General features: G+C 66.8%; 52 protein-coding genes and 1 pseudogene (2 of these 53 only partly in view). 26 read left to right on the forward strand and 27 right to left on the reverse strand.

The features are described 5' to 3' along the window. The 3 genes and pseudogenes from ACZK4H_RS12390 to ACZK4H_RS12400 all read right to left on the reverse strand — a co-directional run. Positions 1–468: the 5' portion of a hypothetical protein gene (locus tag ACZK4H_RS12390; RefSeq protein WP_478472978.1), read on the reverse strand. The gene continues 105 nt to the left of window position 1, outside the view; 468 of the gene's 573 nt are visible here — the first part of the coding sequence; its start codon is at positions 466–468; the stop codon falls past the left edge of the window. A gap of 50 nt (positions 469–518) precedes the next feature. Beyond that, complete coding sequence (locus ACZK4H_RS12395) at positions 519–731, reverse strand: hypothetical protein (RefSeq protein WP_234411782.1); 213 nt, start codon at positions 729–731, stop codon at positions 519–521. A 75-nt stretch (positions 732–806) separates the two neighbouring features. Next, a pseudogene (locus ACZK4H_RS12400) lies at positions 807–1,508 on the reverse strand (RHS repeat-associated core domain-containing protein); the annotation flags it as partial. 356 nt (positions 1,509–1,864) lie between these two features. Between ACZK4H_RS12400 and ACZK4H_RS12405 the strand changes: the two are divergent. Beyond that, positions 1,865–2,683 (forward strand): alpha/beta fold hydrolase, encoded by an 819-nt coding sequence (locus ACZK4H_RS12405; protein WP_099553403.1) that lies wholly within the window; start codon positions 1,865–1,867, stop codon positions 2,681–2,683. A gap of 19 nt (positions 2,684–2,702) precedes the next feature. On the opposite strand, the gene ACZK4H_RS12410 is transcribed toward ACZK4H_RS12405, so the two are convergent. After that, a complete protein-coding gene (locus ACZK4H_RS12410; RefSeq protein ID WP_099553401.1) occupies positions 2,703–3,020 on the reverse strand; it encodes a hypothetical protein in 318 nt (105 codons plus the stop codon). A gap of 508 nt (positions 3,021–3,528) precedes the next feature. Here ACZK4H_RS12410 and ACZK4H_RS12415 point away from each other — a divergent pair. The 7 genes from ACZK4H_RS12415 to eptA all read left to right on the forward strand — a co-directional run bounded on the left by ACZK4H_RS12415 (position 3,529) and on the right by eptA (position 9,522). Next, positions 3,529–4,134: a hypothetical protein gene (locus tag ACZK4H_RS12415; RefSeq protein ID WP_242884726.1), complete on the forward strand. Its 606-nt coding sequence runs from the start codon at positions 3,529–3,531 to the stop codon at positions 4,132–4,134. A gap of 116 nt (positions 4,135–4,250) precedes the next feature. Further along, positions 4,251–4,619 (forward strand): YbbD-related protein, encoded by a 369-nt coding sequence (locus tag ACZK4H_RS12420; RefSeq protein WP_239503730.1) that lies wholly within the window; start codon positions 4,251–4,253, stop codon positions 4,617–4,619. Positions 4,620–4,653: 34 nt separating this feature from the next. Beyond that, complete coding sequence (locus ACZK4H_RS12425) at positions 4,654–5,184, forward strand: nuclear transport factor 2 family protein (RefSeq protein ID WP_099553395.1); 531 nt, start codon at positions 4,654–4,656, stop codon at positions 5,182–5,184. Positions 5,185–5,290: 106 nt separating this feature from the next. Then, positions 5,291–5,965, forward strand: coding sequence for a response regulator transcription factor (locus tag ACZK4H_RS12430; protein WP_099553393.1), 675 nt, complete (start codon positions 5,291–5,293; stop codon positions 5,963–5,965). Continuing rightward, on the forward strand, positions 5,962–7,194 hold the full coding sequence (locus tag ACZK4H_RS12435; protein WP_099553391.1) for a sensor histidine kinase: 1,233 nt from the start codon (positions 5,962–5,964) through the stop codon (positions 7,192–7,194). The genes ACZK4H_RS12430 and ACZK4H_RS12435 overlap by 4 nt, the downstream gene beginning before the upstream one ends. Positions 7,195–7,253: 59 nt before the next feature. Next, the gene (locus ACZK4H_RS12440; RefSeq protein ID WP_099553388.1) at positions 7,254–7,640 is read left to right on the forward strand and encodes a diacylglycerol kinase; all 387 of its coding nucleotides are present in this window, start codon (positions 7,254–7,256) and stop codon (positions 7,638–7,640) included. A gap of 73 nt (positions 7,641–7,713) precedes the next feature. Beyond that, complete coding sequence (gene eptA, locus ACZK4H_RS12445; protein ID WP_099553386.1) at positions 7,714–9,522, forward strand: phosphoethanolamine transferase EptA; 1,809 nt, start codon at positions 7,714–7,716, stop codon at positions 9,520–9,522. Here the strand turns inward: eptA and ACZK4H_RS12450 are convergent. Beyond that, positions 9,426–10,346 (reverse strand): M14 family metallopeptidase, encoded by a 921-nt coding sequence (locus ACZK4H_RS12450; RefSeq protein ID WP_099553384.1) that lies wholly within the window; start codon positions 10,344–10,346, stop codon positions 9,426–9,428. The genes eptA and ACZK4H_RS12450 overlap by 97 nt on opposite strands. Positions 10,347–10,491: 145 nt before the next feature. On the opposite strand from ACZK4H_RS12450, the gene ACZK4H_RS12455 reads away from it, so the two are divergent. The 6 genes from ACZK4H_RS12455 to ACZK4H_RS12480 all read left to right on the forward strand — a co-directional run bounded on the left by ACZK4H_RS12455 (position 10,492) and on the right by ACZK4H_RS12480 (position 18,531). Beyond that, complete coding sequence (locus ACZK4H_RS12455) at positions 10,492–11,145, forward strand: DUF3348 family protein (protein WP_099553382.1); 654 nt, start codon at positions 10,492–10,494, stop codon at positions 11,143–11,145. A gap of 10 nt (positions 11,146–11,155) precedes the next feature. After that, positions 11,156–13,420, forward strand: coding sequence for a DUF802 domain-containing protein (locus tag ACZK4H_RS12460; RefSeq protein WP_099553379.1), 2,265 nt, complete (start codon positions 11,156–11,158; stop codon positions 13,418–13,420). Then, positions 13,417–14,055, forward strand: coding sequence for an OmpA family protein (locus ACZK4H_RS12465; protein ID WP_099553377.1), 639 nt, complete (start codon positions 13,417–13,419; stop codon positions 14,053–14,055). Before ACZK4H_RS12460 ends, ACZK4H_RS12465 begins: the two co-directional genes overlap by 4 nt. After that, the gene (locus ACZK4H_RS12470) at positions 14,045–14,422 is read left to right on the forward strand and encodes a DUF2894 domain-containing protein (RefSeq protein ID WP_099553375.1); all 378 of its coding nucleotides are present in this window, start codon (positions 14,045–14,047) and stop codon (positions 14,420–14,422) included. The genes ACZK4H_RS12465 and ACZK4H_RS12470 overlap by 11 nt, the downstream gene beginning before the upstream one ends. 312 nt (positions 14,423–14,734) lie before the next feature. Next, on the forward strand, positions 14,735–17,053 hold the full coding sequence (locus tag ACZK4H_RS12475) for a TonB-dependent receptor (protein WP_099553373.1): 2,319 nt from the start codon (positions 14,735–14,737) through the stop codon (positions 17,051–17,053). Between the two features lie 20 nt (positions 17,054–17,073). After that, entirely contained in the window at positions 17,074–18,531 is a 1,458-nt protein-coding gene (locus ACZK4H_RS12480; protein WP_099553371.1) for an esterase-like activity of phytase family protein, read from the forward strand. A gap of 119 nt (positions 18,532–18,650) precedes the next feature. Here ACZK4H_RS12480 and ACZK4H_RS12485 read toward each other — a convergent pair whose 3' ends face one another. The 9 genes from ACZK4H_RS12485 to ACZK4H_RS12525 form a co-directional block, all read right to left on the reverse strand. Beyond that, positions 18,651–19,409, reverse strand: coding sequence for a 2,3-dihydro-2,3-dihydroxybenzoate dehydrogenase (locus tag ACZK4H_RS12485; protein WP_099553369.1), 759 nt, complete (start codon positions 19,407–19,409; stop codon positions 18,651–18,653). Beyond that, positions 19,400–23,290: an enterobactin synthase subunit F gene (locus ACZK4H_RS12490; RefSeq protein WP_099553367.1), complete on the reverse strand. Its 3,891-nt coding sequence runs from the start codon at positions 23,288–23,290 to the stop codon at positions 19,400–19,402. The genes ACZK4H_RS12485 and ACZK4H_RS12490 overlap by 10 nt, the downstream gene beginning before the upstream one ends. Continuing rightward, positions 23,287–23,544: a phosphopantetheine-binding protein gene (locus ACZK4H_RS12495; RefSeq protein ID WP_024958586.1), complete on the reverse strand. Its 258-nt coding sequence runs from the start codon at positions 23,542–23,544 to the stop codon at positions 23,287–23,289. The genes ACZK4H_RS12490 and ACZK4H_RS12495 overlap by 4 nt, the downstream gene beginning before the upstream one ends. After that, positions 23,544–24,176, reverse strand: a complete 633-nt coding sequence (locus ACZK4H_RS12500; RefSeq protein ID WP_024958585.1) for an isochorismatase family protein — start codon at positions 24,174–24,176, stop codon at positions 23,544–23,546. The genes ACZK4H_RS12495 and ACZK4H_RS12500 overlap by 1 nt, the downstream gene beginning before the upstream one ends. After that, positions 24,176–25,828, reverse strand: a complete 1,653-nt coding sequence (locus ACZK4H_RS12505; protein ID WP_099604051.1) for a (2,3-dihydroxybenzoyl)adenylate synthase — start codon at positions 25,826–25,828, stop codon at positions 24,176–24,178. The genes ACZK4H_RS12500 and ACZK4H_RS12505 overlap by 1 nt, the downstream gene beginning before the upstream one ends. Then, positions 25,825–27,018: an isochorismate synthase gene (locus ACZK4H_RS12510; RefSeq protein WP_099553363.1), complete on the reverse strand. Its 1,194-nt coding sequence runs from the start codon at positions 27,016–27,018 to the stop codon at positions 25,825–25,827. Before ACZK4H_RS12510 ends, ACZK4H_RS12505 begins: the two co-directional genes overlap by 4 nt. Next, positions 27,015–28,211, reverse strand: coding sequence for an MFS transporter (locus ACZK4H_RS12515; RefSeq protein WP_099553361.1), 1,197 nt, complete (start codon positions 28,209–28,211; stop codon positions 27,015–27,017). The genes ACZK4H_RS12510 and ACZK4H_RS12515 overlap by 4 nt, the downstream gene beginning before the upstream one ends. Positions 28,212–28,364: 153 nt before the next feature. Then, positions 28,365–28,676 (reverse strand): DUF3817 domain-containing protein, encoded by a 312-nt coding sequence (locus ACZK4H_RS12520; RefSeq protein WP_099553359.1) that lies wholly within the window; start codon positions 28,674–28,676, stop codon positions 28,365–28,367. Positions 28,677–28,801: 125 nt separating this feature from the next. Further along, positions 28,802–29,737 (reverse strand): TIGR03571 family LLM class oxidoreductase, encoded by a 936-nt coding sequence (locus ACZK4H_RS12525; protein WP_099553357.1) that lies wholly within the window; start codon positions 29,735–29,737, stop codon positions 28,802–28,804. 66 nt (positions 29,738–29,803) lie between these two features. On the opposite strand from ACZK4H_RS12525, the gene ACZK4H_RS12530 reads away from it, so the two are divergent. From ACZK4H_RS12530 to ACZK4H_RS12550, 5 genes are all read left to right on the forward strand, one after another. Continuing rightward, on the forward strand, positions 29,804–30,253 hold the full coding sequence (locus ACZK4H_RS12530) for a GNAT family N-acetyltransferase (RefSeq protein ID WP_099553354.1): 450 nt from the start codon (positions 29,804–29,806) through the stop codon (positions 30,251–30,253). 129 nt (positions 30,254–30,382) lie between these two features. Next, positions 30,383–31,903: a thioredoxin family protein gene (locus ACZK4H_RS12535; protein ID WP_099553352.1), complete on the forward strand. Its 1,521-nt coding sequence runs from the start codon at positions 30,383–30,385 to the stop codon at positions 31,901–31,903. 297 nt (positions 31,904–32,200) lie between these two features. Continuing rightward, positions 32,201–32,830 carry a superoxide dismutase gene (locus ACZK4H_RS12540; RefSeq protein ID WP_099553350.1) on the forward strand — a complete coding sequence of 210 codons (630 nt, stop codon included), beginning with the start codon at positions 32,201–32,203 and terminating at the stop codon, positions 32,828–32,830. Beyond that, the gene (locus ACZK4H_RS12545) at positions 32,827–33,402 is read left to right on the forward strand and encodes a flavin reductase family protein (protein WP_099553348.1); all 576 of its coding nucleotides are present in this window, start codon (positions 32,827–32,829) and stop codon (positions 33,400–33,402) included. Before ACZK4H_RS12540 ends, ACZK4H_RS12545 begins: the two co-directional genes overlap by 4 nt. Continuing rightward, entirely contained in the window at positions 33,402–33,737 is a 336-nt protein-coding gene (locus tag ACZK4H_RS12550) for a tetratricopeptide repeat protein (protein ID WP_019659932.1), read from the forward strand. The genes ACZK4H_RS12545 and ACZK4H_RS12550 overlap by 1 nt, the downstream gene beginning before the upstream one ends. Before the next feature lie 5 nt (positions 33,738–33,742). Here the strand turns inward: ACZK4H_RS12550 and ACZK4H_RS12555 are convergent, their stop codons facing one another. Both ACZK4H_RS12555 and ACZK4H_RS12560 read right to left on the reverse strand, forming a co-directional pair. Then, positions 33,743–34,891 (reverse strand): fatty acid desaturase family protein, encoded by a 1,149-nt coding sequence (locus ACZK4H_RS12555; RefSeq protein WP_099553346.1) that lies wholly within the window; start codon positions 34,889–34,891, stop codon positions 33,743–33,745. 11 nt (positions 34,892–34,902) lie between these two features. Further along, positions 34,903–35,973, reverse strand: coding sequence for a ferredoxin reductase (locus ACZK4H_RS12560; RefSeq protein WP_050563255.1), 1,071 nt, complete (start codon positions 35,971–35,973; stop codon positions 34,903–34,905). A 92-nt stretch (positions 35,974–36,065) separates the two neighbouring features. On the opposite strand from ACZK4H_RS12560, the gene fabR reads away from it, so the two are divergent. From fabR to ACZK4H_RS12575, 3 genes are all read left to right on the forward strand, one after another. Then, entirely contained in the window at positions 36,066–36,722 is a 657-nt protein-coding gene (gene fabR / locus ACZK4H_RS12565; RefSeq protein ID WP_099553343.1) for an HTH-type transcriptional repressor FabR, read from the forward strand. Positions 36,723–36,999: 277 nt separating this feature from the next. Then, entirely contained in the window at positions 37,000–39,159 is a 2,160-nt protein-coding gene (locus ACZK4H_RS12570; protein ID WP_099553341.1) for a TonB-dependent receptor plug domain-containing protein, read from the forward strand. Next, positions 39,149–39,697: a thioredoxin-like domain-containing protein gene (locus ACZK4H_RS12575; RefSeq protein WP_099553339.1), complete on the forward strand. Its 549-nt coding sequence runs from the start codon at positions 39,149–39,151 to the stop codon at positions 39,695–39,697. Before ACZK4H_RS12570 ends, ACZK4H_RS12575 begins: the two co-directional genes overlap by 11 nt. Positions 39,698–39,737: 40 nt before the next feature. Here the strand turns inward: ACZK4H_RS12575 and mntR are convergent, their stop codons facing one another. Then, positions 39,738–40,208, reverse strand: coding sequence for a manganese-binding transcriptional regulator MntR (gene mntR / locus ACZK4H_RS12580; protein WP_005413716.1), 471 nt, complete (start codon positions 40,206–40,208; stop codon positions 39,738–39,740). Positions 40,209–40,325: 117 nt separating this feature from the next. Between mntR and ACZK4H_RS12585 the strand changes: the two genes are divergently transcribed. Next, on the forward strand, positions 40,326–41,657 hold the full coding sequence (locus ACZK4H_RS12585; protein WP_099553337.1) for an Nramp family divalent metal transporter: 1,332 nt from the start codon (positions 40,326–40,328) through the stop codon (positions 41,655–41,657). 168 nt (positions 41,658–41,825) lie between these two features. Here ACZK4H_RS12585 and ACZK4H_RS12590 read toward each other — a convergent pair whose 3' ends face one another. From ACZK4H_RS12590 to ACZK4H_RS12605, 4 genes are all read right to left on the reverse strand, one after another. Then, a complete protein-coding gene (locus ACZK4H_RS12590; protein ID WP_005409967.1) occupies positions 41,826–42,152 on the reverse strand; it encodes a thioredoxin family protein in 327 nt (108 codons plus the stop codon). Continuing rightward, entirely contained in the window at positions 42,124–42,591 is a 468-nt protein-coding gene (locus ACZK4H_RS12595) for a flavodoxin (RefSeq protein WP_012480523.1), read from the reverse strand. Before ACZK4H_RS12595 ends, ACZK4H_RS12590 begins: the two co-directional genes overlap by 29 nt. A gap of 25 nt (positions 42,592–42,616) precedes the next feature. Beyond that, positions 42,617–43,657 (reverse strand): ribonucleotide-diphosphate reductase subunit beta, encoded by a 1,041-nt coding sequence (locus ACZK4H_RS12600; protein ID WP_099553336.1) that lies wholly within the window; start codon positions 43,655–43,657, stop codon positions 42,617–42,619. 146 nt (positions 43,658–43,803) lie between these two features. Continuing rightward, on the reverse strand, positions 43,804–46,167 hold the full coding sequence (locus tag ACZK4H_RS12605) for a ribonucleoside-diphosphate reductase subunit alpha (RefSeq protein WP_099553334.1): 2,364 nt from the start codon (positions 46,165–46,167) through the stop codon (positions 43,804–43,806). 430 nt (positions 46,168–46,597) lie between these two features. On the opposite strand from ACZK4H_RS12605, the gene ACZK4H_RS12610 reads away from it, so the two are divergent. Both ACZK4H_RS12610 and ACZK4H_RS12615 read left to right on the forward strand, forming a co-directional pair. Continuing rightward, a complete protein-coding gene (locus tag ACZK4H_RS12610) occupies positions 46,598–47,575 on the forward strand; it encodes a zinc-binding dehydrogenase (protein ID WP_099553330.1) in 978 nt (325 codons plus the stop codon). A gap of 241 nt (positions 47,576–47,816) precedes the next feature. After that, on the forward strand, positions 47,817–50,441 hold the full coding sequence (locus ACZK4H_RS12615) for a TonB-dependent receptor (protein WP_099553328.1): 2,625 nt from the start codon (positions 47,817–47,819) through the stop codon (positions 50,439–50,441). 72 nt (positions 50,442–50,513) lie between these two features. Here ACZK4H_RS12615 and betT read toward each other — a convergent pair whose 3' ends face one another. From betT to ACZK4H_RS12645, 6 genes are all read right to left on the reverse strand, one after another. Further along, entirely contained in the window at positions 50,514–52,493 is a 1,980-nt protein-coding gene (gene betT / locus ACZK4H_RS12620) for a choline BCCT transporter BetT (RefSeq protein WP_099553326.1), read from the reverse strand. A gap of 233 nt (positions 52,494–52,726) precedes the next feature. After that, positions 52,727–53,434, reverse strand: coding sequence for a BUD32 family EKC/KEOPS complex subunit (locus tag ACZK4H_RS12625; protein ID WP_099553324.1), 708 nt, complete (start codon positions 53,432–53,434; stop codon positions 52,727–52,729). A 122-nt stretch (positions 53,435–53,556) separates the two neighbouring features. After that, a complete protein-coding gene (locus ACZK4H_RS12630) occupies positions 53,557–54,117 on the reverse strand; it encodes an acyloxyacyl hydrolase (protein ID WP_143567672.1) in 561 nt (186 codons plus the stop codon). A gap of 208 nt (positions 54,118–54,325) precedes the next feature. Then, a complete protein-coding gene (locus ACZK4H_RS12635) occupies positions 54,326–55,630 on the reverse strand; it encodes an ATP-binding protein (protein WP_099553320.1) in 1,305 nt (434 codons plus the stop codon). A 1-nt stretch (position 55,631) separates the two neighbouring features. Further along, the gene (locus ACZK4H_RS12640) at positions 55,632–56,318 is read right to left on the reverse strand and encodes a winged helix-turn-helix domain-containing protein (RefSeq protein WP_099553319.1); all 687 of its coding nucleotides are present in this window, start codon (positions 56,316–56,318) and stop codon (positions 55,632–55,634) included. A 111-nt stretch (positions 56,319–56,429) separates the two neighbouring features. Continuing rightward, a complete protein-coding gene (locus tag ACZK4H_RS12645; protein ID WP_099553317.1) occupies positions 56,430–56,810 on the reverse strand; it encodes a VOC family protein in 381 nt (126 codons plus the stop codon). A gap of 150 nt (positions 56,811–56,960) precedes the next feature. Between ACZK4H_RS12645 and ACZK4H_RS12650 the strand changes: the two genes are divergently transcribed. After that, a protein-coding gene (locus tag ACZK4H_RS12650; protein ID WP_099553315.1) for a sigma-70 family RNA polymerase sigma factor crosses the window boundary here: on the forward strand, positions 56,961–57,005 show its beginning. It continues 474 nt past the right edge of the window; the window shows 45 of its 519 coding nt (coding positions 1–45); it begins with the start codon at positions 56,961–56,963; the stop codon falls past the right edge of the window.

Below are 57,005 nucleotides of genomic sequence, written 5' to 3' on the forward strand. Positions count from 1 at the left end.
AGAAAGAATCGCATCCAATCTACTTTTAATAGCATTGGACATTGGCAACTTCAAAGGCGTCTTCAGCGTCGCATCCGCTGCCACGAAATCGCCAAGCCGGATGGCGGATATGTATTTTACCCATTCTGAATAGTCGCTTGTGAAGTCAAGACTGTCGACATAGAGCAACAAGTCTGCCGCCGCTCTAACCCTCTCAAGATTTTCGACGTACTCAGTATGCATGCCACAGAAGAAACGTTCATCTCCTTTCGCAACTGCAACCCTCTGGCCTAGAGACATGTGCAGGAACGACAAATCATCATAGGTCGGAAGCACGAAGGTCCATAAGTAGATAGCAGACGGTGCAGGGTCTATCGCAAACCCAGAGATCACATCTCGCGTATACGAGGCAATCAAGAAATTCCCAACGACCCGCATGCCGCTTTTCCTGGCGTCTTTTTTCAATCTCCGCAGATCAAACGCTCTCATGCTATGCCACGGACCTTCCTGGAGGGCTGAGGAGCTCCCTGTTTCATGTCTCACACATTAAGAATCCGCCGGATCACCGGAGAGTCGATCAGCAGGTTCTCGCCGAGCGCTTTCGCAAGATCCTGCAACTCGGCAGACCATCCCTCAACGTGCGGAAGCGCCACCCTGGTGAACAAGGTCCTCTTCCCATCTGCCCCCACCCGAAAAACAACCAATTCCTTTGCATCTTCATCAACACAGACGAGATGGTCATACGTATTCATTGTCAATTGTTCCATGTATTCAATGGCGGAATAGGACTTCCGCTACGACACGCAGCATATCTCTGCGTCGCCGACGCAGCTGCCGTTGCCGCCGTCCTTGTCGCACTTCTGCGACTTCGAGGTGATGGTCGCAACGAATTCTTCGCTGACGCAGGCGTTATGCTTGTTAGACCACTGTGTGAGGGGGATCGGGCAGTTCAGACGCCGGGTCCGCGTCATCTGGGCATCGCTTGGATAGGGCGTGCACGGCGACTCGGCTGTGTTGTCGCCGGTCATGTATATCACTTCAAAATCACGTGTCTCGATGGTTCCTTCCATGTCCGGACTGAGCGCATACCACTCACTTGCCGGCGTGACCGTTGCACCAGGGCATATAGGATTCTCTGCCTGAACCATGGCCAGATGGTCGGCAACCATTGCCTCTTCTGTTGGGAACTGCGCGGTGCTTAGATACGACCAATCAGGGTCGGAGGGCTGAGACTTTCCCATCCAATAGGTGATCGACGTATTGCCGTTCAAGTCCACGACTTTCGACTTGATCTTGTCGACAGATTGCCAGCCGAACTGGAACTCCGGCGGGAACGGGCTGGGTGCGGGCAGGTTCTTGATGGCAGCCACCGCCGCCTGTTGGGTCTTGTACTGCGTCGAATTGCCGCCGGGCTGCGAAATGCGCCAGGAAATCTTGCTTTCCTGCGCCTGTGCCACAACAGGGGCGAAGCAGCCGAGGGCAACGATCGCCAGCACGGCACACGAAATGGTCTTCAGTCGTTCCAACATCCCTGTTCTCCTTCCTGGACGAACACAGCGCCGGCGGGAACGAGAACGCGAAGGTGTTCCCCGCGTCATGCTTCGGATCGTCCCTGGTCCGGAATGCGGCAGTGCCACATGCCGCCTTTGTCGTTGAGGACGCTTGCACATTCAAGTGTGGAGTCGCGTAACCGATCACAGATTCAAGTATCCAACGCCATTCAGCGGACTGCGCCCTGTCCCCATGACTTCCTGCACAGGCAGTCGGTGTTATACCTCACTACATTACCAGCACGGCCTGTCGCGAGGTCGGCAGGCTACGGCACTCCGCTGCAGACCTGACCCATCGGAAGGGCTGGCACGCGGCATGGCCCAGGGGAATGGCAATGAAGAGCAACCGAGTGACGTTGTGGGTGCTGGCCGCGGTGATGGCCGCAACAGGCACCGTCCACGCCGGGGAAATCCAGGTGGATCGGGGCACTTATGCACTGCAGGCCGAGGAGACGGGGGCCGGCCCGATCACCGTGGTCTTCGAATCCGGCTTCGGGCAGGGTGCGGGTGCCTGGAAGGAGGTGGTCGCGGGTCTGGGGCGCGATTACCACAGCATCACCTACGCCCGTGCAGGGCTCGGCAAGTCCGGCAGCGATGGTCACCCCAAGCGCATCGATGCGCACCTGGCCGACCTCACGGCCGTGATCGATACGCTCGCTCCCGGTCGCCGCGTTGTACTGGTGGGTCATTCCTATGGCGGCCTGCTGGCCACGGAGTTTGCACGCCGCCATCCGGAACGCCTGCAAGGCCTGGTGCTGGTGGACCCGGCCACGATGGGGCAGCGCCATGCGTTCAAGCAGGCCGACAGTGCCCGCGTGCAGGCAGATGATGCCCAGCTGCGGGCGATGCTGCCGCCAGCCATGGCCGCCGACTACGCCGTGCTGACCGAACAACTGGATGCACCCGGTGCGGTGACCCCGCGCACGATGCCGGACGTGCCGGTGGTGCTGCTGACTGCAACGCAACTGGCTGCCGAACCGCTGTTCTTCGAGGAAACCGCAGCGGGCAAGGCACTCTGGAAGGCACAGCACTCGCTGCTCTTCTCTGGGTTCACGCGCGGTACGCATCGCTACCTGGCGACCGGGCACACCCTCCAGCGCGAGGATCCTGCTGCGGTGGTGGCCGCCATCAGAGCTGTTGTGGACCAGCCCTAGCGCCCGGCGACAACGCACTTCATGACCGCGACCGCTCTGGCCGGCGGCGCCTGCGCTCCCGACGCCGCACCTGCCTCCGCGGCCGCCCGGCATGCATGCCCTCCCGCAGTGCGATATGCCCGAACATCAGCGCCGCAGCAACGAGCCCCGTCGCCACCAGTACTTCGAATCCCCGATCACCAAAGAGCAGGCGGATCGATATCTCCAGTGAGCACAGCCTGCCGCAGCGCAGGCCCTGCTCGTTGAAGCCATAGATGAGCACCAGTACGCCCATCAGCCAGCACAACGCCATCAGGGCCAGGCTTGCGATGAAGATGAAAGGTCGATGGATACGCATGCGCTCGTCGCGATCTTCTACGGTGATGTCCAGCGCGACGTTGCGAGCACGCGATCGGAAGCATCCAGCTCTACCGACCAGGCTTCGGTATCCAGGCCCAACCGGTTCTCATACCACCATCGCTGCGCACAGCGGCCACTGCATCCGCTGCTGGCATAGCGGGCAAAGGGAACACCGGCGTGCTCCACCACGTCAGGCGGCCCCAGCGCCCGGAGTACCTCGACCCTGCTCGCCCCGACCGGGACTGAAGCAAGCGCATGGGAATGCCACGCCGAGATCGCCGAGCAACCAGCAACGTACGCCACGAACAGGCCGGCAAGCCCCCCACATCAGTGTCCTCATTGACAGATCCCCTCCTGCGCCGCGCGCCCGCGCATCATCCGCGCAGACCTTCTTCAACGTCAAAGCTCGACAAGCGGGCCTGTTGCAGCGCCCGGCATCCGTGCTAGCGTGCGCCGTCAAACTCTCCATGGGGTGCAGGATGCGCAATGGAATGGGACGGAATCTGGTGATCGCCTGCATGGCCCTCGCTGTTGCCCCAGCGGCGGCAACAACGGCCGCAACAGCGACCGCAACGCCCGGTGATCGTGGGCAGGATTTCGTACAGACGCAGGCAATCGCAGCACGCTGCCAGAAGACCCTCCCTGGCTTGAAACTGCAGTTGCAGGAAGGTCGCCAGCACTGGCTGTCGACACTCGACGCCGCACAACTGCAGGCCGCCGAGGTCTATGCCAGCAGCAAGGAAGGCAAGGCTCTGGAAAAGGATGTGGAGCGGGATGCCTCCCGCGCCTTCGGTCGCAATCCCCTGTCCGCCGCAGCGACCTGCGTTGGCCTGCTCGCCGAGTACGGCCCGGCCCATCCGCTGCCTGCCGGAACGGCCATGCCGACCGACCGGGTGCAGCACTACATGCTGCACTTCGCGCCGATGGCACTGGCCCGGTTGCAATGCGCCCGCCTGGAGGGCATCGACGTGACAGCCCAACCCGATGGCTCGGAAACCTGGCAGTACCGGGCCTGCGGCCGGACCGAATCCGTCCGCATGGCCCCGCTCGGACAGAGCTGGTCGATGAACGATGCGGACCGCAATCGCCTGTTCGACGCGCTGACCCGATAGGTCGGACGGCATTCCACGGGGACGCAAGGACGATGTTTCCACTCGCCATCTGGACCAGGACGCGATCCATCCTTCCATTGACGGTCTGCACGGCGCTCAGCGCCTGCAGCCTGGTGATGGACAGTTCGTTCGACACTCTGCGCGAGGCGCTTGACGCCGACATGGTGAACAAGGGATGGATTCCCGGCTGGCTGCCCCACGAGGCGACCGACCTGCGCGAGGTGCATGACCTCGACTCAAACACCAGCGCGCTGGCCTTCACCAAGCCCCCTGCGATACCACTGCAGCTGCCTGCGGATTGCCAGGCAACCACATTCAACAACAGTGATCCTGTTGCGTTCAATCGATACTGGTGGCCCGGCAACGCGAGGCTCAACAAATCGTACCGCGTCTTTCGCTGCGCGCCTGAATCCGGAAAGTCAGTCTTCGTCGCCATCAACAGGGCAGAAGACCGCGTTCTTTTCTGGCGAACCTACGCGCGGTGATGCGCCTGCGCCGCCGCGCCTCCCTCAGGAACCCATGATGCCCAATGCACGCGCACGCTTCGCCGCCCTCGCCCTGTTGCTCCCGGCGTGGCTGCCGGCCTACGCCGCGCAGAACGCCCCCGCCGACGTCAAGGCGATCGAACAGGTGGTCGAATCGTTCCGCACCTCGCTGATCAACAAGGACAAGCCGACCTACATGAGCCTGTTCTTCTCGGACAAGGCGGAAGATATCGGCTGGCAGTTCGTCTCCGAGGACGTTCGCCTGCAGGACATCCGCAAGGCCAAGCCCGACGCGATCAAGGCACGGCAGATTCCCACCAACAACTTCATCGCGCTGATCGACGGGGCAGTGGCCTCGCCGAAGCCGAAGGAGGAGACATTCTCCAACACGAAGATCGAGACAGATGGCGATGTGGCTTCGGTGTCGTTCGACTACAGCTTCCACGACGATGGGGTGAAGACCAACTGGGGCAAGGAAATGTGGCAGCTGATCCGGACCGAACAGGGCTGGAAGATCTTCTCGGTGATCTACTCGGTCCGCGATTCACGCAGCCCATCCGATTGAGCAGGGCTTGATGCGGGCGCCCTCACCCGCGATCCATTCAGCAAGGGCATTGGCATTCGGCGAGCGATCGGGCAGAGTTCGGCCTCGCGCAAGGATGCCCTGCCCTATGACCCGCCTGCTGATCATCGAAGACAACCCCGAGCTGGTTGCCAATCTGTATGCCTTCTTTGAACCACTGGGTTACGTGCTGGACGACGCCCGCGACGGCGCCAGCGGCCTGCGCCGGGCCACGCAGCACGACTACGACGCCATCCTGCTGGACCTGATGCTGCCGCGCCTGGACGGCATGACGCTGTGCCAGAAGCTGCGCCAGGAGTTCCAGAACCCGGTACCGATCCTGATGCTGACCGCGCGCGATCCGGTCGAAGACCGCGTGCAGGGCCTGGCCCTGGGCGCGGATGACTACCTGATCAAACCGTTCTCGCTGATGGAACTGGATGCACGGATCAAGGCCCTGGTGCGCCGGGCACAGGGTCGCCAGGTCCAGAGCGTGCTGGCGTGGAAGGACCTGCAGGTGGACACGCGCTCGCCACAGGCCTGGCGGCAAGGCCGCTGCATTGCGCTGACGCCCACGTCGCACAAGCTGCTGATGTGCCTGGTGCGTGCGGCGCCCGCCGTGGTGCGCAAGCAGGAGATGGAATACCTGGTCTGGGGCGACGAGCCACCGGACAGCGGCGCGCTGCGAACACACATCCATGAACTGCGCCTGCAGGTGGATCGCAGCTTCGATACCGCGCTGATCACCACGGTGCACAGCATCGGCTGGCGCATGCAGGCGTGAGTCCTGCCTCCCTCTACCGCCGCCTGAGCCTGCGTGCCCGCATCACGATCTCGTTCGTGCTGTTGATGGCCGGTGCCATGGGTTTCATCGTTCTGGCCGAACAGGTCGACTACGACCAGGTCCGGGCTGCTGTCGTCGCGCGGACCCAGCACGGTGAAGTGCAAAGACTGCAGGCTGCGCTGGCTCGTGGCCAACGCCCCACCCTGCCACCGGGGACCCAGCTGTTCGATGCCGATGACGTGCCTGTCGTGCTGCGCCAGTACGGCCCGGGCCATCACGGCGAAGAGGCACCCAACGAGTGGCACCTGAGCGTCTTCGACAACGGCGACCAGCGCTACTACCTGCTGCAGGACGCGGCGCACTATGGCTATCTGGAACACCTGATCAATGCCTTCGCGGCACTGGTCATTTCGATCTGCGTGCTCTGCGCCTTCCTGATCGGTCGCAAGGTAGCGACGCACGTCATCGCGCCCATCACGCGATTGGCGGACGCGGTGCAGGACGGCCAGAAGCCCTTTCCCTACCAGGACGCGCGCGATGAGATCGGTGTACTCGCCCGCGCGTTCGCCCGGCACAGTGACGAGCTCGAACGGTTCCTGCATCGCGAACAGTGCTTCAGCGGCGATGCCAGCCACGAGCTCCGCACGCCGCTGGCCATCATCGGCGGCGCTGCGGAGACATTGGCCTGCCAGCTTCCGGCCGAGAGTCACCTGGTTCCCAGCGCAGAGCGCATCCTGCGCACCACCCAGGAGATGCAGCGCCAGCTGACCTGCCTGCTGCTGCTCTCACGCGCCCCCAGCACCGTGCCACGCAATGAGGTGGCCCTGCGTCCGCTGATCGAATCCTGCATGGAGCGTTGCCAGCCCTGGATTTCCGGCAAGCCGGTGATCGTTGCGTTTGATGCCCGGCATGACGCCGTGCTGGACACCAACGCGGATCTGGCGCACAGCGTGATCTGGAACCTGCTGCGCAACGCCTGCCAGTACACTGAAAGGGGCGAAGTGAGGATCACCCTCCACGACACCACACTCATCATCGCCGACACGGGACCCGGCCTGCCCTCCAGTATCGACCCACAGCAGTTCCAGCGTTTCCTGCCCGGCAGCCCGCACAGTGGCGAAGGACTGGGGCTGTCGATCGTGCAGCGCATCGTCGAGCACCTGGGCTGGAGGATGACGGTGCATTCCTCGCAGCAGGGATGCCGGTTCAGCCTGGAGTGGCCCATCTGACGGTTTCCTGACGCGCGCCTGCACATGCTGGGGATCGCTCACTTCACGGCGGAAATGGCATGCAGCACCCCAAGGACAGCGGCAAGTACCCGCACGGCAAGACCGGCCTGAGCCGCATCTTCCACACCCTCATCCATTCGCGCGATGGTTTCATCGCCACCTTCCGCGGCGAGGCTGCCTTTCGCCAACTGCTGCTTCTGCACGCGCTGTTGATCATTGCAGCGTTCGTGCTGGACATCAGCAAGCTCGAACGGGCGCTGGTGCTGGCGGTCTGCTTCATCAGCCTGCTGGTGGAACTGCTCAACTCGGCGATCGAAGCAGTGGTCGATCGCATCTCTCTGGAGCAGCATCCGCTGTCCAAGAACGCCAAGGACATGGGCAGCGCCGCGCAGACCACCGCACTGTTGATGGTGGGCGCGGTGTGGGGCGTGATCCTGCTGGGCTAGTCCGCCCAACCTGACAACTTCCTGATAAAGCGGTTTCGATACTGCGCGCACTCCCGCTCCACGGAACCTGCTCGTGCGTCAATGCCGCCGTATTCCACGGCCCCATCCGATCATTCTGGTCTGGGCCGCCGCACTGTTCTTCACCACAATTGGAAACATCGCCCTCTGGAAGACATTGTGGGGGCTGATCGACCTCAACAGCCTGCGCAGCGTGCTGTTCCTGGCCAGCCTGCCGGTGGTGCTGTTCTGCCTGCTCAACCTGATGCTGACGCCACTGCTGGCACTGCCGTTCCTGCGCAGGCCGCTGCTGGTGCTGCTCGTTGTCGTCAGCGCCGCCTGCAGCTACTTCATGCTGCACTACAACGTGCTGATCGATCGCAGCATGGTGCAGAACGTGTTCGAGACCAACCAGGCCGAACTGAACGCCTATCTCTCGCTGCCACTGCTGTTGACCCTGCTGGCGCTGGGCGTGCTGCCCGCTGCCGGGCTGGCCCTGGTGCGCACCACCAGCGGGGCCGGTTCGATACGTTCGCTGCTGGTGTGGCCGGCCAGCGTTCTGGCGTCATTGCTGGTGCTGCTGGCAATCAGCTTCGCGTTCTACAAGGACTACTCCTCGCTGCTGCGCAACAACCGCCATCTCCGTGACCAGGTGCTGCCCTTGAACATCGTGCGCCATACCCACGGTTATCTGAAAGGTCTCTACAGCACCCGCCAGCAACCCTTGCGCCCGATCGGCATGGACGCCCGGCGCGTACCGGGCCCGCGCCCGAAGCTGGTGGTCATGGTCGTCGGCGAGACCGCGCGCTCACAGAACTTCCAGCTCAACGGCTACCCACGCGCGACCAATCCACGGCTCTCGCGCAAGGAAGGCGTCATCAGCTTCAATGATGTCTCCTCATGCGGAACCGCAACGGCGATCTCGGTGCCGTGCATGTTCTCGCAGATGACCCGCAGCCAGTACGACGATGTACGCGCAGCGACCGAGGAGAACGTGCTCGACATCCTGCAGCGCACCGGCATCAGCGTGCTCTGGCGCAACAACAACAACGGCGGCTGCAAGGGCGTGTGCGAACGCGTGCCGACCGAGGACATGCCCGCGTTGAAGGTGGCCGGCCAGTGCGTCAATGCCGACGGCACCTGTTACGACGAGGTGCTGCTGCATCAGCTCGGTACACGTATTGACGCCATGAACGGTGACGCCCTGGTCGTGCTGCACCAGCTGGGCAGCCACGGCCCGACCTACTTCGAACGCTACCCGGCACACTCGCGGGCATTCAGCCCGACCTGCGACAGCAACCAGATCCAGCATTGCAGCAACGAGGCGCTGGTCAACACCTATGACAACACCCTGGTCCATACCGACCGCATGCTGGGCAAGGCCATCGACCTGCTGCAGGGCTATTCGGACCAGCGTGATGTCGCACTGATCTATGTGTCCGACCATGGCGAGTCGCTGGGCGAACGGGGCATGTACCTGCACGGCACGCCTTACTTCATCGCACCGCGCGAGCAGACCCAGGTGCCGATGGTGATGTGGTTCTCACCGGAGTTCAGCCGCAACGCGGGCGTGGACCTGGCCTGCCTGCGCGAGAATGCCCTGCACCGGGCGCACAGCCACGACAACGTCTTCCACTCGCTGCTGGGCCTGTTCAGGGTCAACAGCACGGTGTACCAGCGCGATCTGGATGTGTTCGCCGGATGCCGCGCGTCGGCGTCGCCGGCTGTGGCCACTTCACCGGCGAGGCAGCGCCGGCTGATGCCGGTCGCTGCCCGGAACGTGGCGCGTTACTGCGCCGCCAGGGCGAAATCCAGGCCCGCACACACCGCCGCCACCTGGGCGTCGTTGCATTCCTGCGGATTGGTGCGCGGGCTGTCCGGATAGACCTCGGTGGTGGTCGCAAAGCGCGCATCGGTGAAGCCGGCGCAGGCGCCGATCGAACGCGATTCACCCCAGACCACGCCCGGCGACTGCAGCGGCAGGCCGACCAGGTTGCCCTCGGCGTCGGCCGGGGCGATGTGGGTGACCGGGGCCACAGCGGTGATCAATGCCTTCTGGAACTCGGCCTGCGGATCTTCGCTGTTGCCGATCACGTAGAAGCCATCCGGAATGGTGTCGCGCTCGAACGGCTTGCCGTCGCGGGCGCAGCGGGCCGGATCGAACTCCTGCAGGTCGCTGTCGGTGGTCTCGTGCAGGTCCAGGTGCACCAGCAGGTTCGGCTTGCGCTCGGCCACCCAGGCCATCAGGGCGGCCGCTTCCTCGATCTGGCCGCCGTCACGGAAGCTGCGGTTCGGGTCGATGGCATCCGGGTTCCAGCGCTGGATGCGCTCGTAGCCCCACGGGCTTACGCACGGCGCCACGATCAGGTTCAGCCGGCCCAGGTAACGCTCGGCCTGCTGTTCCAGGAACTGCAGGGCGCCGTGCACGCCGCTGGTCTCGTAGCCATGCACGCCGCCGGTGATCAGCGCGGTCGGCAGTGCCGGGTTCCAGTCGTGGTTGACCACGGCAAACAGCGGGTAATGGTCCGGCGCATAGTCCAGCTGGCCGTACTGGATCACGTCGAAGCTGTCGTCCAGGCGCTCAAGGGCGGCCACCACGTCGTCGTGGTAGCTGCGCTGGCGCTGCTGGCGGGCCCGCCACTGTGCGCGTTCCGCGTCGCCCCAGGGCTGTCCAGGGGTGCCGATCGGGTAGAACTGCGCAACAGTCATTGGGTACTCCAAGGGTCGAACGGGATGGGTGCAGCCGGTCATTCTAAGCCTTGTCGCGCCTGCGGGTCCCCTCCCCCGGCCCCGCCTTCATCCAGGCCGGGTCATCTGGTTGTAAAATCAACGGTTTTTGGCCCCTCACCCCTTGATGGCGAACGCAGCGCAGCCGGTCCTGGGTGGACCGGAGTTCCTCCGCCTGCTCGCCCGTCTCAGCGACGGCGCGATGCCGGCCACCAGTCCCGCCCTGACCGATCGCCTCGGCCAGTGGGTGGACTGGAGCCGCGCCGTGGCCCTGTCCGGGGCGCTCGGCGGACGCCTGCCCGAGCCGGGTGAGGCCACCGAAGCGGTCGAGGATGTGCTGGCCGACTGCGCCCAGGCGCACGCCAGCCTGCTGGCCTCGATCCGTGAGGATGCCGAGGCCGAGCGCCTGCTGGACCTGGCCGAAGCCGCCGCTGCACCCAACTTCGCCTCGCTGCGCCAGCGCTACCGGGTGTTGCAGCAGGCCATCCAGACCGCCACCGGGCGCCTGCGCGGCCGCCTGCGCGACCAGCTGGTGCAGGTTTCGCCCGAGCTGGCGCGGCTGGCCGAGGTCGATGCGGTGATGGAGCAGACCCTCACCCCGCGCGAGCACAGCCTGCTGGCCACCGCGCCGGCAGTGCTCGGCGCCCGTTTTGAACGCGTGCACGGCCAGCCCGGCTGGCGCGCGGCCTTCCGCCATGACATGCGCACGCTGCTGCTCGCCGAACTGCAGCTGCGCTTCCACCCGATCGAAGGGCTGCAAGACGCCCTGCGCTCCCACTGACCGGAACACCATGTCCAGAACTGCTTTCCATGTCGTTGTTTTCCTTGTCGGCCTGCTGGCCGTGTGCTGGATCGGCATTGGCTACGTTTCGGTGCATCCGCTGGGTGCAGCGGTGGCGGCGATCATCGCAGCCTGCTACATCGCCGGTGGCGTGGAGCTGTACCGCTACCGCCAGGCCAGCAACGGCCTGCGCACCGCACTGAGTGACCTGTCCGGTGCAAAGGAAAGCCTTGCCCCCTGGCTGGAACGCGTGCCGGTGGGCCTGCGCAACGCCGTGCGCCTGCGCGTGGAGGGCGAGCGCACTGCCCTGCCCGCACCGGTACTGACCCCGTACCTGGTCGGCCTGCTGGTGCTGCTGGGCATGCTCGGCACCCTGCTGGGCATGATGGACACGCTGCGTGGCACCGGGCTGGCCCTGCAGAGCGCGACCGACATGGCCGCGATCCGCGGCTCGCTGGCCTCGCCGGTGCAGGGCCTGGCGGTGGCATTCGGTACCTCGATTGCCGGTGTGGCCAGCTCGGCCATGCTCGGCCTGCTGGCGGCGCTGCTGCGCCGCGACCGCCTGCAGGCCGTGCAGCAGCTGGACCGCGCCATTGCCGGCGACCTGCATCCGTACTCGCAGGCCTGGCAGCGCGCCGAGTCGCTGCGCCTGCTGCAGGCACAGTCCGCGGCGCTGCCGGCGCTGGTCGACCGCCTGCAGGCGATGACCAGCACCTTCGAACAACACAGTGCGGCCGCCAATGAGCGCCTGCTGGCCGGCCAGGCCGACTTCCTGACCCAGAGCCAGGCGCTGCAGGAGCGGCTGGCGGTCTCGCTGCAGCAATCGCTGCGCGAAGGTGCCGAAGCCAGCGCCGCCGCCATCGGTGGCGCGCTGCAGCCCATGGCCGAGACCACCCTGGCGGGCCTGGCCCGCCACGGCGAGGCACTGCATGCCCGCGTCGAGCAGGCCGTGCAGCAACAGTTGGCCGGCCTGAGCGACGGTTTCGAGCGCAGCCGCGTCGCCACCGAGGCCGGCTGGGCCAAGGTGATCAGTGAACAGACCCAGGCACAGCAGGCGCTGGTGGGTGATCTGCGCCAGCACCTGCAGGCCTTCAGCGATGGCCAGGCCACGCATGCCGAAGCGCTGGTCGCACGCATCGGCGAGCGCCTGCAGGCCGACGCACAGGGCAATGCAGAGGCCTTGCGCGCCGCCGCCGAACAGCAGCAGGCCCTGAACAGCGCGCTGGTCGAGCGCCAGCAGCAGGCGCTGCTCGCAGCCGGTCAGCAGCTGGACGAGCACGCGCAGGCGTTGCTGCAGGCACTGGAACAGCGCCACAGCGCCAGCCAGTCGCTGCTGCAGAACCACGAACAGCAGCGCTCGCAGGATTGGCAGGCCGCGCAGGCCGCCGCAGCGACCGCGCACGCCGAACTGCAGGCCAGCCTGGACAGCCGCGAGCGGCAGCGCCAGGCGCGCTGGGACGCGGTCAGTGCCGAGCTGCAGCAGGCCCACGCCTCGCTGCAGGCGCAGCTGCAGGCCGGCGACGAACAGCGCCTGCAGCGCTGGAGCGATGCCTTGCAGCATGTTTCCACCGATCTGGCCGAGCGCCTGCACGCCAACGGCGAACGCCTGGCCGCGCAGCAGCAGCAGGTCTGCGACACGCTGGCGGCTACCGCGCAGCAGATCGGCGAGAACGGTCGCGCGCAGGCCAGCGCCACGCTGGCCGAAGTGTCTACTCTGCTGCAGACCGCCGCTGCCGCACCCAAGGCCGCTGCCGATGTCATCAACGAGCTGCGCAGCACGCTGTCCGAGAGCCTGGTGCGTGACAACGCGATGCTGGAAGAACGCGGTCGCCTGCTGGCCACCGTGCAGACCCTGCTCGATGCAATCAACCACGCCTCGCACGAACAGCGCATGGCGGTGGACGCGCTGGTCGGCGGTTCGGCCGAGCTGCTGGAACGCGTCGGCAACCGCTTCACCGACCATATCGCCGCCGAGACCGGCAAGCTGGATGGCATTGCCGCAGCGCTCCACGGCAGCGCCGGTGAAGTGGGCCAGTTGGCCGGCACCTTCGGCGCCGCGGTGGAGCAGTTCGGTTCTGCCTCGACCGAATTGTCCGGCCGCCTGGAACAGATCGGTGGCGCGCTCGATGCCTCGCTGGCACGCAGTGACGAACAGCTGGCCTACTACGTGGCGCAGGCGCGCGAAGTGGTCGACCTCAGCCTGCTGTCGCAGAAGCAGGTGATGGAAGAACTGCAGCAGCTGGCCACGCGCCGCGGCAAGGCCGGCAGCGCATGAGCGACGAGCTGGAGGTCGACGGCGGCTCACACGCCCCGATCTGGGCCGCCTTTGGCGACCTGATGTCGGTGCTGCTGGGCGCGTTCGTGCTGATACTGGTCGGCGTGGTTGCCGTGCAGCTGGAGCTGTCGCAGCGGCTGGACCAGGAAGTGAAGCAGCGCCAGGCCGAAGCCAAGCGCCTGCAGACACTGGAACAGGCGCTGGCTGGCCCGCTCGCCGCCGGCCGGGTGACGCTGGTCGACGGCCGCATCGGTATCAGCGGCAGCGTGCTGTTCGCGCTGAACTCCGACCAGCTGCAGCCGGAAGGCCAGGAGCTGCTGCGCAGCCTGGCCGCGCCGCTGGCCGCCTACCTGGGCAGCCGCGAAGAGATCCTGATGGTCAGCGGCTTCACCGATGACGCACCGGTACGAGAAGGCAACCGCCGTTTCGCCGACAACTGGGAGCTCTCCGCGCAGCGTTCGTTGACCGTGACCCGCACCCTGATCGCCGATGGCGTACCGGCCGACGCCGTGTTCGCCGCCGCGTTCGGCAGCGAGCAGCCGGTCAGTTCCAATGCCAATGAAGAAGGCCGCGCACGCAACCGCCGCGTGGAGATCGCGCCGATTCCAAAGCCCAAGGCGCCGGATGGCAAGTAAGCCGCCCGCGCTGGAAGGCCTGCGCGCACTGGTGCGCGACCTCGATGCGGGGTCGCGCTCGCTGCCGCATTACCCGCAGGTGCCGATGCTGCAGCAGGTGCAGCGCGAGTGGTCGGAGCTGCGCAGCGAACTGCAGGTGCGCCGCTCACTGCGCACCGAGGCCCCGGCAGATGGCGGCCCGCTGAACTCGGCGGTGCTGGTGCAACGCATGCTGGACACGATGCAGGCGAGCAGCCCCGGCTACCTGCGCCACTTCATCGACTACGTGGACACCCTCTCCTGGCTGCAGGCGCTGCAGGATGGCGCCGCCAGCGCTGCGGATGCCGCGAAGCCGAAGCGCACGCGCAAGCCGCGCAACGCGGGTTGATCGCGCTTTGACGCCGACCTCGTTCGGCGCCCCTGGATACGACACTCCTGTTCCGCGCGCCTGGTAGACGCCAACCTTGGTTGGCGCTCCACCAACGACGCCGCGCATGCCAACCAAGGTTGGCATCTACCAGTGCATGCGTCGGCATGCCACGCATGTAGCGGTGTCACCAGACAGTCATCTGTCTAGCGCACCATTTTCACGTTGACCCACGGCGCCTGCAGCGTCCGCAGTCACCTCGGTTGTCTCCCCTTTCGACTCCATGAGCTCCGCGCCCGCGCGGTGGCTCGTGCCTGCCTGAGTGTCCGTAACATGACCAAGACTTTGTTGGCCGCCGCGCTCTCGATCGCGCTCGCTCCCGCGGCCTGGGCGCAGGATGCTGCCCCGACCTCCAGCACGCCCTCCGCCACCACCCTCGATGCGGTCTCGGTGATCGGCAGCGGTGAAGCCCGCCAGGTGCAGCGCATCACCCGAGAGAACCTCGACATCCTGCCGCCGGGTACCAGCCTGCAGAAGACCCTCAACCTGCTGCCGGGCGTCAACGCGCAGTCGGCCGATGCGCTGGGCACCAACGAGCAGTCGATGACGCTGAGCCTGCGCGGCTTCAACTCGACCCGCCTTGGCTACACACTCGACGGTGTGCCGCTGGGCGATGGCGCGTACAACAACTACAACGGCCTGACCATCAACCGTGCGCTGATCAGCGAGAACATGGCCGGCGCGGAACTGGCGGTGGGCATCGGCAGCCTCGGCACGCCGTCCACCAGCAACCTCGGCGGCACCATCTCCTATACCTCCGACCGCCCGGCCCAGGAGCTGGGTGGCCGCGTGGTGCAGACCTTCGGCAGCGATGCCAACCGCCGCACCTTCGTGCGCGTGGACAGCGGCGAGTACGACGGCTTCTCCGGCTACGTTTCCGGCATGAACGCCGTCTCCGATCTGTGGAACGACCAGACCGCCTACAACAAGTCCACCACCAGGCAGTTCAATGCCAAGGGCGTGTGGAACTTCGGCCGCGGCCAGATCACCGGTTTCGTCGATACCTCGCGCACCACCCAGGCGGACTACTTCTACCTGTCCAAGGACGAGATGTCGCGTGGCCTCGGCTGGGACTGGGGCGGCTACGCGCCGGACTGGAACAAGGCCGTGGCCAAGGCCTACTGCAATACCGCCAGCTTCAACGCGAAGAAGTGCGACAGCAGCGGTCCGGACAAGGATGCCGATGGTGCCTTCACCGCCGGCCAGATCCTGCGCGACGACACCCTGTACTACCTGGCCGGTGACTTCTTCCTGGCCGATGACTTCAGCCTGCGTGCACTGGCCTACCACCATGACGATCGTGGCGAGGGCCACAACTGGAACAGCGGCGCGTGGTCGAACAAGGGTACGGCACAGGAGATCCCGATCATCTTCCGCAACACCATCTACACCATCGACCGCGATGGCGGCACGCTGTCGTTCGACTGGGAGCTGGGCGCACATCGCATCGAAGGCGGCGTCTGGTACGAGCGCAACACCAGCAGCGCCGAGCGCTACCAGACCGCCGTGGATGGGCCGCGCGACCTGAGCGGCATGAACACCCTGCCCTCCGATGTCGGCGTGTTCGCCCAGCGCACGCGCTGGAAGACCCATCAGTTCTTCCTGAAGGACACCTGGCGCCTGCTGGATGATCGCCTGACCCTGGAATTCGGCGCCAAGAGCCCGCATGCCACCTCCGATGCACAAGCACTGCCAGGCGACGCGAAGACACCGATCTCACCGGCCTCGAACAACCAGTTCGCCACCGGCTCACTGAAGGCCAGCAAGAACTTCCTGCCCAGCATCGGCGCCAATTTCCGCCTGGCCGAGCACCACGAAATCTTCGCCAGCTACGCCGAGAACATCGCCATGTTCCAGGGCGGCTTCAAGCTGGGCCCGCAGGCCGTCAGCCAGACCACCTGGAATGCGCAGGGCAACCTGAAGCCGGAGGAATCACGCTCGCTCGAAGCCGGCTACCGCTTCGTCACCGATACCCTGCAGGCCTCGATCGCGGCCTACAGCGTGCGCTTCGACAACCGCCTGCTGCAGTACAACCCCTGCGACTCACGCCAGCCGGTCGGCCCGACCTGCGGCAACCGCTTCTACAACGTCGGCGGCGTCGACAGCCGCGGTGCCGAGCTGACCGTGCTGTGGACCCCGAACGAGCACTTCAGCTGGTACACCTCGGCCTCGTTGAACCGCTCGACCTACGCCTCCAACTACGTGCAGGCCGGTGTGGAGCAGCAGATCAAGGGCAAGATCCAGACCGATACGCCCAAGCAGCTGCTGGCCACCGAGATCACCTGGCGCGACAACGGCTGGTTCGCCAGCCTGCGTGGCAAGTACACCGGCGAACGTTTCTACACCTACACCAACGACCAGGGCTTCGGCGGCTTTACCGTGTTCGATCTGGCCGGTGGCTATGACTTCGGCCAGGTCGGCTTCGCCAAGGGCATGCGCCTGTCGTTCAACGTGACCAACCTGACCAACAAACGCTACGCCAGCAACCTGGATTCGAGCGTGTTCGCACCCAGCGACCCGGCCGGCAAGCTGTACGTGTTCCATGCCTCGGCACCGCGCCAGGTGTTCGGTACGATCGACCTTCGCTTCTGATCGCCCCCCGGAGTCCACCGATGCTCGCGACCGCCCTGCTGCTGGCCACCCTCTCCGCCAGCGGATACTCCGCTCCGCATGAGGCCGCTGGCGCACCGCCACGCACCCTGCAGCTGGGCGGTCGCACCTATGTGGACCAGAGCCTGGTCGCCGCCGGGCGGCTGCCCGCAGGCACGGTGGACTTCCTGGGCGATACGCTGGGCTCGTTCTCGTCGCTGGCGGTGCAGCCCGGCACCTGGAAGCGCACCGCCAACGGCTACGAAGGCCTGCTATGGACGCTGCCAGACCGCGGCCGCAACGACCCCGAGGCCGGCCTGTTCTACGACTACACCGGCCGCGTGGAGCGCATGCAGCTGCGCATCGACATCTCCTCGGGCACGCCTGCGCTTGGCACGCTGACCATGGTGCCCGACAAGGGCGTGGTGCTGAAGGGCTTCAACGGCCAGCCGTTCACCGGTGCCGACCCGGGTGACCACACGGTCACCCAGCGCGAGGTGGTGCTGCCCTCGCCGGCCAGCGGCGCAGGCGCGGGAAAGGTCTCGCTGGATGCCGAGTCGCTGCAGTTCACCGCCGATGGCCACTTCTACATCGGCGATGAGTACACCGCCAACGTCTACTACTTCGATGCGCAGGGTCAGCTGCAGGGTGTGATCGTGGCACCACCTGCGATCCGTCCGCAGCGCGAGGGCAAGCCGGCGTTCGGTTCACTGGCGCCACCGCAGACCGGCCGCCGCAACAACCAGGGCGTGGAAGGCATGGGCCTGTCTCCCGACGGCACCCGACTGTTCGTCGCCCTGCAGAGCGCCACGCTGCAGGACAGCGCGCAGGGCAACGCGGCGGGCCGCATCAACACCCGCGTACTGGTCTACGACGTGACGACCTCACCGACGCCACAGCAGCCGATCGGCCATTACGTGATGGCCCTGCCCGCCTACGCACACGATGGCAAGGGCAAGCTGGACCGTACCGCCGCGCAGAGCGAGCTGCGCGCACTGGACGACCATCGCTTCCTGCTGCTGGCCCGCGACGGCAACGGGCTGGGCAAGGACGGCGATGACCCGATCGTCTACAAGTCGGTGCTGCTGGTGGATGTGGCCGATGCCAGCAACCTGGCGGGAAGTTCCTACGAAACCGGCATAGCCTCGGTACTGGCCAGCCCGGCGGACACCGTGTTGAAGGACGGCATCGTGCCCGCACACAGCGACGAACTGCTGAACCTGCTGGACCGCCCGCAGTTGGCCCGTGCCGGGCTGGATCTGGACACGAAGCGCGGCCCGCATGCTGGACTGCTGTCAGAGAAGTGGGAAGCCATGGACGTGCTGCCGGCGCTGGACCCGCAGCACCCGAACGACATACTGCTGCTGATCGGCAACGACAACGACTTCATCGCCCGCCACTGCCGCATGCAGGGCCAGGCCTGCAACAGCCCGTACGACAACGACAACCGCGTGCTGGTGTACCGCCTGACCCTGCCCTGACGAAGAACAGACGTCACGCTCTCTGTAGAGCCGAGCCCATGCTCGGCTGAGGCAGAAAGCAGCCGAGCATGGGCTCGGCTCTACAACCCGCGATCCATTTCATCGCAGATGGGGTGCTATCACCCGCGCAGGGTGGCGCCGCCGTCGACGTACAGGTCACTCATCGCCACATGCCCGGCCTGCTCGGACAGCAGGAACATCACCGAGTGCGCGATGTCCTCCGGGGTGGCGAGTTTGCGCAGTGGAATGCCGGCCTTGTAGGTCTCCAGGTTGCCGGCGATCACCCGCTCGGCACCGTGGTCGTCCTGCCACATGCCGGTCTGCATCGGGGTCAGCGTTGAGCCCGGCGCGACGATGTTGCAGCGGATGCCCAGCGGCGCCAGTTCCAACCCAAGGCAGCGGGTGAACATGGTGGCCGCGGCCTTGGACGCGGCGTAGGCGGCCATGCCGTGCCGCGGCACGCCGGCCGCATTCGAGCTGACGGTAACTATTGCGCCCAGCCGGCGCGGCGACATCACCCGCGCCAGTGCACGACCGACGTGGAACACGCCATCGGCATTGACCGCGAACACCCGGCGCCAGTCATCGTCGCCGGTTTCGGTAACACTGCCCACATGCAGTACGCCGGCCACGCTGGCGGCCAGCATGATCGGCCCGATGCTGGACTCGACCTGGTCCACCAGGGCGTCGACGGCGGCGCTGTCGGTCACATCGAGTGCGAACGACCTGACCCGCGTATCGGCCACGTGTGGCGCCTCACGATCGGTCGCTACCACTGTGCAGCCGGCCTCGGCCAACAGCCGTACCAGTGCCTCTCCGATGCCACCGGATGCACCGGTCACCAAGGCTACACGGCCTTCAAAACCGGTCAACTGCATGTTGCGATCTCCTGTTGCTCGTCCCATTGGCGCAGGCGCGCCGACAACCACGGTGCCAGCTGCGCCACCGCATCGCGGCCGGTCAGTTCGGCGTGCAGGAACGGCAGCTCCAGCGCCTGCACCTTGCGCGCGTGGGTCCGCCACAACGCCGACTGCAGCTGTGGCCGCGCCTGGTGATCACGACCCGCACGGACGTGCACCAGCGTGCCGTCGAACGGTTGGTGGATGTGTTCGCGGATCAGTCGATTGGTGCCGGTCACCGCGCGCACCACGCCATCGAGCACCACCTCCGGCAGGCTGCCGAGTGCACTGCCGCCACGTCGCAGGAACGCCAGAATGCGTTCACGGCTGTCCAGTTCTGGATGCGCATCCGGATCGTGGCCGGCAATCGCCAGCAGTGCCCGCAATGCAGCGATGGCGTCGGGTTCCGGCTCGGCCCGCCAGCACTCGCTGGGATAGGCGTCCAGCAGTACCAGCTCGCCGACGTCGCGGCCGATCTCATGCAGGCGCACCGCCATCGCCTGGGCGAGGATGCCCCCCACCGACCAGCCCAGCAGGTGCACCGGCCCCTTCGGCTGCAATGCGGCCACGCGCTGTACGTAGTCGTTGGCCATCGCATCGATGCTGCTCGGCAGTGGCTGCCGCGCATCCAGTGCCGGCGACTGCAGGCCATACACCGGGCGTGCCGGCTGCAGTGCCCGGGCCAGGCTGCGGTAGTTCCAGGCGATGCCACCGGCCGGGTGCAGCACGAACAGCGGCGTGGCCCCGGCAGCTTCGGTCGCGGCCAGCGCGATCACCGGCCCCAGTGCGTGATCGGCCAGCGCGGGCGGCTCGGCAATGCGAACCGCCAGCGCGGCCACGGTGGGCTGCGCGAACAAGGCACCCAGACCCAGGTCGCAGCGCCAGCGCTGCTCGATGGCCAGCAGCAGGTGCACCGCCGACAGTGAGTCACCGCCGAGACTGAAGAAGTCCGCATCCACCGCCACCGGCGCCTCACGCCCGAGTGCCTGGGCAAACAGCAACGCCAGTTCCTGTTCCAACGGCGTGCGCGGCGCCAAGCCGGCAACTTCATGTTGCGGTGGCTTCGGCAACGCGTTGCGGTCGAGCTTGCCGTTGGCGGTCACCGGCCAGTGGTCCACACCGACAAACGCCGAGGGCACCATGTAGTCCGGTACGCGCGTGGCCAAGTGGCTGCGCAGCATCACGGCATCGGCAAGCGCGGTCGGCACATACGCCACCAGACGCGCTTCGCCGGGAGCATCCCGGCGCAGCAGCACTTCCACCCGCTCCATGCCGGGCAGTTCGCGCAGTGCCGCCTCGATCTCGCCCAGCTCGATTCGCAGGCCGCGCAGTTTCACCTGGTGGTCGCTGCGGCCCAGGTACTCCACCGCACCATCGTGGCGCCAACGGGCTACGTCGCCGGTACGGTAGATACGCTCGCCCGCCAGGAACGGATCCGCAAGGAAGCGCTCGGCAGTGAGATCATCGCGACCGAGATAGCCACGTGCCAGCTGCACGCCACCCAGGTACAGGTCACCGGCCACGCCCACCGGCACCGGCTGCATCCGGGCATCCAGCACGTACAGGCGGGTATTCCAGACCGGGAACCCGATCGGCACCGGCCGCGAGCGGTCCTGCGCCGACGCCGGCCAGTAGCTGACATCCACCGCAGCTTCGGTCGGGCCGTACAGGTTGTGCAGCTCTGCGTGCACGCGCGTGTGGAATCGGTCGCGCAATGAAGCGTCCAGCGCCTCACCGCTGGTGAACACCCGGCGCAGCTGCAGCCCTGCCGAGGCCGGCACGGCGAGGAAGGCATCGAGCATCGACGGCACGAAATGCGCCGTGGTGATGCCATGCCCACGGATCAAGCGCGCCAGTTCGGTGGGATCACGATGCGCGTCCGGCCCGGCGACCACCAGGGTGGCTCCACACAGCAGCGGCAGGAAGAACTCCCAGACCGAGACATCGAAGGTCGCCGGGGTCTTCAGCAGCACGCGGTCATCGGCGCGGATGCCGTAGTGCTCGCGCATCCACAGCAGACGGTTGACGATGGCACGGTGTTCGACGACCACGCCCTTGGGTTCGCCGGTCGAACCGGAGGTATAGATCACATAGGCCGCATCGCTGGGCGCTGGATCGGCCCATGGCGCGGCGAAACTCAGCGCGGTCCATTGCTCCGGCGCGAGCACCGGTACGCCAGCCATGCGCGCCGAAACCTCCGCGGCGGCCAGTACGCACACCGGCTGCGCCGAGGCGAGAACACGCGCCAGGCGCTCATCGGGATGGGCAAGGTCCAGCGGCAGGTAGGCGGCTCCGGCACGCAGCACCGCCAGCAGCGCGATCACCAGCTCCAGCGAGCGCGGCAATGCCACCGCCACCACGCTGCCCGGGCCGACATCCATCGCCCGCAGCTGTGCCGCCAGCGCGAAACTGCGCGCTTCCAGCGTTGCGTAATCCAACGCAGTGTCGCCGAACACCAGCGCCGGTGCGTGCGGGTCCCGATCCATGCCCTGTTGCAGCAGCTCGACCAGGGTCGTCTCCGGCAATGCGTGCGCGGTGGCATTGAAACCGTGCAGCACCTGCTGCGCCTCCTCGGGCGTCGCCAGAGGAACGGCTGCGATATCGTCAGCCTGCAGTGCCGCCGACACGAAGTGCAGCAGCCGCGCCGCGTGCGCCTCGACATCGTCGCGACTGTACAGCGCGGGATTGGCCTCGATCTCCAGATCCAGAAGGTGCTGGCCATCGCCACGGAAGCCCAGTGTCAGATCATCCACCGGCCCGGTGCACAGCACCTCCAGCGTCGCCTGCACGCCGGTCAGCGCCAGCGGCTTGTAGAACGGCTGCACATTCACCAGCGGGCCGTGCAGACGCTGCTGCGCGCCGACCAGGCCCAGGTCCCGGCGTAGTTGCTCACCGCGGTAGCGGCCGTGCTTGCGGCCCTGGCTGAGCTGGCGACCCAGGCCGCGGGTAAAGGCCTCGACGCTGCCCTCGCCGGCCGCCACGCGCAGCGGCAACACGTTCATCACCATCGCCGGCACCCGCGCCGACGCGTTGCCGAGCCGCCCCATGTAGGGCACGCCCAGCACCACTTCATCGGCGGCGCTCATCCGCCGCAGGTACTCGGCCGACAACGCCGCCAGCACATCCGGCCAGGGCTGCAACCAGCGTACCGATGCCTGCAGCAACTGCTCACGGAACGCCGCATCGAGCGGCTGCACCCAACGCAGCGCGTCGTCACTGGCAGCGAGCGTACCCGCCAGTCCTACGCCCGCCGGTGCACCTTGCATATGCTCACGCCACCACTGCCCGGCCTGCGCGCGGTGCGGGTCGGCACGATAGGCTGCATCATCGGCCAGCACGCCCGTCAGCCCCGGCAGTGGCTCACCCATGCGGCCGGCATACAACGCGCACACGCGATCAGTGAACAGCGCCATGCCGTAGCCATCGGCGGCCAGATGATGCACCCGCAGGTACCAGACCCAGCGCTGCCCGCCCAGTTCAAGCAGCACCTGCTGGCTGATCCGGTCGCGGGTGGGGTCGACCGGGCTCATCCGGTCAGCCTGCATCAGGCTGCGTGCCGCAGCGGCGGCATCCGCCTCGGCGGAAACATCACGCACCGAAAGCAGCGGCACGTGTGCCGGGTCATGCCACTGCTGCGGCTGGCCATCGGCTCCTTCGGCAAACCGCAGCGCAAAGGCCTGGGCCTCGCCCGCGGCCTGGTCTGCCGCTGCAACGAACGCGGCCACGTCCAGCGGGCCATCGATCCACACCGCATGCGCGGTATTGAATGACGGGTTGTCCGGTGCCAGCCGCTGTGCGAACCACAGTCCGGCCTGGGCCTCGGTCAATGCCACCGGCGTGGCCAGCGCGACGGCGTTCATGCGTTCTGCGCGGCCTGCAGCGTCTGCACCACGTTCCACCACTGGCGCAACGTGGTGTGCTCGGCCAGCTGCGAGAACTCCAGCGGCAGGCCGGTGTTGCCCCAGGCCAGCACCAGGCCGAGCATGCGCATCGAGTCCAGGTCCAGGTCGATCAGGTTGTCGTCGTCACCGATCTCTGCCGGCGCGCACTCCAGAACGCGCGCCACGTCAGCACGCATCCGCTCCAGATCCAGCACCTCACCCGTGGCAGCCATCACAGCACCTCCAGCAGCTGGTCGGTGGTCATCGGCACCCCGCTGGTGCGCGCGATCCAGTGCAGCGCCTGATCGTGATCGGCACGCGAGAAGTCCGCCACCGCATCGGCGGCGATGAAGGCCTCGATATCGCGCTGGAAGGCTTCCACCACGGTCGCGGTGCAGCCGATATGGGCGTACACGCCGGTGACCAGCAGCTGGTCGCGGCCACGTACCCGCATCAGTGTTTCAAGGTTGCTGCGCTGGAAGGCGCTGTAGCGGTGCTTCACCAGCACGTGCTCGCCCGGCTGCGGTGCCAGCGCCTCGATGATCGGTTCATGGTCGGCGCTGCGACGCATGCCCGGTCCCCACAGGTCGGCCTGCAGGCCACGGTCACGGCGGTCCTGGTCGCCATGCTGGGCCGTGTAGAACACCGGAATGCCGTGCGCGCGGCAATGCGCCAGCAGGCGTGCGATGTTGTCCACGGCCGGCCGCAGCGGGGCGTTGCCGGCGTCGAACGCAGCCAGGAAATAGCGCTGCATGTCGTGTACCAGCAGCGCGACGCGATCGCGCTGCGGGCGCCACGGGCCGCGTGCCTGTGGCAGCTCGGCGGCAGTCGGCAAGGGGTAATCGGTGATACGGGGCAGCGCCATCAGCGCGTTCCTCCTGTCTGTTGCAGATGACGCGCACGCAACTGCGCGCGCAGTTCGCGGCGGCTGATCTTGCCGACCGCGGTGGTATCGAAGCTGTCGACGAACACGACCTGGTCGGGCACCTTGAACGCCGCCAGGCCACGACCGCGCATCCAGGACTTCAGCGCCGGCGCCTTGAACGGCTCGCCCTGCGGAATCACGAAGGCGCAGCTGCGCTCGCCCAGATACTCATCGGGAATGGAGACCACGGCGGCATCGAACACGCCCGGATGTGCCAGCAAGTGGTCTTCGATCTCCTCGGCGGAGATCTTTTCGCCGGCACGGTTGATGTGGTCACCGGCGCGGCCCTGCACCACCAGGTAGCCCCCGGGCAGCTGCTGCACGCGGTCGCCGGTGCGATAGAAGCCATCGTCGGTGAACGAGCGCGCATTGGCCACCGCATCGTTGTGGTAGCCGCGGATGGTGTAGGGGCCACGGGTGAGCAGATGCCCCACCTCGCCTTCGGCCACCGGCTGGTCATGGTCATCGACCACGCGCACTTCGTCATCCGGGCTGATCGGCCGGCCCTGGCAGGCGACGATCAGCTCCTCCGGGTCATCCAGCCGTGTGTAGTTGACCAGGCCTTCGGCCATGCCGAACACCTGCTGCAGCGTGCAGCCAAGGCCGTCGATCACCCGCCGTGCGGCTTCCGGCACCAGCTTGGCGCCGCCTACCTGCAGTACCTGCAGGCTGGACAGGTCATGCTTGCTCGTAGCCGCGGCCTGCGCCCACAGCAGCGCCAGCGGCGGCACCAGGCCGCAGCAGGTTACCTGCTCGCGGGCGATCAGCGGGAAGGCCGCATCCGGCCCGGGGCCGGGACTGAGCACCACGCGGGCACCGGCATACAGCGCGCCGAAGAAGCCGGGCGAGCTCATCGGGAAATTGTGCGCGGCCGGCAGCGCGACCAGATAGACGCTGTCGCGGTCGATGCCGCAGAGGTCATTGCTGGCGCGGAACGAATAGATGTAGTCGTCGTGGGTACGCGGAATCAGCTTGGACAGCCCGGTGCTGCCGCCGGAAATCTGCAGGAATGCCACCGACTGCGGGTCCGGATCGGCCGGCAGCTGGCTGCGATCGCCCTGCAGTGCCTCCAGCGCGATGAACTCCGCCGCATCGCCGTCGATCACCACATGGCGCACGGCTGGCACTTCGGCCTGCAGCGCCCGCGCCAACCCGCGATGATCGAAGCCATCGTGCAGCTCGGTGGTGATGTAGGCACTGGCTTCGGCCTTGCTGGCGAAGTGCACCAGCTCGGTGATCCGGTGCGCCGGCAGCGCGTACACCGGCACCAGGCCGGCACGGAACAGACCGCAGACCGTAGTGATGAAGCCTGCCGTGTTGCCCAGCTGCACCAGCACCCGCTCGCCCGGCTGCAGGCCGAGTGCCAGCAGGCCGGCACCGATGCGTCCGGCCTCATGCCACAGCTGCGCGTAGCTCAGGCGGACATCACCGGCGACCACCGCGATGTCGTCGGCATAGCGTTCTGCACGTTCGCGCAGGAACGCCGGGAAGGTCTCGCCACGCCAATAGCCGGCCTCGCGATAGCGCGCCACCAGCGCGTCGGGCCACACCTGCTGCAGTGGCAGGCGGGAGGAATCAGCGGAGGTGTTCATGCTGCGGGCTCGACGGCAGGCGCGGATTCATGGACACCCAGCGCGTTCAACAGGGCAGCGAACTTCGCTGCGGTTTCGGCCACCTCGGCCTCGGGGTGCGACTCGGCGACGATGCCGGCACCGGCATACAGGCGCAGCTGCCTGCCCTGCAGGCGCGCGCAGCGGATCGCCACGTACCAGTCACCGTCACCCTGCGCGTCCAACCAACCCACGGCACCGGCGTAGAAGCCGCGCGGCACCGGTTCCAGCTCGCGGATGCGCTGCAGCGCCGTCAACCGCGGCGTACCGCAGACCGCCGGCGTGGGGTGCAGCTGCGCCAGCAGTTCGGCGGCCGGCGTCTGCGGATCCTTCAGGGTGGCGTGGATGCGGGTGCCCAGGTGCCACATGCTGGCGGTGGCATGCAGCACCGGGCGCGGCTGCGCATCGATGTGGCTGCAGTACGGTGCCAGGCCCTCGACGATGGCTTCGACCACGTGGCGGTGCTCGTCGTGGTCCTTGGTCGAGGCCAGCAGCGCCTGCGCCGCACGCTCGTCCTCGGCGGCATCGGCACTGCGCCGCGCGGAGCCCGCCAGCGGATGTGACAACAGTTCGGCGCCGCGCTTGCGCAGCAGCAGTTCCGGGGTCGCCCCCACCAGCCACGCCGGGGCCTGGCCCAGCTCCACCGGCAACGGCACCGCGTAGGTCGCCACCGACGGATCCGCGCCCAGGCGTGCCAGCAGCACATCCGGAGACAGCGCCTGGCGGGTATGTGCCAGCAGGCTGCGCGCCAGCACCACCTTCTGCAGGCTCAGTTCGGGCGCACGCAGTACCTGCACCGCAGCAGCCACCGACGCCGCGTACGCATCCGGCGCGGGCTCGGCGCGCAGGGCGCCGTCCAGCGGCGGTGCGGCCTGCGGCTGCAGTGCCAGCGCCGGCAGCAGGCGCTCGGGCTGGAACAGCGCATCGTCCGCACGCGGCTCGAACGGCACGGCGCCAACCAGCAGGCCCGGGCCGCCACGCTGCTGGGCAAAGAAATCCGAAACACGTTCTGCCAGTGTCGCCAGTGCACCGGCCGGCAGCGTGGCGCGGCAGCCGCGTGCATGCACGTGCTGGCCCGCATGCTGCAGCAGGAACAGCGACGCGTCGTCGGTGCTCTCCTGCGGCGCTGGCGCGGCCTCCGGCCACGCGCCCGGCATAAGGGAATCGTTCATGGGGTCTCCTTCATCCGATGCGCCGCAGCCAGCGCGCACAGCAACAGCAGCAGCGCACCGACCAGCAGGTAAGGCAGGCTTGGCCCGCCGCGATACAACAGCGTGCCGAGCATCGGCCCGGCCACCATGCCCAGCCCCTGCGCGGCAGCGACGGTGCCCGCGGCGGCGCCCTGTTCGTGCGCTTCCACCGCATCGGCGGCCAGCGCCTGGAACGAGGGGAATACGAAGCCCATGCCGAACGCTGCCAGCGCATAGGCTGCCGGCAACTGCCAAGCCTGCTGCACGCCTGCCACCGAAGCGAAGCCGATGCCGGAAATCAGGGCACCCAGGACGATCCAGCGGCGTGGATGTACCTCCAGCTTCATCACCAGCGCCTGCGCCAGGATCAGGCCGACGCCAACGGCGGTGAGTGCAATGCCAGCCATGCGTGCACCGGCCGCCGCATCCAGGCCCAGGCGATCAATCGCGAAGAAGCCGACCGTGACCTGCGCGATGGTCACCGAGACCATGGCGATGAACGCTGCCAGCTGCGGCAGGCGCAGCCGCGTGTCGAGGCGGTTCATCGGCGTGCGGCGCTGTGAGGACGCGCCCACCACGGGCGGCGTGGCCGGCAGCCGCCAGGCCAGCAACGCCAGTGCCAGCAACGGCAGCAGCGCGGCCACGTACAGCGCCAACGACAGGTTCGTATAGGCCAGCCAGCCCGCGGCGGCCGGGCCGAGCACCATGCCCAGCGCGTTGGCGCTGCCCAGGCGGGCGAGGAATTTCGCACGTTGGCCGGTCGGTGCCTTGTCGGCGATCAGCGCGGCTGCGGTAGGAGGCACCGCCGCGTAGAACAGGCCGATCAGGCCACGCGCGCCGACCAGCACCAGCACTGACACCAGTACCGGCGGCACCGCCTGCAGGGCGACGTCGATGAACACCGCCAGCGCGATGTAGACCACGGTGTAGGCACTCATCGCCAGCATCAGCACGCGCTTGCGGCCGATGCGGTCGCTGAGTTGGCCCCAGGGGCGCGCGGCCAGCATCCACAACACGCCTGCGGCGGTGACCGACAGGCCGGCATGCCACTCGGACAAGCCGAGCATGCGGACCACCGGGCCGATCACGGCGACGAAGGACATCATCGCCATGGTGCCGATCAGGGCAGCCAACACCAGCGCCGGCAAGCCGGGAACGACGGGACGTGCGTGCATGGAACACCAGCCGTAACAGGAAAGGATGGGCGGGCGCACCTGCGCGCCCTACCCGGCACCGGCCCTGCTCAGGACCAGACACCATCCTTAAATGATAACGGCTCGTATTTGCATTTGATACCCATTCTCTTGAATGGGCATGCAACAGTGGGTTCAGCGCATTGCACGCAGACCCAGCAGGCCACGGCGCTTGAACCACCATTCCAGCGGCAGCGTCACCAGCGGCGGGATGGCTGCCAGCAGCGCCAGCGCACTGGCCCACCACGGCCAGCGCAGGCGCACCGCCGCGAACAGGGTGACTGCCACGTAGACCAGGAAGGCCGCGCCGTGCAGCGGCCCGAACAGCTTCACCAGCGCCACGTTGGCCATCGGGCCGTACTTCATCCACATGCCGATGAGCAGGCCGGCCCAGGTCACGGCCTCGATGAAAGCGACAGCCGCGAACAGGCGTCCGGTCGGGTGCATGGGGGAACGTTGGGTCACGCGAAGCTCCGGCATCGGGATATCAAATGCGAATGATACGCAGATGCGAACCCCATGTAGAATCGAGCCGTCCTCGACTGCTGGAGCGTGTCCACCAAGGAGGACACCTACCGGAGCACATGCGGCAGAACCTGCTCCCCGATCTCACGCAGCACCGCGTCCATCGGCCGCCCGTTGTCGACCAGGTTGAACATCACGTGCGCCACGCCCTGCGCATGCACGCGCAGCAGGTAGTCACGCAGGCCATCGCGGCCGACCTTCAGGCCCAGCGGCAGCGGCTCGGCGGGCGCCTGCGGATCGGCCTGCAGATCCAGCAGCATCGACTGCACGAACGGCTTGCCTGGGCCGCCGCGTTGCGCCAGCGCTTGCTGCCACAGGCCGATGCGCCCCTCCTGCGCGGCCTCCTCGCGATGATAGGTGGCCCAGCCTTCGGCCTCGCGCGCGATCCACTGCAGGCTCTGCCGTGCAGTGCCCACCACCAGCATCGGGATGCGGGTTGCCGGCGCCGGCAGCACGTCGAAGCCACCGGTCGCCCGCACTACGACGGTCCGCTCATCGGCCTCCGGTGACAGCGCCGCGCGCAACAAGGTCCAGCGCTCACGGAAGGTCGCCGCCCTGCCCTCCAGATCCTCGCCGAATGCGGCGAATTCTTCCGGGCGGTCACCCGAACCCAGGCCCAGTACGAAGCGTCCGCTGCTGATCCGGTCCAGGCTCAAGGCCGATTTCGCCACCTGCAGCGGCTGCCGCAATGGCAGCACGATGGCCGCGCTGCCGACCACGATGCGCTCGGTCGCAGCGGCCAGCATGCCCAGCCACAGGAACGGATCGTCCAGCGCGCTCGCTGTCGCGTCCGGACCCTGCGGCACCATCAGCGGGACATCACGCGTCCACAACGCGGCAAAGCCCAGGTCATCGGCCAGTCGTGCGATGCGTCGGGCGTCATGCGGATCGGCCAGCCCATGTGACGCCACCGGCGTCATCAGGCCCAGGCTCAGGCCCTGCTGCGGAAACAAGGCAGCATAAGCAGGATTGAAATCACTCATGCCGCCAGCTTAGCGTGCAGGCCTGCGGCAACGATGACGCGCCGCCCACCACCGGAAGAACACTGCATGCCGAGGATCCGCCCTGCCCACGTCGATGACCTGCCCGCGATCAGCGCGGTGTGCCTGGCTGCGTTCACTGCGGCGGTGGCGCCTTCGCTCAGTGCGGCCGGCATCGCCACCTTCGGCAGTGTTGCCGCCGCCGAAGCGTTCGGCGCGCGCCTGCAGGGTGACAACCACATCCTGGTGACCGAGCAGGACGGTCGCGTCGTCGGCGTGATCGAACTGAAGGAAGGCCGGCACCTGGCGATGCTGTTCGTCGATCCCGCCTGCCAAGGCCAAGGCATCGGCCATGCTTTGTTCGAGGCGGTGCTTCCGCAGGTGCGCGAGCCGGTCGTGACCGTGCGCGCCTCGCTCAATGCGGTGCCAACCTACCTGCGCTACGGCTTCGCGCTGGACGGCGAGGTCGGCGAGTTCAATGGGTTGGTGTATCAGCAGATGGTGCGGGCAGCGACCTGAAGGCATCCTCCCGGCGTTGCCCGGCGATGCCCGGTGGGCGTCATGCCCTGCAGCACGCCCGTCATAAGCAAACTGAATCAGCAGGCCCCCCGGCGGTTCCTACAATGGCCTGTCACCCTGCCCTTCGAGATGCTGCCGATGCGCGTCGCGCTTTCCGTGTTGCTGCTGGCTTCGGCGCTGAGCGCCTGCACCCCGGCCCCGGTTTCCACCGCCAACTCCGCCGAGGCGCCCGCGTTGGCCAAGGAAATCTCCTGGCGCCAGGGCGATGTGGACGATGCCTTCGCCGAAGCCGCCGACAGCGGCAAGCCGGTGCTGCTGTACTGGGGCGCGGTCTGGTGCCCGCCGTGCAACCAGCTCAAGGCGGGCCTGTTCAAGGACCCGGCCTTCATCGCGCTGACCAGCAAATTCGTTCCCGTCTACCTGGACGGCGACGAGGAAGGTGCGCAGGCCTGGGGCGAGCGCTTCGGCGTACGCGGCTATCCGACACTGATCGTGCTGGACCCACAGCGCAACGAAATCACCCGTGTAGCCGGTGGAAACGATGCGGCCGAACTGACCCGCGCATTGACCGTGGCCGCCGGCCGTCGCAGCGCGGTCGCCGCTACGCTGGCCACCGCGCTCGCCACGCCGGACAGGCTGGCCGCCGAGGATTGGCAGGTGCTGGGCGACTACGGCTGGGAAGTGGACGCCAATCGCCTGGCCGGTGAGCGCAAGAGTGCCGACGTGCTGCGCCAGCTTGCCAGAACCGCACCGGATGCCGCCCTGCAGCGCCGCTTCACGCTGCTTGCCTTGGCAACGGCCGAAAAGCCCGATGCCTCGCCCACCGAAGTACGCGAGCTGCTGCAGGCGGTGCTGGCGCAACCGGCGGAAGTGCGCCGCAACCGTGAGTTGCTGGGCTATGCAGGCGTGCAGCTGGTCAAGCAGGCCAGTGCCGGGCCGGCCACCAGAAATACGCTGGGACAGCAGCTGCTGGTCGCGCTGGAGCGCGCAGATGCCGAGCGCGGCGACCGCGCCGACGACGCGTTGTCGCGTGCGCTGACCGAAGTATCCCTTGCCCGCCAGCAGCAGCCGAAGGGTGGATTGCCCGCCGCGCTGGTTGATCGGGTCAAGCAGCGCGTGGCTGCTGCCGATGCCGCCGCCACCGATGCGCATGCACGCCAGGCCACGATCAGCAGCGCGGTCTATGCCCTGCGCCAGGTCGGTGACGACGCAGGTGCCGAGGCGCTGCTGCTGGCCGAGCTGAAACGCAGCGAGCAGCCGTACTACTACATGCCCGAGCTGGCCGAACTGGCCGAGCAGCGCGGCGACACCGCCGGTGCGCTGGAGTGGTTGAAGCGTGCCTACGACGGTGCCCAGGGCCCGGCCACCCGCGTGCAATGGGGCGTGCTGTACGTGGAGGGCCTGCTGAAGCTGGCGCCGGACGACGCACCACGCATCGAGCAGGCCACCGCATCGCTGATCGCCGAACTGGAAGCGCAGCCGTCGGGTTACCACCAGCGTACCCGCCAGCGCTTCGAGCGCCTGGCCGGGCAGTTGAAGACGTGGAGCGGCAAGCACCAGGGTGCGGAGACGCTGGCGCGGCTGCAGCAGCGGATGCAGCAGGCATGCGGTGACCCGGTGGATGGTGCGTGCAAGGACTGGTTGAGCTGAGTTGATGAAAGCGCTGGCGGCGGGTTCACCTGCCGGCGCTTTTGTTGATACGTGTGGCAGGGAGCGCGGGCAGCACATCAGCGCGCCGGGGAGGTTCGAAGAGCGGGTTCTGGTAGTGCCGGCCGCTGGCCGGCAACCCGACCTTCGCTGATTGCCGGCCAGCGGCCGGCACTACCATGCCGCTCTTGCTCCCTTTCACGCATTTCAATCCTTCCCCTTGACCTCAACCAATATTGAGGTGCGATAACGATCTCCCCACGGCCAGCCCCTCTGGCCTTCCCCACGGAGATTGCTTCGATGTCGTACTCGCTTCCCCCGCTCCCCTACGCCTACGACGCCCTCGAGCCGCACTTCGATGCGCGGACGATGGAGATCCACCACAGCAAGCACCACCAGACCTACGTCAACAACCTCAACGCCGCCATCGAGCAGGCCGGCATCGCCGAGCAGCCGGTCGAGGCACTGATCGCCCGGCTCGATACCGTGCCCGAGGCCCAGCGCGGCGCCATCCGCAACAACGGCGGTGGCCACGCCAACCACAGCCTGTTCTGGACCGTACTCAGCACCAACGGTGGTGCACCCGATGATGAGCTGGCCGCCGCCATCGACCGCGATCTTGGCGGCTTCGATGCCTTCAAGGATGCCTTCACCAAGGCGGCGCAGACCCGCTTCGGCAGCGGCTGGGCCTGGCTGACCAGCGATCGCGATGGCCGCCTGCAGGTGGAAAGCAGCGCCAACCAGGACAGCCCGCTGATGGGTGCAGCCGTGGGCCTGTCCGGCAACACCCCGATCCTCGCACTGGATGTCTGGGAACACGCCTACTACCTGCACTACCAGAACCGTCGCCCGGACTACATCGGTGCGTTCTTCAACATCATCAACTGGGCCGAGGTCGGCCGGCGCTACCGCCAGGCCAGGGCCTCATGAGCGCCGAGACACTGCCGTACGCTGGGCCGTGGGCGGGGGTCTTCCCCGCCCCGGCGCCGGTGCCGTCGGTCGAGATGCCGCCGCGTGCCCTGCGGCGGCTGCTCGGCCACTTTCCTACCGGCGTGGCCATCGTCTGCACGCGCGACGCGCAGGGCAAGCCCATCGGCCTGACCATCAATTCGTTCGTGCCGGTGTCATTGCAGCCGCCCCTGGTGCTATGGAACCTGGCGTTGCACGCGCAGAGTCTGTCCACCTTCCAGCGCGCCACCCGCTTTGCGATCAGCGTGCTGGCGGCCGACCAGGAAACGCTGGCCCGGCGCTTCGCCGATCCGCAGGTACGCAACCGCTTCGACGGCCTGGCATTGCTGGATGACGGCGAGGACGCCCCACCGCGCATCGCCGGTGCGGTCGCCCATCTCACCTGTACCCGCCACGCGATGTGGCCGGTGGGCGATCACCTGCTGCTGGCCGGACGCATCATCGAGGTTCACGAGAACGGCGGCGCCCCGCTGCTGTTCCATCGTGGCCGCTTCCAGCCCGGTCCCACCGAACTGCTGGTGGAGGTGCGTTGATGAACATCGAAGCCCTGGAATGCATGCTTGCCAACGGCAAGGACGGCGCACTGCTGCGCTTCGGCCTGGGCAAGGGCTGGCTGGATGCCGGCAACCCGGTACGCGCGGCGACCCATCTGGGCCGTTGCGTGGTTCTTGATCCGCAGTACTCGGCGGCCTGGAAGCTGCTGGGCAAAGCCTGGCTGGCCAGTGGCCAGCCGCAGGCGGCGCGCGAAGCATGGCAACGCGGCCTGAGCGTGGCCGGCAGCAAGGGCGACCAGCAGGCACGCAAGGAAATGCAGGTGTTCCTGCGACGCCTGGACCGCGAACAGGCGGCCCTGGCGAAGGCGGGCTGAGTCGATCAGCCCGCGTTGGCCGATGCCGGTGCGGACATGATGTCCGACATCGGCAGGCGGCGCGGCTTGCTCGGGAACGCGTGGCGCAGGATGCGCCAGACCACCTGGCCGAACTGGCGCGGCAGCGAGCCGTTGTTGTAGTGCTGGCCGTAGCGGCGGCAGATGTCCTTCACTTCCTTGGCAATGGCCGCATAGCGGTTGGCCGGCAGGTCCGGGTAGAAGTGGTGCTCGATCTGGTGGCTGAGGTTGCCCGACAGCACGTTGATCAGGAAGCCGCCGCTGATGTTGGACGAACCGCGCAGCTGGCGCAGGTACCAGTGGCCACGCGATTCATTGCGCAGGCACTCCTTCGGGAAGGTTTCCGATTCGGCGGTGAAGTGCCCGCAGAAGATGATCACGTAGGTCCAGATGTTGCGCAGGCCGTTGGCCACCATGTTGCCCAGCATCACGGTGAGGAAGAACGGGCCGGCCAACAGCGGGAAGAACACGTAGTCCTTCAGCACCTGGCGGGCCATTTTCCGCGCCACCGGGCGGGTCTGCAGCCACATCGCACGGCCACTGATACGCCCCTTCAGCCAACGGCCCAGGCGCAGGTCCTGCGCGGCCACGCCCCACTGGAACAGCAGCGCGAAGATCGGCGCGATGATCGGCTGCAGCAGGTAGAACGGCTTCCAGCGCTGTTCCGGGAAGATGCGCAGCAGGCCGTAGCCGATGTCATCGTCCATGCCGCGCACATTGGTGTAGGTGTGGTGGCGGAAATTGTGGGTCTTGCGCCAGTTGTCGGCGGTGGCAACGATGTCCCACTCGTAGGTATTGCCGTTGAGCTTGGGGTCGCCGGTCCAGTCGAACTGGCCGTGCATCACGTTGTGGCCCAGTTCCATGTTCTCCAGGATCTTGGACAGCGCCAGCAGCAGCGTGCCGGTGATCGCGGCCGGCCACAGCAGCGGCATCCAGAACAGCGGCGAGAACGCCGCCAGGAACAGCAGGCCACGGCCGCCCACGCCGAACCAGCGCACGGCGGCGGCCACGCGGCGGATATAGCGGGTATCGGAGGCACCGAGGCTGTCGATCACACGGTCGCGGATCGCGTCGAGTTCCTCGCCGAAGGCATGCATCTCGGCAGTACTCAAGGCACGGTCGGTAGCGCGGGTCATGGCAGGCGTCCTCAGAGATCCAGGGTCAGGTCGGTGGTCGGTGCGCTCACGCAGATCCGCACCGGCTGTGCCGATTCGGACTGCAGGTCGCCGGTGCGCAGGTGGCGGGTGGCGCCACTGACGCGATCACAGGTGCAGGTGTTGCAGATGCCCATGCGGCAACCGTGCTTGGGCTTGATGCCATGCGCTTCCAGGCTTTCCAGCAGCGAGCGGCCACGTGGCACGCTCAGCTGGCGGCCACTGCGGGCCAGGGTCAGCGACACTTCACCCTCACTGCTGGCATCGCGCAGCGGCGCCGGCGGGGTGAAGGCTTCGGCCTGGAAGCCGGCCACCTGGTGCGCCAGGCGTTCGCGCGCGGCGGCAACGAACCCATCCGGGCCGCAGGCCAGCACATGGCGCTGCGCCAGCGGCGTGTCATCGCCCGCCACCTGCAGATCGTGGGTATCGATGCGCGCGGCCGGCGCCTCACCCTCGCGGGTGGTCAGCAGGTGCACGCGCAGGTTCGGATGTGCCGCGGCCAGCGCCTGCAGCTCATCACGGAACTGCAGATGGGCAGCGGTGCGCTCCCAATAGAACAGGTCCACCGGTGCTGCCAGCGGGCGCTGGCAGGCGTCGCGCAACAGGCTGCGCATCGGCGTGATGCCACTGCCGGCAGCCAGCAGCAGCACCGGCGCCGCGGCCGGCATATGGAACTCGCCGAAGGCGGCATCGAGGCGGAACAGTTCGCCCGGCTGCGCGTGGTTGACCAGATGCTGGCTGACCCGGCCGCCGTCGATCGCCTTGACGGTGATCGCCAGCTCGCGCCGACCCAGTGCGGTAGGACTGTAGCTGCGCTGCCACAGGCGTCCTTCAATCTCGACGCCGAGGGTGACGTGCTGGCCAGCGCGCATGCCGGCCCAGTGCCGGTTGGTGCGCAGGACCAGGGTCGCCGCGCCCTCGCCGGCCGGCTCACGCCGGACCAGGCGGGCCACCGGCTCGCGCAGGGTCCACAGGGGATTGAGCTGGCCCGCCCAGAAATCGAACAGCGACGGCGAAACCCAGCGGTACGGAGAGAACAGGGACGGACGGACGACAGCGCTCATGAGCGAACTATACGGGCGCACATACACCTGTGTATACATGTGTATATTGAACCGGATTGGGTATGATTCAGCCTCGCCCCACCGGAACCCCCATGGCCGCCGCCACCGCCTTGTCGACGCGCGAAGATGCCAACAGCCCGGCCCGCCGCACGGTGAGCCGCGAGGATCTGCTGGCCGCCGCCCTGAAACTGATCGGGCCGCACCGGAGCCTGTCCACGCTCAGCCTGCGCGAAGTGGCACGTGAGGCCGGCATCGCGCCGAACAGCTTCTACCGGCAGTTCCGCGACATGGATGAGCTGGCCGTGGCGCTGATCGACGCCGCCGGCCGCTCGCTGCGCACCATCATTGGCGAGGCCCGCCAGCGCGCCACCTCCACCGCCACCAGCGTGGTGCGGGTCTCGGTCGAGACCTTCATGGAGCAGCTGCGCGCCGACGACAAGCTGCTGCACGTGCTGCTGCGCGAGGGTGCAGTCGGCTCGGACGACTTCAAGCACGCGGTCGAACGCGAGCTGCACTACTTCGAGGAAGAGCTGCAGCACGACCTGGTGCGGCTGGCCGCACTGGATGGCGCCGTACTGCATGCCCCGGAACTGGTGGCCAAGGCCATTACCCGGCTGGTGTTCGCGATGGGCGCTACCGCCATGGACCTGCCGCCGGAAAAGGATCCGGAACTGGTTGAACAGATCTCCACGATGATCCGCATGATCATTGTCGGCGCCCGTACCCCCGCCGCGTTCCGCCGCGGCTGACGATCGCCCCCTGGGGTCGGATCCCTTTCCAAAGGAAGGGGCTCTGACTCCAGCCTCTCTGCCCGCACGGCAACTCCATCCTCCGGACATGACCACCGGCAGGGTTAGGCCCCTGCGTGTAATGTTATAACACAACCATGATGTGACTCGGCCGGCGCTCCACTCGGAATTGCTGCGGCTTCGTTATATAGCACTTGCTATATTCATAAGCCACTGCTTTTATATGCGTCAGCCAGGTCGCCCTCGCCGCCTTTCTTCCCCCAAGGACGACGCCCTCATGCCCGTTGCCACACCCCTCTTCCATCGGCTGCCCCTGGCCGCCGCCATTGCCCTGACCCTGCCGCTGCCCGCGCTAGCCGCCACCCCGCGACCGACCGAACTGGACCGCGTGCAGGTGAAGGTCAGCACTGCCACCCGCAGCGAACGCCTGCTATCCGATGTCCCGATCCGCACCGAAGTGCTGCGCAAGGAAGACATCGCGCTGCGCGCGGCCACCGACTTCTCGCGCGCCGCCGAGCTGATCAACGGCCTGCGCGTGGAAAGCAACTGCCAGAACTGCAATACCAGCGAAGTGCAGCTGCTGGGCCTGCCGGGAGCGTACAACCAGCTGTTGTTCGATGGCATTCCGCTGCTGTCCACGCTTGGCAGCGTCTATGGCCTGGAGCAGATTCCGGCCGGGTTCGTCGATCGCATCGAAGTGGTCAAGGGCGGTGGCTCGGCGCTGTACGGCCCGGGCGCGGTGGCCGGTGTGATCAACCTGATTCCGCCGCTGCCGGCACGTAGCGGCGGACATGCGCAGGCCGGCGTGGACGCACTGAAGGGCACGCCGCAGAAGAATGCCGACGTGCGCCTGGACCTGGTGGCGAAAGACGCCGACGCCGGGCTTTCAGTGATTGCCCAGCGCAACTGGAACAGCGGCATCGACTACAACGGTGACGGCTACACCGAAATCACCCGCAAGAACCTCAAGGTCGGCGGACTGCAGGCCTGGTACGCGCCCACGCCGGGCACGCGGCTGCGCCTGGACCTGCAGGTGACCGATGAAACCCGCCGCGGAGGCAACCGCCTGGACCAGCCCGAGTACCTGGCCAACATCGCCGAATCGCTGGATACGAAGTACCGGCGCGGTAGTGTGTCGTGGGACCAGGAGATCAATGCCGACGTCGATTTCCGCCTGGCCTACGCCTTCGCCGACATCGACCGCGACAGCTTCTATGGCGGTCTGGGCGACGTTGTCACCGATCCGTCCGCACCCGGCTATGACCCCTCGCAGCTGGACCCGAACGTAGCCGGCAGCGCGGCCTCGCGTTCGTGGCGCCAGTACGGCCGCACCCACAATCCGCTGCACTACATCGACAGCCAGTTGAACTGGCGGTTGGGCGCGCACGCGCTGGCCTTCGGCGTGCAGTACAAGCACGAGGCACTGCGCGACGACAACCGCACCGGTGACGGGCAGCGCCTTGCGGTGCTGGAGGACGCCACCTTCCACAACCTGGGCGCCTTCATCCAGGACGAGTGGAGCCTGCGCGACAACGTCGATCTGGTGCTGGGTGCACGCGTGGACAAGAGCTCGGAGCTGGACAACGCGGTGTTCTCGCCGCGCATCGCGCTGGCCTGGCAGGCCACGCCGAACCTGAAATGGCGCGCTGGCGTCGCCACCGGCTTCCGTGCACCGGAGATATTCGTCGAGGACGTGCATGTCGATACGCTGGGTGGCGAGCAGGTGCGCGTGCGCAACACCGATGGCCTGAAGGAGGAGCGCGCGCTGACCACCCTGTTCGGCTTCGACTGGCGTTCGGACCCGGCCAATCCGGTGTGGAGCTGGGATGCTACCGCCTCCTATGCGCGCATCCGCGACACCTTCGCACTGGGTGAGATCCAGCGCGGCGATGACGGACAGCTGAGCCAGCTGCGCTACAACGCTTCCGGCTCCAACGTGCTGGGCGCGGAAACCAACCTGGGTTGGCAGCCGTCGCCGCAATGGCGCCTGACCGCCGGGGCTTCGTGGTACCGCTCGCGCTTCCGCGAACCGCAGCGCATCTTTGACGACACCGGCGACGGTGGCGACACCGTCATCGAAAGCCGCGACTACCTGAAGACCCCGCGCTGGACCGGTCTGGCCCAGCTCAGCTGGATGCCCGCCGAGCCGTGGGAGACCTTCGTCGCGCTGCGCCATACCGGCCCGATGTCGGTACTGAACAACCGGTTGGGCGAGCTGCACCGCACGCGTTCGTTCCTGGTCACCGACCTTGGTGCGCGCTGGCACCGGCATCTGGGCGCGCAGGCGCAGCAGGAAGTGTCGGTGGCTGCAGGCGTCAAGAACGTCTTCGATCAGCGCCAGAAGGATCTGGAGGTGGGCGCGCTGCGTGACAGCGACTACGTCTACGGACCGCGTTTCGCGCGCTCCTGGTACGTCAACCTTCGCTATGCGTTCTGATCCACTACGAGCGCTGTTGCTGGCCTGTGCCGTGCTGCTGGCCGCACCGGCGATGGCTGCGGACCTGCACGCGCAGGTCTCGGCCTCGCTGATGCGGCCGGAACAGCGTTCGCTGCGGCCGATGCAGTGGACGCCGTCGCCGAAACTGGTGGCACTGTACTTCGGTGCCGACTGGTGTGCACCGTGCCATGCCTTCGTACCCACGCTGCGCAGCGTGCGCGATGCGCTGCGCGAGGCTGGCGCCGATACCGAAGTGGTGTACGTCAGTCTGGATGAGAGCGAGAGCGCGCTGCGCCGCTACATGCACGCGCAGGAGATGCCGTGGCCGGTACTGGACCCGCGCCGCGCCGCACGAATGCCGGCGCTGCAGGCATTGGCCGGGCTGGCACCGCCGAATCTGGTGCTGATCGATGCCGACGGCAAGGTGTTGGCCAATGGCTGGCAAGGCCGGCGCTATGAAGGCCTGCAGCCGGTATTGAAGGAATGGACGAAACAGGCGTGTGCGCAGGAACAGGCACGCTGCCCGCCTGGATTGTAGGGTCGCGCGAAATGCCGCCGGGCATGGCCCGGCGCTACCGTTACGGCGCCCCGCCCTCGGCCTTGCGCACGAAGGCTTCAAACAACGCCAGCGTCTGCTCGCTCACATGGTGCTCGATGCCCTCGGCATCGCGCCGCGCGGTATCGGCGTCCACGCCCAGCGCCAGCAGGAAACGCTCCACGGTCTGGTGACGCTGGCGGCTGGCATGTGCCAGCGCCTCGCCTTCCGGGGTCAGGAACACGCCGCGGTACGGCCGCTGCACCACCCAGCCATCGCGGGCCAGGCGCCGCAGCATCTTCGCCACCGTGGGCTGGGCCACGCCCAGGCGGGTGGCGATGTCGACCTGGCGAGCCTCGCCGCCGTCGGCCAGCAGGTCCGAGATCAGCTCGACATAGTCCTCCACCAGCTCCATCCGGTGCGCCTCGCGCACTTGGCGAAAGCTCTCGACCTGGCGCTCGGCCTCGATCAAGGGGGTGCTTTTCAGCGATGTCGAATCGTCGGTCTTGCCCACGCCTGCGCCTGTCCTTCCGGGGTGATCCGGTGTTGAACCTGAATTCTGGACCAGTAACGCGATAAAGACGATTGTTTCACATTGCTAATGACTATAGCATGAGCTATATTCGAGCCCATGAACACCCTGGCACCCCGCGACCCTTCGGCCTCCACTGCGGCCAGCCTGGGCGCGCTCAACGCCTCGGTGGCGGTGCCCGACAAGGGGCACTGGTGGTTCCGCCTGCTGGCCTTCCTCGGCCCGGGCTACATGATCTCGGTCGGCTACATGGACCCGGGCAACTGGGCCACCGACCTCGCCGGCGGTTCGCGCTTCGGCTACCTGCTGCTGTCGGTCATCCTGATTTCCAACCTGATGGCGGTGATCCTGCAGGCGCTGTCGGCGCGGCTGGGCATCGCCACCGGCATGGACCTGGCGCAGGCCTGCCGCGCGCGTTACCCGAAGCCGGTGAACCTGGCGCTGTGGGCGCTGTGCGAGGCGGCGATCATCGCCTGCGACCTGGCCGAAGTGATCGGCACCGCGATCGCATTGAAGCTGCTGTTCGACCTGCCGCTGCTGTGGGGCGCGGTGATCACCGCACTGGACACGCTGCTGGTACTGCTGCTGATGAACCGCGGCTTCCGGGCACTGGAAGCCTTCGTGATCGCGCTGCTGATGGTGATCTTCGGCTGCTTCATGGTGCAGATCGCCCTGGCCGCACCGCCGGTGATGGACGTGCTGGGCGGATTCATTCCGCGCGCGCAGGTAGTGACTGATCCGCACGCGCTGTACATCGCGATCGGCATCATTGGTGCCACGGTGATGCCACACAACCTGTACCTGCATTCGTCCATCGTGCAGACCCGCGCCTATCCGCGCACCGACGAGGGCCGTCGTAGTGCCCTGCGCTGGGCGGTGACCGACAGCACCCTTGCGCTGACCCTTGCACTGTTCATCAACGCCAGCATCCTGATCCTGGCCGCAGCGGTGTTCCATGCCAACGGCCGATTTGATGTGGAAGACATCGAGCAGGCCCACCAGCTGCTGGCGCCGATGCTGGGCGTGGGCGCAGCGGCGACGTTGTTCGCGGTCGCCCTGCTGGCCTCCGGTCTGAATTCGACAGTGACCGCCACGCTGGCGGGCCAGATCGTGATGGAAGGCTTCCTGCACCTGCGCCTGCCGCCGTGGCTGCGGCGGCTGATCACGCGGGCGCTGGCCATCATTCCGGTGGTGGTGGTGATCATGCTGTTCGGCGACCAGGGCGCGGTAAAGCTGCTGGTACTGAGCCAGGTGGTGCTGTCGATGCAGCTGCCGTTCGCGATCATCCCGTTGGTGCGGATCGTGACCGACAAGGTGACGATGGGCGCGCTGGTGGCCCCGCGCTGGCTGGGCGCGATGGCCTGGGTGATCGCGCTGGTGATCGTGGTGTTGAACGTGAAGCTGCTGGTGGATACCTTCAGCGGCGCGTGACGCGAAATGCAGGGGTCGGATCCATTGCCACGGGCAAGGGCTCCGACCCCGTCGATCGACAGGCAGCCGAGCATGGGCTCGGCTCTACAGTAAATTCCACGCCGTGCGTCGCTGCGGGGTCAGAGCCCTCGCCTGCGGAGAGGAATCCGACCCCGGTGGATGCCTCCGCTACAGATGCAACGCAATCGCAGCCTCGATCTGCTGCGGCGACTGGAACCCGGCCAGGCGCGTGCGTTCGTCACCGTCACGGAACAGGGACAGCGTCGGCGTCTGCCGCAGCCCCAGCTCCCTGAAGAACGCCTCACCCAGCACTTCCAGCTGCACGCGCAGCAGGGTCGTGCCCTGCCCCGCCACGCTGTTGGCCACCCGGTGCAACGACATCTCCAGCATCCGGCACCCCGGGCACTGGTCCTTGTGGAAATCCACCAGCACCCGCGGGTGTTCGGCCAACAGCTGCTGGAACTGCTCAGGCGTGGTGGCGTCGATGATCTGCATCGGTGTTGCTCCAATAGTGGGCCAGGACCGCGTCGGTCCAGGCCTCGATGGCGCCGGCATGGCGTTGACCATGCGGCATCTGTTCGATTTCCAGCGGCGGATAGTCGCTGCGGAAGTAGCGGATCAGCCGGTGCACGGCGCCGCAGTAGTACTCCTGCCCCCACTGCGTTTCACCGGTGCCGAACACCGCCAGCTGCCGTGGCCGCTCGCCGCGCTCGGCGATGCCGGCCACCCATGCCTTCATCTCCGACGGCGTGCGGCCGGCGTTGTCAGTCCAGCAGCCCAGCAGCACCAGGTCGGCCTCGTCGGCCGCCAGTGGCGGCGCCTGGCGCAGGTCGTCCGCCTCCTGCCAATGCACCGCATGGCCGGCAGCGCGGCAGCGCTCGGCGATCTGCCGGCCGAGTTCGCGGGTGTTGCCGCTCAACGAGGCGACCACCACCAGGATGCTCAGCGCGGCGCTGGGCTCAGAGGTCGTCGAAGCCGTTGTCGACGTTGGTCTTCTTGTAACTTGCATTGCGCATCTCGAAGAAGTCGGTCTTGGTTTCGGTAAAGTTATCGGCGTAGGCCTTGATCCACGGCATCACGTTGTCGGTGGTGTCGCTGTACAGGCGCTCGATGCCGAGCATGCCGGCCATCTTGTTGGCGCGGTATTTCACGTAGCGCACCATCTCGTCCACGTCGATGCCGTCGATGCCGTCCAGCACCTCCGATGACCACTGCGTCTCCAGCTCGATGGCGTGCTCGAACGATTGGTGCACGTAGGCGGTCAGCTCGTTGGTCTGCAGCTCGGGGTTCTCGCCGATGATGGCGCGGATCAGCTCGCTGATGAACTTGGTATGCGCCAGCTCATCGCGGTTGATGAAGCTGATGATCTTGCCGGTGCCGTTCATGCGGTTCTGCCGCACCATGTTGTAGAAGTACGCGAACCCGGAATAGAAATTGATGCCCTCCAGGATCGAGGACTGGATCAACGACCTGAGCAGGGTCTCGGCGGTCTTCTCGCGCATGAAATCGTCATACGCCCCCATGATCGGCGCATTGCGCTTGATGATGGTCGGGTGGGTGCGGGCGATCTCGAAGATGCGGTTCTGGTTCGGCAGGTCGGTGATCGAGGCCAGCACGTAGCTGTAGCTCTCGTTGTGGATCACTTCCTGCTGCCCGATGATCGCCGCGTTGGCGTGCGCGGCCGGGTCGGTGATGTACTCGGCCACGTTGTAGATGAAGCGCGTCTGCGGTGAATCCAGCGTGGCGAGCAGGCCGATGATGGAGTCGTAGGCGTTCTTTTCGCGTGCGTTGAGCTCGCCGTACTGGCGGGCATCGAGCTTCATGTCGACCTCGTCGGGAATCCAGAAGTTGGTCGACAGCTCCTTGTAGGCCCGATAGAACGACGGGTACGGGATGTCGTTCCAGTTGAGGATGCCGCTGGTGCGGCCGTTGATGATGCCGGTGCTGCGGTTGGGATGGCGCGGTTCGAGGATCTTGATGCGGTCGAGGGGGGTTGCCATGGTTTTCTGCCTTCGTTCTCTTTCCATCGTGTTGCCGGCCAGCGGCCGGCACTACCGTGGATCGCGGTGTTGCCGGCCAGCGGCCGGCACTACCCTGGACGCGGTGCTGCCGGCCAGCGGCCGGCGCTACCGTGGGTCGTCGGTGATCAGCTGGAGCACCATTCGCATTCGCTGATGTCGATGTCGTTGGAGCGCACGTAGTAGGTGGTCTTCAGGCCTTCGCGCCAGGCGCTCAGGTGCAGCTCCAGCAAAGTGCTGGCGCGGATGGTGCTGGGCACGTACAGGTTGAAGCTGATCGACTGGTCGACATGGCGCTGGCGGCGCGCGTTCTGGCGCACGCTGGCGAACTGGTCGACCTTGTAGGCGCCCTTCTCGTAGTACTGCCAGGTTTCCAGCGACAGGCCCGGCGCCGCCACCGGCCGCCGGAAGTCCTTCTTTTCCTCGTAGTAGAACGCACTGTAGATCGGGTCGATGGAGGCGGTGGAGCCGGCAATCTGCGCGGTGCTCATGTTCGGCGCGACGGCCAGCAGCCAGCCATTGCGCAGGCCATGCGTGGCGACCTCGCGGGCCAGGCTGTCCCACGCGGCGCCGCTGTAGTCGCGGTCACGGAAGTAACGCCCGTTGTGCCAGTCGCTGCCCGCGAACATCGGGTAGCTGCCCTTCTCCTTCGCCAATTGCGCGCTGGCCTGGATGGTCAGGAAGTTGATGCGCTCATACAGGCGGTCGGCCAATTCTTCGGCATCCGGTGATTCCCACTGGATTGCCTGCTGCGCCAGCAGGTGATGCCAACCGAACGTGCCCAGGCCGATGGCGCGGTACTTGCGGTTGGTGATCGTGGCCTGCGGCACCGGCAGCGCATTGAGATCGATCACGTTGTCGAGCATGCGCACCTGGATCGGGATCAGGCGCTCCAGCACGTCGGTGGCCAGCAGGTCATCCGGCGCACTGATCGCTCGACCGAGGTTGATCGAGGACAGGTTGCAGACCACGAAGTCACCGGCCCGCCGTGTGGTGACGATCTGGTCGCCGCTGACGATCTCCTGGATCATCCGCGTCGGGCTCATGTTCTGCAGGATCTCGGTGCACAGGTTGCTGGAATAGATCATGCCCGCGTGCTTGTTCGGGTTCCGGCGATTGACCTCGTCGCGGTAGAACAGGAACGGGTTGCCGGTCTCCAGCTGGCTGAGCATGATCCGCTTGAACAGATCGATGGCCTTCACCGTTCGGCGGCTGATGCGCTCATCTGCCACCAGTTCGGCGTAGCGGTCGCGGAAGCTGCCTGAGCCGCGCTTCTCGTCGTAGAAATCCTGCAGGTACCAGCCCTTGGCCTGCTTCACCTCGTGCGGGTCGAACAGGTACCAGTCGGCGCGGCGCTCGACCGCTTCCATGAACAGGTCGGGCACGCACACCGAGGTGAACACATCGTGCGCGCGCAGGCGCTGGTCGCCGTTGTTGAGGCGCAGGTCCATGAAGGCTTCGATGTCGCGGTGCCAGATGTCCAGGTACACCGCCACCGCGCCCTTGCGCTGGCCAAGCTGGTCGACCGACACCGCGGTGTTGTTGAGCTGCTTGATCCAAGGCACCACGCCGCCGGAGGAATTGGCCACGCCGCGGATCGGTGCGCCACTGCTGCGCACATAGCCCAGGTAGGCACCGACGCCGCCGCCATGCTTGGACACGCGGGCGATATCGGTGTTGGAGTCATAGATGCCCTGCAGGCTGTCGTCCACCGTGTCGATGAAGCAGCTGGACAGTTGCCCCCCCACCTTGCCGGCGTTGGCCAACGTCGGTGTGGCTACCGTCATGTACAGGTTGGACAGCGCCCAGTACGCCTCGCCGACCAGCTGCATGCGCCGCTCACGCGGCTTTTCTTCCTGCATGAGGTACAGCGCGATGGTCAGCCAACGCTCCTGCGGCAGCTCGTAGACCTCGCGGCTGCGATCGCTCGCCAGATAGCGCGTGGCCAGCAGGTACAGGCCGTTGTAGGCGAACAGTCGGTCGCGCTCCGGATCGATCATCTCGCCGGCCTGCTGCAGCTCTTCCTTGGAATAGCAGCGCAGGATGTCGTTGCTGTAGATGCCGCGGTCGGCCAGGCTTTCCTGCAGGCCCACATACGAGCCGTACTTCAGGCCGACGTCGTAGAAGCGGTTGCGGCTGGCACGCTTGTACAGGCGGCGCAGGTAGATGCGTGCGGCAAACTGTTCCCACTCGGGTGCGACCAGGTCCACCCGCGACTCGGCCTCGCGGATCAGCAGATCGACCAGGTCATCGGCGCTGATGCTCGGTTTGCGTTCGACCATCGCCTGCACCACGCGGCGGTAGTCGCTCACGTCCAGCTGCGGGAACTCGGCATGCACCGCATCGATGCTGCGCTGCAGGCGTTCGGCCTCGAACGGCAGGCGGCGGTTGCCGGCCTCCTTGGTGATCCAGGTCGGCACGCGCTCGCCACCGGCGCGCAAGGCGTCGCCAGCGCCGGCCAGATCGGCCACGCGGAAGGTACTGTCGGTCATGATGGTGAAACTCCAGGCTCGCACGCGCTTTGGCGGTCGATGCCATGGCGGCCCTGAACGCGATACCGGCGCACGGGGCGAACGGGTGGATTGCCAGGGCACGGGAACGTAGGTCGTCGGCATCTGCCTGCGCCTGCGGCCGGTATCCGGGCCGTGGGGGCGACCTGCGTCCGCACGATGGCGGCCGCGTCGACACGGCAAGCCTCAGGGGCGAGCCGCGGGACGTTTGCTGCATGTCCGGCGGCGGCGGCTGACCGGGAGTGACGGCCACAACATAGTGGGGATATCCGAACTCGTCAACACAAGATGCGGTAATCAGCACATGTCGCGACGATCAGTCGCAGGATGCCGTGTTGCACCTGCGGCGCCTTGTCGACAGCGCCTGCGTCCCCAGTTCGGTACAACATCAACTTTCCCCGGAACACCGCCCATGCGCGCTGCCCAGTACCCCTCCTTCGGCGACCCAACCGACGTCCTTGCCATTGCCGATGCGCCGCTGCCTGAGCCCGGCCCCGGCGAGGTGCGCATCCGCACCGTGCTGGCCTCGATCCACAACCACGACCTGCTGACCGTGCGTGGCCTCTACGGCTACAAGCCGACGCTGCCGGCGATCGGTGGCAGTGAAGCACTGGGTGTGGTCGATGCACTTGGCGACGGCGTCGACGGCCTGCAGATCGGCCAGCGGGTTGCCGCCGCCTCGGTGCACGGCACCTGGGCCGAAGCGTTCATCGCACCGGCACGCATGGTGATTCCGATGCCGGAGGCGATCCCCGACGAAATGGCCGCACAGCTGATCGCCATGCCGCTGAGCGCGCTGATGCTGCTGGAGTTCCTGCACGTCGAGCCGGGCCAGTGGATCGTGCAGAACACCGCCAACGGCGCGGTGGGCAAGTCGCTGGCAATGCTGGCGCGGGCGCGTGGCGTGCATGTGGCCAACCTGGTGCGCAATGCCGATGCAGTCGCGCAGTTGCAGGCGCTGGGCATCAATCATGTATTCGACACCTCGCTGGACGGCTGGAAGGATCGCGTGCGTGAGGCGACCGGCGAAGCACAGGCTGCGGCCGCGGTGGATTCCATCGGCGGCGACGCCAGCGGTGACCTGGTCGACCTGCTCGGCCACCACGGCACTCTGGTGTCGTTCGGTGTGATGAGCGGCGAACCGATGCGCATCCCGGCCGGCGGCCTGATCTACAAGGAGGCCACGGTGAAGGGCTTCTGGGGCAGCAAGGTCAGCCAGGCGATGGCCGTGGAGGACAAGCGCCGGCTGGTTGGCGAACTGCTGAAGCGTGCTGCTGGCGGCGAACTGACCCTGCCGGTTGAGCAGATCTTCGCACTGGACGACATCGCCCAGGCGGCGAAGGTCGGTGCGGGTTCGGGCCGCAATGGCAAGGTGCTGCTGCGGCCCTGAGGGTCTCCGGGTCAGAGCCCTTTCCACAAGGAAAGGGCTCTGACCCTGCAGGGGTGTGCGGACCAACGGTCCGCACCGACCACAGATCGGTCCGCCCCCACCGAGTGGGTCTGCTCCACCGGGCGCACCGACTTTCGTTAAGAACCTGTGATGTATAACTGAATGCGCTTTCGTCATTGGAAGGCGCAGGTACCTGCGTGCGGTACTGACGGCTCCTCCCCCGTTCGGCGTAGTCGCTTCCATGTACCGCACCACCCTGAACCTGCTTGCCGGCGCCATCGCGCTGGGCCTCACCGCTGGCGCTGCCAGCGCCGCTGAAACCGCCGATGCCGGCAAGGACAGCACCACCCTCGGCGCCGTGCTGGTGACCGGCTCCAACATCAAGCGCAGCGATACCGCCGGGCCGAACCCGGTGCAGATCGTCAGCCGCGAACAGATCGAGCAGACCGGCCGCTCCACCCTTACCGACGTGCTGCGCAACCTGTCGGCCAATGCCGGCAACAGTTTCGACGAGCAGTACACCGGCAGCTTCGCCGCTGGCTCTGCCTCGATCGGCCTGCGTGGCCTGTCGCCGAAGAACACGCTGGTGCTGGTCAACGGCTACCGCGTGTCCAACTTCGGCTTCGCACTCAATACCCAGGACACCTTCGTCGACCTCAACGCGTTGCCGATCAGCGCGGTGGAACGCATCGAGGTGCTGAAGGACGGTGCTTCGGCGGTGTACGGTTCCGATGCCATCGCAGGCGTCATCAACATCATCCTGCGCAGGAACTTCCAGGGCGTGGAAGTCGGTGGCGGCTTCGGCACCGCCACCGAGGGCGGCTTGAACGAACGCAAGGCCAACCTGCTGGCCGGCTTCGGCGACCTGGAACAGCAGGGCTGGAATGTGCTGTTCGGGTTGGACCTGCTCAAGCGCGACCGCCTGGATGCCGACCAGCGCGCCTACACCCGCAGCGGCGATTTCCGCGACAAGCCCGGTGGCCGCCTGGCCGGCTGGTCCACCGCCGGTGGCAACTGGCTGTCCAATCCACGCGCGCCGCAGCCGTTCGCCAACTGCCCCGACGGCAGCCAGCTGCGCCCGTACAGCGACTTCGGCAGCACCCTGCCTGGCCAGGCCTGCGCCTTCAACGCGCAGCCGTTCAAGACCCTGCAGCCCGGCGCCGAGCGCCTGCAGGCGTCGTTGAGCGCGACCTACCGCTTCAATGACAGCGTCGAGGCATTCGCCGACGTGCTGTACAGCCACAACAAGGCCGACCAGATCTTCAGCGCGCCGCTGACCGTTGGCCCCGGCCTGCGTGCCTATAACCCTGCGACCGGCACGCTGATCGACGTGCCGGCGGTGCTGCCGGTCGGCCACCCGAACAACCCGGGCAGCACGCCGCTGCCGTTCGAGTACACCTTCTTCGATATCGGCCCGCGCCTGAAGGACAACACCCAGGTGTTCTACCGTGCACTGGCCGGCGTGCGCGGCAGTGGCGAGCGCTGGGACTGGGAAGTGGCGGCGCTGACTTCGCAGAGCGCGCAGCGCGAATACGTCGACAACTTCGTCAACCGCTACGCGTTCGAACAGATCCTGCGCAATGGCAGCTACAACTTCCTCAACCCGTCCGCCACGCCGGGAGCGCTGGATGCACTGCGCCTGCAGACCAAGCGACCGGGCTGGTACAAGCTGCACGCGTTGAACGTGAAGGCCTCGACCTCGCTGTGGGAGATGCCGGCCGGTGCGGTCGGCTTCGCCTGGGGTGCCGAGTTCCGCAAGGAATCACTGGACGCGCGCACCAGTGCGCAGGTGCTGTCGGGCACCGAACTGCGCCCGGCCATCAATGTGGTCAACGGCGAGCGCCAGGTCAGCGCCGCCTATGCCGAACTGAGCGTGCCGCTGCACCGCACGCTGGAGCTGCAGGTGGCCGGTCGCGGCGACCACTATGACGACTTCGGCAACGCGTTCTCGCCGAAGGTGGCGCTGCGCTGGCAGCCGCTGGACAGCCTGCTGCTGCGCGGCTCGTTCTCGCGTGGCTTCCGTGCACCGTCGCTGCCGGAGATCGCGCCGGGCCAGACCGTCAGCTACGGCTCGGTGATCGATCCGCTGGATCCGTTGCAGCCCGGCGGCAGCCGTGGCGTGACCAACATCCGCACCGGCAACCCGGACCTGAAGGCCGAACGCTCGCGCAACTTCAACGTGGGCGCGGTGTGGTCGCCCGATGGCGATACCAGCATCGGCCTGGACTGGTACCGCATCGAGCAGGACAACCTGGTCAAGCCGGACAGCGCGCAGTACATCGTCGATCACCCGGAGTTGTTCCCGGGCCGCGTGCAGCGTGAGAACGGGCGCATCCAGTTCATCACCAACCAGTACGCCAACCAGGGCGCGCTGACCACTTCGGGCCTGGACCTGGAAGCCAACCGCACCTTCCGCACCGAGGGCTGGGGCAACTTCACCGTGGCCGGCAGCTGGACCCACCTGCTCAGCTTCAAGCAGCCGCTGGTGGCCGGCCAGGCACCGTACGAGGGAGCCGGCAACAACCGCCACGGCGCACTGCCGCGCACCCGCGGCACCACTTCGTTGAACTGGGCGGTGGGCGACTGGAGCAGCACGCTGAGCCTGCAGTACGTGAGCGGCTATGACCAGCGCGTGGCGACGACGACCAGCAACCCGGGCCTGCGCGACCGCATCAAGCCGTATCACCAGCTGGACCTGTACGTGGCCTACGAAGGCATTCCCAACACCACGCTGTCGCTGTCAGTGCTGAATCTGACCGACAAGGACCCGCCGTTCGATCCGGCAGGTGGCTCCAATGGCTTCGACATCAGCCAGTACAACCTGCGCGGGCAGTTCGTCTCGCTGGGGGCGCGCTACCGGTTCTGATGGGCCACCTGTAGAGCCGAGCATGGGCTCGGCTCTGCGGTGGGTGCGGACCAACGGTCCGCACCCACCGCATCACCGGCTCAGGTGCAGGAACTGCAGGTGCCGTTCGTACTGGCTGATGATGTCGTTGATGATCTGCTTGCGGCTGTACCCTACCAGGTCGTAATCCTGGCTGCCTTCGAACAGGTGCACCTCGGCGCGGTAGTAACGCTGGTTGCGCAGCTGCTGCGCGGCGAACGAAGGGGTCAGGTAGCCGCTGAGGATCACCCGGTACAGGAAGTCCTGCTGTTCGCCGTGGTTGACCGTCAGCTCCATGTCGCCGGCCTCGAAGCGGGTGGATACATCCCAGCCCTGCCCGCGCAGCTGCTCGGCCACCGCCTCCATCGCCGGCTTCACCGTGTCATCCATGAAGCGGTAGACCTGGTCGCGCACCGGGAAGTGCATGGCCTGGCTCAGGCGCTGGCGCCAGCCCTGATGGTGGCGATCGTCGCCGATCAGCGGCGATGGCCGATACTGCAGCGCACGCTTGCGGTGCGACTCGTCACTGAAGGCGCGGGTCAGCCCCCACATCATCAACAACAGGATCGCCGAGAACGGCAGCGATGCCAGCACCACCGCAGATTTCAATGCGTCGATGCTGCCGGCCAGCAACAGGCCCGCGGTCAGCACGGCAATCACGGTGCCCCAGAACACGCGCAACCAGCGCGGGCCGTCGTCCTCGGGTGCGCCGCCATGCGACGACAACGTGGACAACACCACCGCGCCCGAGTCGGCCGAGGTCACGAAGAAGATGAAGCTGACCAGCACTGTCACTGTAATCACCGCGCGGCTCCACGGGTAGCCGTCCAGCAGCGCATACAGCACGGTCGGTGGATCATCCACCGCCAGCTGCGCCAACTGTTGCTGGCCGTGGTGCAGCACCTGGTCCAGCGCGCTGTTGCCGAAGATCGACAGCCAGGCCAGGGTGAAGCCGAGCGGGATCAGCAGCACGCCGAACACGAATTCGCGGATGGTGCGGCCTCGAGAGATGCGCGCGATGAACAGCCCGACAAAGGGCGCCCAGCCGATCCACCAGGCCCAGTAGAACACCGTCCAGCCACCCAGCCATTCGGGGCGGCCGCCGTAGGCATACACATCGAAACTCTTGCCGACCACGCTGCCCAGGTAGTCGCCCAGGTTCTGCATCAGCGTGCTGAACAGGTACTGCGTCGGCCCGGCGAACAGCATGAACAGCACCAGCGTGATCGCCAGCAGCATGTTGATGTTGGCCATCCAGCGTACGCCCTTCTCCACGCCGGAGACGGCCACGGCCACCGCCGCGCCCATCATGCTGACCACCAGGATGATCTGCACCAGGTTGGAGTGCGGGATGTTGAACAGGTGCGCCAGCCCGGCGTTGAGGTGCAGCACGCCGAAACCCATGTCGGCGCCGATGCCGAACACGGTGGCGACGATGCCCAGCGCGTCCACGGTGTAGCCGATCGGGCCGTTGATGCGCTTGCCGATCAGCGGGTACAGCGCCGAGCGCAGCGCCAGCGGCAGGTTGTGGCGGTAGGCGAAGTAGGCCATCGCCATCGCCGCCAGCGCGAACACGCCCCAGCCATGCAGGCCCCAATGCAGGAACAGCAGCTGCATGGCCTGGCGCGCGCCGGCCTCGCCCGCGGCCGGATCGCCCTGCGGCGGCTGCAGGTAGTGGGTCAGCGGTTCGGAAACACAGAAGAAGAACAGGGTGATGCTGATGCCGGCGGCGAACAGCATGCCTGCCCAGGAGAGGTAGCTGAACTCCGGTTCGTCATGGTCGGCGCCGAGCTTGATGCCACCGTATTTGGACAGCGCCACGCCGACCACGAACACCAGGTACAGGGTCATCGCCAGCAGGTAGTACCAGCCGACATTCAGTGCAGCCCAGTCCTGTGCCTTCAGCAGAAGGCGGCCCGCACCGAGCGGGAACAGGCTGACGAACAGCGCGAACGCCACGACAACGATCGCCGCGAAAGCGAACACAGGCCGAAGGGTGCGCACCGGGGATTGTTGCGGCTCCAGTACATCCATGGGGCGGCGTTCTCCGGTAGATCAAGGAATTAGCCGACCGAGTCTGGCTGAACCGCAGTGGACAGAGCATGAAGTTGTGGCCTGCGGTCACAGGTCCGCTCCACCATTCCGTGTTATCACGCGCGCGGGCCGGGGCCAGAACACATCCGGCGCCCCCGCTCCACGCGTAGGACGGATGTGACGTGATCCGTTGCAGAGAAGCCGGCAGTTTCGGCCCGACCGGCACAACCGGCTCAGGCCAGAGCGCGGCGCAGGATGAGCACGCTGTCGCCCAGACCCCTTGCGCGGCGGCCAGCGAAGCGGCACAGCGCCGGCAGGAACCACAGGCGGCGCACCGCACCACGTAACAGCTGCTGGACGTCAGGCCCGGTCTGCCGCAGGCACTGGCCGATCACGGCGACCAGTGCGCCGGCGGGCAGCCCCGCATGGCGGACACTCCCACTGACGAACAGCAGCCAGTCGCGCGCCTGCGCTTCGGCCAGCACCATAACCTGCAGGGGATCTTCTTCCAGGTCGAGGAAGCGTACGCAGCCCGCCACATCCACCGTGATGTTGCGCGCCACAGGCTGGCCGACACAGCAGCCAGCCCAGTGCACGCGCAGCAGTTCGTTGGCAGCAATCCGCATCAGGTGCTCGGCTTCGGCGGGCCCGCAACGGCGCAGGCGCTGCGCCAGACTCGGACCACCATCCTCCAGCAGCAGGGCGGTTTCACCATGGCCCAGCACGCGGGGCACCGGCACCCCATGTTCAGCCAGCTCGCGCAGCCGCCGGCGCTCCAGCTGGCAGGCCTGTTCGGCCTTCAATCGTGGTGGGGGCCGCAGGCAGCGCAGGCCGAGCAGGCGCACGCCCAGGTCCAGCGCGGCCAACGCCAACCAGCGCCGCTCGCCATCATGCTGCTTCAGCCAAGTCCGTCGACCTGCGATCTGCAAGGGTTCGACCATCTTCAGTCTCCCTGCCCTGCACGGGCCAGTCCTGCACCAGCGGCCATCGTGCTCACGTACTGTCTGCATCGCATGCAGGGCCTGTGCTGCTTGTGTAACCACCGGTAATGCCTGTGCACGCTTCAGTACTCCACGCGCCAGCTGAGCTGCAGCAGATCCAGCCCCGGGTTGGGCTTCTTGATGCTTGCATTGGAGTAATGCGAGTAGCGCAGCGATACGCTGTGGCGTTCGGCTACCTGCAGCCCGATCCCCAGGTGGTCACCGAACTGGAAGGCGGTACTGATGCGACGACCGCCAACACGGGTGGTATCGAACACGGTCGGGCCGACCCCAGCTTCGATGAACAGATGTGCGTTCGGCCACCAGCGCAGCATCGGGATGGCACTGGCCTGCCAGGCGTGCTGACGCTGCGGATCGCTGGCCTGCCACCGCGCAAATCCCAGCTCCATCACCAGCTGCAGTTGCCGCCCCGACGCCAGCTCGCGTTGCCAAAGCGGGCCACTGTCCCAGATCACGCCTGCCCGCTGGTAGTCGCCACGGCCATGGCCCAGCTGCAGGCCTATCGAAGGGCTGGTTTCTGCCGCCGCCGACAGGACCGGCAACAGGGCCAGCGTAGCAATCCAGGACAGGCCGCACCGCTGCAGCAGGACGGCTCGGGGAACAGGGAAGACAGACAGAATCACGCGACAACTCCAGGCGGGAGCCGCACGCCACCCTCACGCCGGCAGGAACCGGCGCGTCACAGGGCGTGGGCTGGGGATGACGTGAAGGCAGGCGCGTCCACGGAAGCGTCCGTCACCCGCAAACGCACAGATGACCGCTTCGACATACAGCCTGGGTCACGCCCCCGCCTCGATCCTCGTTACGCGGTATCCGCTATGTAACGGATTGTCAGCGCAGCGCCGGGATCGGCCAGCGAACCACGAACGACGCACCGCCCAAGGCGCTGTCCTCCACCCGCACACTGCCGCGATGGCAGGCCACGATGCGGGCGACCATCGCAAGCCCAAGGCCCACACCACCGGTAGTGCGCTGGCGGCTGAGATCAAGCCGGGTAAAGGGCTGGAACACCCGCTCGCGATCGGCCGCGGCAATGCCGGGACCGTCGTCGCAGACACGTAGCTGCCAGTGATCGTCCTGCTGCTGCAGCTGCAGGACGATCCGCGAATGCGCATGGCCCAGTGCGTTGCGCAGCAGGTTGAGCGTGGCCCGCCCCATGTAGTGCGGGTGCAGCTGCACCTGTGCCGGCGCGCCATCTGCTACTTCGCACTGGATGCCGCTGCCTTGCGCATCGCGACTGATCGCACGCAATTGTTCATGCAGCCAGTCGCGGGCATCGACCGGCTCCTGCTGCAGCCGGCTGCCTACGTGCTCCAGCCGCGCCTCGAACAGCAGCTCGCCGACCAGCTCATCGAGCCCTTGCAGGTCCTCGCGCATCTCCTGCCGCAGTTGCCTGCGCGCCTCCGCATCTTCCTCAACAGCCAGCAGACCCAGCTCGAACTGCAGGCGCGCGATCGGTGTCCGCAGTTCATGCGAGACATCGTTGGTCAACTCGCGCTGACGTGCGACCAGACCGGCGATGCGTTCGCCCATCTGGTTGAACTGACGGGCCAGCGGCGCCACGCTGGAGCGAGGTGAGATCGGCGCACGGGCATCGAGGTCGCCCTCGCCCATACGCTTGCTGGCCGCTGCCAGCCGCTGCAGGTCGCGCCAGGTTGGCCATGCCCACGCCATCAGGAACGCAGCCGACACCGAGACCATGAGCAACACCGCCAGCGCGATGGTGGTCGGATCCAGCGGCGGTGAACTCGGCAGCCTCAGATGCAGCCACTGTGCTGGCGCAGCGGCGTGCCCGGGCAGCAGCCGATAGAAATCCTGCTGGTCGTTGCGGGCGAGGATGCCGTACTCAAGCAGCACCTGCTGCTCCTCCGCGCGCGGCTGCACCGCATCGGACGCCAGCAGCTCCAGCGCCGGCCCATAGTGCGGTGCCAGACGTTGCAGTTCGGCCGAGCGATCGGCAGCGCTGCGATCCTGCAGCAGTTCGCCCAGGGTAAACAGGGGGCCGCGCACCGCATCGCGGTAGTAGACGTCAGCATCGTCGCTGAATCGCTCCTGCAGCAGCAGCGGCACTGTCCAAAGCGCCACGCCGAAACCAATGCTGGCGAGCAGCAGCAGCCGCAGGAAGAAGCGCAGCACGTCAGGCCCCGGCCGGCAGGAACAGATAGCCCTGACCGCGCACGGTCTTGATCCTGGCCGGGTCGCGTGGATCGTCCTGCAGCTTGCGCCGCAGCTTGCTTACGCACATGTCGACGCTTCGATCCAGCCCGTTGAAGTCGATGCCGCGCACGCTGTTGAGCAGATCGTCACGGCTGAGGACTTCGCCACTGCGGCTGGCCAGCGTCCACAGCATCTCGAACTCGCCTGTGGTCAGCTCCAGGCGACGGTCGCCCAGCTGCACCCTGCGGCTACGACGGTCGATGTCCAGCGTATCGAAGCGCAACCGCTGCTCGTTGGGCTGGCGCTGCGCCGGGCGGCGCAGCAGCGCGCGCAGGCGTGCCAGCAGCACCGGTGGCTCCACCGGTTTGATCACATAATCATCGGCGCCGGACTCCAGGCCCAGCACATGGTCCAGCGCGTTGTCGCGCGCGGTCAGCATCAGCACCGGTACATTGCAGAAGTCGCGGAGATCGCGGCAGACCTGCAGGCCATCCCGGCCCGGCAGCATCAGGTCCAGCACCACCACCTCCGGTTGAAACGCCTGCACGGCCGCGCAGGCCTGGCTGCCGTCGTGCACGCAGTGCACGTGATAGCCGTGGGGTTGCAGGTAACGGCCGATCAGTCCGGCCAGCTTCAGATCGTCTTCCACAAGCAGCAATCGGGTCATCGAGTTCCGTCTCATCCGGCGCCCGCCGTTCGTTGGCGGGCGCGGCCGATTGTACCCACCGGCGGAGAGGCCGCATCGGTCGGAAGTCCCGGGTCGTAACCTGCGTTGTGTTCAGGTCATCACATGCACCGCGCACAGCTTGTTGCCATCCGGGTCGCGCAGGTACGCCAGGAACAGCTGGCGCCCGGCCATGCTGCGGATGCCAGCCGGGTCTTCGATGGCCGTGCCGCCATGGGCCACGCCCGCGTCCTGCCAGCCACGCACGGCCTCGGCACTGTCGAGGGTGAAACCAATGGTGCCGCCGTTGGCATGGCATGCCGGCTGCCCATCGATGGGCGCAGTGACGATGAACATGCGGCCATCCTTGAAGTACACCAGCCTGCCCTTGTCATCGAAGACGCCGGGACGTGCGCCCAACGCGGTGAACAGGGCATCGTAGAAGCGATGCGCGACGTCCATGTCGTTCGTTCCAACGGTGATGTGGCTGAACATGCGGGCACTCCCTGTGGAAAACCGCAGTGTCGGCGAGCACGCCGGGCATCGCAAATCCGGCGACCTCCGCCGCTGCGGCATGCGCAGGATTTGTCGTGCACCGCCCGACCATTCTATAATGGGAATCATTCTCATTCATGACCCATGCCGATGGCCGTGCCCGCCGCCTCCAGCACCGCGCTGGCGGGGTTCTAC

Source organism: Stenotrophomonas sp. 78350_Sma, from assembly GCF_056482105.1.

Bases quoted from the DNA above. Each gene is read 5' to 3' on its own strand.
- ACZK4H_RS12515 (WP_099553361.1), bottom strand. From the start codon at position 28,211: ATGCACGCACGTCCCGTCGTTCCCGGCTTGCCGGCGCTGGTGTTGGCT.
- ACZK4H_RS12540 (WP_099553350.1), top strand. From the start codon at position 32,201: ATGTCGTACTCGCTTCCCCCGCTCCCCTACGCCTACGACGCCCTCGAG.
- ACZK4H_RS12480 (WP_099553371.1), top strand. From the start codon at position 17,074: ATGCTCGCGACCGCCCTGCTGCTGGCCACCCTCTCCGCCAGCGGATAC.
- ACZK4H_RS12420 (WP_239503730.1), top strand. From the start codon at position 4,251: ATGGACAGTTCGTTCGACACTCTGCGCGAGGCGCTTGACGCCGACATG.
- ACZK4H_RS12545 (WP_099553348.1), top strand. From the start codon at position 32,827: ATGAGCGCCGAGACACTGCCGTACGCTGGGCCGTGGGCGGGGGTCTTC.
- ACZK4H_RS12465 (WP_099553377.1), top strand. From the start codon at position 13,417: ATGAGCGACGAGCTGGAGGTCGACGGCGGCTCACACGCCCCGATCTGG.
- ACZK4H_RS12430 (WP_099553393.1), top strand. From the start codon at position 5,291: ATGACCCGCCTGCTGATCATCGAAGACAACCCCGAGCTGGTTGCCAAT.
- ACZK4H_RS12455 (WP_099553382.1), top strand. From the start codon at position 10,492: ATGGCGAACGCAGCGCAGCCGGTCCTGGGTGGACCGGAGTTCCTCCGC.
- ACZK4H_RS12425 (WP_099553395.1), top strand. From the start codon at position 4,654: ATGATGCCCAATGCACGCGCACGCTTCGCCGCCCTCGCCCTGTTGCTC.
- ACZK4H_RS12525 (WP_099553357.1), bottom strand. From the start codon at position 29,737: ATGAGTGATTTCAATCCTGCTTATGCTGCCTTGTTTCCGCAGCAGGGC.
- ACZK4H_RS12560 (WP_050563255.1), bottom strand. From the start codon at position 35,973: ATGAGCGCTGTCGTCCGTCCGTCCCTGTTCTCTCCGTACCGCTGGGTT.
- ACZK4H_RS12530 (WP_099553354.1), top strand. From the start codon at position 29,804: ATGCCGAGGATCCGCCCTGCCCACGTCGATGACCTGCCCGCGATCAGC.
- ACZK4H_RS12640 (WP_099553319.1), bottom strand. From the start codon at position 56,318: ATGACCCGATTGCTGCTTGTGGAAGACGATCTGAAGCTGGCCGGACTG.
- ACZK4H_RS12535 (WP_099553352.1), top strand. From the start codon at position 30,383: ATGCTGCCGATGCGCGTCGCGCTTTCCGTGTTGCTGCTGGCTTCGGCG.
- ACZK4H_RS12440 (WP_099553388.1), top strand. From the start codon at position 7,254: ATGCAGCACCCCAAGGACAGCGGCAAGTACCCGCACGGCAAGACCGGC.
- ACZK4H_RS12550 (WP_019659932.1), top strand. From the start codon at position 33,402: ATGAACATCGAAGCCCTGGAATGCATGCTTGCCAACGGCAAGGACGGC.
- ACZK4H_RS12605 (WP_099553334.1), bottom strand. From the start codon at position 46,167: ATGACCGACAGTACCTTCCGCGTGGCCGATCTGGCCGGCGCTGGCGAC.
- fabR (WP_099553343.1), top strand. From the start codon at position 36,066: ATGGCCGCCGCCACCGCCTTGTCGACGCGCGAAGATGCCAACAGCCCG.
- ACZK4H_RS12590 (WP_005409967.1), bottom strand. From the start codon at position 42,152: ATGCAGATCATCGACGCCACCACGCCTGAGCAGTTCCAGCAGCTGTTG.
- ACZK4H_RS12485 (WP_099553369.1), bottom strand. From the start codon at position 19,409: ATGCAGTTGACCGGTTTTGAAGGCCGTGTAGCCTTGGTGACCGGTGCA.
- ACZK4H_RS12555 (WP_099553346.1), bottom strand. From the start codon at position 34,891: ATGACCCGCGCTACCGACCGTGCCTTGAGTACTGCCGAGATGCATGCC.
- ACZK4H_RS12460 (WP_099553379.1), top strand. From the start codon at position 11,156: ATGTCCAGAACTGCTTTCCATGTCGTTGTTTTCCTTGTCGGCCTGCTG.
- ACZK4H_RS12495 (WP_024958586.1), bottom strand. From the start codon at position 23,544: ATGGCTGCCACGGGTGAGGTGCTGGATCTGGAGCGGATGCGTGCTGAC.
- ACZK4H_RS12510 (WP_099553363.1), bottom strand. From the start codon at position 27,018: ATGAACGATTCCCTTATGCCGGGCGCGTGGCCGGAGGCCGCGCCAGCG.
- ACZK4H_RS12570 (WP_099553341.1), top strand. From the start codon at position 37,000: ATGCCCGTTGCCACACCCCTCTTCCATCGGCTGCCCCTGGCCGCCGCC.
- ACZK4H_RS12505 (WP_099604051.1), bottom strand. From the start codon at position 25,828: ATGAACACCTCCGCTGATTCCTCCCGCCTGCCACTGCAGCAGGTGTGG.
- ACZK4H_RS12450 (WP_099553384.1), bottom strand. From the start codon at position 10,346: ATGACTGTTGCGCAGTTCTACCCGATCGGCACCCCTGGACAGCCCTGG.
- ACZK4H_RS12600 (WP_099553336.1), bottom strand. From the start codon at position 43,657: ATGGCAACCCCCCTCGACCGCATCAAGATCCTCGAACCGCGCCATCCC.
- ACZK4H_RS12520 (WP_099553359.1), bottom strand. From the start codon at position 28,676: ATGCACCCGACCGGACGCCTGTTCGCGGCTGTCGCTTTCATCGAGGCC.
- ACZK4H_RS12490 (WP_099553367.1), bottom strand. From the start codon at position 23,290: ATGAACGCCGTCGCGCTGGCCACGCCGGTGGCATTGACCGAGGCCCAG.
- ACZK4H_RS12470 (WP_099553375.1), top strand. From the start codon at position 14,045: ATGGCAAGTAAGCCGCCCGCGCTGGAAGGCCTGCGCGCACTGGTGCGC.
- ACZK4H_RS12410 (WP_099553401.1), bottom strand. From the start codon at position 3,020: ATGCGTATCCATCGACCTTTCATCTTCATCGCAAGCCTGGCCCTGATG.
- ACZK4H_RS12395 (WP_234411782.1), bottom strand. From the start codon at position 731: ATGAATACGTATGACCATCTCGTCTGTGTTGATGAAGATGCAAAGGAA.
- ACZK4H_RS12645 (WP_099553317.1), bottom strand. From the start codon at position 56,810: ATGTTCAGCCACATCACCGTTGGAACGAACGACATGGACGTCGCGCAT.
- ACZK4H_RS12500 (WP_024958585.1), bottom strand. From the start codon at position 24,176: ATGGCGCTGCCCCGTATCACCGATTACCCCTTGCCGACTGCCGCCGAG.
- ACZK4H_RS12575 (WP_099553339.1), top strand. From the start codon at position 39,149: ATGCGTTCTGATCCACTACGAGCGCTGTTGCTGGCCTGTGCCGTGCTG.
- ACZK4H_RS12610 (WP_099553330.1), top strand. From the start codon at position 46,598: ATGCGCGCTGCCCAGTACCCCTCCTTCGGCGACCCAACCGACGTCCTT.
- betT (WP_099553326.1), bottom strand. From the start codon at position 52,493: ATGGATGTACTGGAGCCGCAACAATCCCCGGTGCGCACCCTTCGGCCT.
- ACZK4H_RS12585 (WP_099553337.1), top strand. From the start codon at position 40,326: ATGAACACCCTGGCACCCCGCGACCCTTCGGCCTCCACTGCGGCCAGC.
- ACZK4H_RS12625 (WP_099553324.1), bottom strand. From the start codon at position 53,434: ATGGTCGAACCCTTGCAGATCGCAGGTCGACGGACTTGGCTGAAGCAG.
- ACZK4H_RS12475 (WP_099553373.1), top strand. From the start codon at position 14,735: ATGACCAAGACTTTGTTGGCCGCCGCGCTCTCGATCGCGCTCGCTCCC.
- ACZK4H_RS12405 (WP_099553403.1), top strand. From the start codon at position 1,865: ATGAAGAGCAACCGAGTGACGTTGTGGGTGCTGGCCGCGGTGATGGCC.
- ACZK4H_RS12615 (WP_099553328.1), top strand. From the start codon at position 47,817: ATGTACCGCACCACCCTGAACCTGCTTGCCGGCGCCATCGCGCTGGGC.